Source organism: Kiloniella sp., assembly GCF_048270245.1.
Classification (GTDB): Bacteria; Pseudomonadota; Alphaproteobacteria; order Kiloniellales; family Kiloniellaceae; genus Kiloniella.
In genome coordinates this window covers 173,015-228,844 of record NZ_JBLWTH010000005.1, presented here as the reverse complement: position 1 = coordinate 228,844, position 55,830 = coordinate 173,015, and the positions used below count along the sequence as shown (strand labels likewise).

The window sequence follows — 55,830 nt, the reverse complement described above, 5'->3', positions numbered from 1 at the left end:
TTTGTTTTTGATAACCGAGGTTATATATTGGGACTTAGCCAAATTACATCTGACTACTGGCAAGGCGATGAAGAAAAGTACAGCCGTATTTTTGAAGATAATGAACCGATGAATTTTTCTCATATTCAGTTCGATAGTTCGACGCGAAAGTTTCAGGTTTCGGTGACAATACCCGTTTTTAACCCTGACACAGGGGAAAAAGTTGCGGGTATTACCTTTGGTTTTGATGCTGATATTTCTCTTAGTGATTACCCTGCAATGAAACCACTTTAGGGATAGTAATAATTGTCTGTCATTTGGATGAGGGCGTTAAACTAATTTTAAAGACTCTCAGGCAGACTAAAATCTGTAAATAAGGTGCTCCTTAAGAAATTTGCTCGCAAGATAATGGGGCCTTTGGCTTTGGAAATCAAAGTCCAGATGGTTAGCCCAAAAGACTGTTCCAGAAATCTGGGTCCAACAAAAAGCAAAAATAATAAGGAAGACTGCAATGGTATTACTTAAACCTCTACTTTCTCTTTTAATTCATTTAAGCCAGATTTTTGATATGCCTAAATCTGAGGTACCTTGTCGTATTCCGATTAGACTACATCAGAAGAAAAGAAAATAGCCGCTTCATTCGCCGATTCCATCCGTACATGATCTGCATGTCTCAGAAAGCTATTCCGAAATGGGTGTGCCATCTTCTTTGAAGTAAGCATTGGGTTTGTTTCGCCCGCGGAGCGTATCGATGAATAAACGCGTGAAAACCTTTAACATCAGGCTTAGTGGGAACTTTTCTGCAGACTTTTCCGCTTTTGGCATTTCCTGCGAGAGTATTGTAGGGGGCTTTATCGCGCCCTGTTCCATAATGGAATAGCGTACAGGCCCCAAACTTTTGTCACAGGCATTATCTTTGCCCATAAAGGTATGAACGATACCCAAGAAGGGAATCTTATTCGGGAAATAGTACTGACTTGGTGAAGGAGAACAATAGCTTTTAAGGCTGCTTATTTGATTCTCATAATAAAGTTCAAAAAAATCCCCGGCTAAGGGAAGCCGGGGAAGTTAGCAAGTTGACACAAACTATACTTGCTCAGGGTAGGGAGGTTTTATGCTTTGAAAAGAGGTCATAGAGAGAATGACTGTGAATATTGGCCTTTTGGGAGAAAGCCAACAGTTGTGATTGAGGGCGATAATGAATTTTAAGAAAATAATAAAAAGCAAAATATTTTGAAATTATGGTTCTCGCCAAAGAGACATTTTTAAAAATAAAATTTGTAATAAATGCATTGGAAAAAGGAAGCCAGAATGAGCTGGTACTGGAAGTGTTTAAATTCTGATCTTCGCCGCCGAGATATCTTGTATGATATTCTGCATAAACAGTCATCTTGGTGTCCCCTAGTGGTTTCGCTAAACACTCAGGTAACGCACTGACGTCAACAACTTTCCAAACACTATAACCTGAAAATACGTCTTTTGAGAAGCAAAACTTCACTTAGCTGTAATAGTGGTTGTATATTTGTGGTTTGAAAGGGGCTATATTTGGGGTGTGTGGCTTGTTTTGTAGGGGGGTAGCTGATTGTGGAGTTTTTTGGAATACAGCATCTAAGAACGTAGAGGTGGTGAGGCTTAGGGGCAAATGAGTTCTGTTAAATAGCACCTATTAACTGGTTAGTTGATGCCTTTTGGCCTGCTGAAGACCCGAATGGCAATGAACTTGCTATGTGGTCAGATAAGTAGTGCATCCCCTTTTCGCAATAAAACTCAATATAACGGCTTTTGAATGACAGACGGTTACCATAAATCGTCAAAAACATCTTTGGCGAGAGAAACGTAGTTTTAGCATTTATTCTGGCGAGTGTTCGTTCACTTTAAACGTTAGGATAAGATGATGACCAAATCTGTTATTGAAGTCGCGATTGTTAAAGGTCTTGATGAATTGGAACTTGCCTATGCCATCAGGCGGGAAGTTTTTATGATTGAGGGGGGGGAGCCCGAAGAAGAGCAGTTTGATGGCAATGATCTTTGTTCTGTTCATTTGATTGCCAAATGGAACGGAGCCGTTTGTGGGACGATGCGCATTCGCATTATTTCCATGGACGGAGGAGGAACGGCGATATGGGAGCGATTGGCCGTTCAGAAAAGTGCCCGAGAAAATAACCCCTGGATTTTTCGTTCCATGCTCTTAAATGCTAAGCGTTATACGGAATTAATGGGCCTGAAAACGGTTATTGGTATTGTTGAGAATCCCAAGCTGATGCGGTTCTGGCGGCTTTATGGTTTTAAACCGACAGGGGAAAAGCCGTTGAATTATCGCGGGCATGACTATATTCCGATTAAATTGTCTTTGGCGGGCAGGAAAAACGAAGATACCATGGACCAAGAGGTTACGTTGCGACAGGCTGTTCGTGCTTTTCCCGATGTTTTTGCCCAAGCACAAGGATAAGTGTAAGTGTGAAAGAGTTGAAATTTGCCAAAGATATTCTCCAGGCGGAAACGCCTGGAGAGACCAAAGACCTGATTATCGGCTTAGGGTTCAATGGTTTGTTCTTTCAACGCTGGTACCCGGATACGATGGATAACTGGGAAGGACACCTTGCCGAGGGGTTTCAGGAACACTATTACGCAGCACAAATCTACCGTTTTTGCCCCGTCGCGAGAGTTATTCACCAGTGGCATCGAAGTTACACCTTTGCGGAGGCTCGCAAGGCTATTTCTGTTGACCTAGAACAGGCCGTGGTTGCAGAAAAATTGTGGGCGTTTTTTGGAATGGACGATGGCGTTGTTATTTTTTCCGGCCGATATAACCTGAAATCGGCCTTGGTTCTGACAACAAAGGGACCGGCTGAGGCCTTGTATGGTAAGTATGCCGGGCTATTGGCTTTGGCGGCGGAGAAGCTGGATCAACAGCTTTACCCCGGACATTCTTTGTTGCGACAACTAAGCCGAGATAATATTACCTTGTCGCCAATACAGCAAAAAATTCTAAAGTTACAGATTAGTCACCCGGAATTATCGAACGCTGCCATGGCTGAGACACTGGGTATTTCGGTGAATACCTTATTTGCACACCATAAGAAAATTGCGAAAAAAGAAGGTGTAACGACCTTCACAGGTGCCATTGTTAAGCAGCTTGAGAAAAAAGTAGCTGAATAGATCTGAACATTCTGATCGCCGATCTACAAAGCTGTTTGGAACGTGGGTTCCGGCTGATGTGAGGCTTTGGGTCTTAGACTGCCTTGCTTTGTTGGCCTTCAATAAAATTCTCTAAATGATTGATGGCTTCTAAGGCTTTGGATAAATAGCTTTTTTTACAAGCCGGAGCACGTTTTTTCGTGTTGACGATGCTGGAAACACTGACCCCGAGTACATTGGCTATATCTTGTAATAGGGGAGGAACAACTTCGATTTGTCCTGCTTCACATTGATGAATATAGGATGATTTGACACCGACTTGGTGGGCAAGATCATCTTCGGACATATTTTTCAATAGTCGGGTATAGCGAATGTTGACACCAATAGTGGTATTGCGTGTGGGAATATCGTTAATATTTGGCACGTAAAAATTCCATCAGCCATCAGCCAATCGGGATGATCAGCAGTAAGAAATAATGATGAAGCCGAAGGTTGAACCAACGGATTGTTATTATGAGGTAATCACATAACAATATATGCATTAGTATATTTTTTATTTGAAACTTACACAACTTAAAAGTTTAACGTCGGGCCTCGTTCTCGGGGTGGTTTTTTATTGGTCGGGAATTAAATTGAACGAAAAATATTTCTGGACTCATATTCTAAATATAGACTATATGTCTATATATGGAGAAATTTGACAATTACAAATCGATGGCAGACGGGGTTGCAGCATTAATGCATCCCCATGCTGAAGTCGTGATACACGATCTGAAAATGCAAGAGATTGTTTATCTGGCGAATAATTATTCTAACCGCGAAATTGGGTCACCGTCCCATATGGACGAGGTGGAATTTACCGAAGGCGATCGTGTGCTGGGGCCTTACCGCAAGGTGAATTGGGACGGTAAAATCCTTAAGTCCATCAGTGTCGTCATGCGAAATAGTGAAGATCAGGCCGAAGCTATGATCTGTATAAACCTGGACATGTCTGAAATGAACCGGATGCATCAAGTTCTTGGCATGATGCTGGGGGCACCGGAAGAAGGCCTAAAAGAAGGCAGTAAGCCCGAAGAGAATAATGGAAAACAAAGCGACAAGATTGACGCCCTGTTCCGTGATGATTGGCATGAGCGGATCAATATCTCCATTCAGGATTGGCTACAAGAAAACGGGCTTAGCTTGCAAGCGCTTGGACGAAGTCAAAAGCGTGATCTGGTTATTGCTCTGGAAGCGAAAGGTGCTTTTCAGGGGCAGGGGTCGGCTAACTATGTGGCCCGTTGCCTGGGGCTTGGGCGCGCCACCGTTTACAAGTATCTAAAAGAACAAAGGGGATCGGCATGATCATAGATGATCGCAATCTGGTCGAGGAAATTGTTGCAGCCAATCAGCGTATTAAGGCTGTGGATGGCGGTGTACGCGAAACGCCACTGGACGAAGCGCCATCCTTTAGTGAGCGAACGGGTGCAACCTTTTTACTAAAGGGTGAGCATTTACAGCGGACGGGTTCCTTTAAAATGCGCGGGGCGATGAACAAGGTTTTGACCTTGTCAGAAGAACAACGCGCAAAGGGTATAACCACAGCATCAACTGGAAACCATGGTATGGCAACGGCCCAAGCCGCTAGCGTTGGGAATGTCGAAGCCACAATCTATTTACCAAATTCAGTTTCTCCCTTGAAGCATGGGAACATCACCCGAATGGAGGCGAAGACCGTTTTGGTCGAAGGCACCTGTGTGGATAGTGAGCGTACGGCAAGAGCAGCAGCAACGAAGCAGGGTATCACCTATGTTTCAGCCTATGCTGATCTGGATGTTATCGCCGGACAAGGAACAATCGGTTTAGAGCTGGCGACACAATGTCCTGACCTTGCCGCTGTTTATATCTGTGTCGGTGGTGGTGGGCTTATTTCTGGCGTGGGAAGTTATCTTAAGTCGTGTTTGCCTGATGCGGATATTATCGGGTGCTGGGCCGAAAATGCCGCGTCCATGCATCACTGCTTGGAAAAGGGCGAAATCTATGATGCGTGGGAAGCCGACACGCTTGCCGATGGATCCGCAGGTGGTGTTGAAGAAGGCACCGTTACCTTTCCGATTTGCCAGCAGGTTATTGATCGTCATGTCTTGGTGAGTGAGGAAGAAATTGCGCAGGCTATGCGCGATGTTGCGGCCAATGAACGCTTTATTGTTGAGGGATCTGCGGGTGTTGCCGTTGCTGCGGCCCTTAAAACCGGAAGCGATTATCAAGGCAAGAAGATCGCGGTTGTGATCTGTGGGCGTAATATTGGCTACGAGACATTTTGTGATGTGCTCAACTCAGTAGAGGGAGAGAAAAGAAATGCGTAATTTTTCACTGGAAACTTTCTTTTCTGACTGGGAGTTCAAAGCCAGATACCATATGACGGCGTCTGATATTCAAAGCATGACGATTAATGAACTTTTGGCAATGGCAAGCGAAGAAGACCGCGAAAAGTTTTATGATCTCTCGTTAAGTTATACGGAAACCTTTGGTCATCCGCTGTTACGGCAAGAAATTGCCAATACTTATGACGGGTTAGCATCGGAAGATATCTTGTGCTTTGCCGGTGCAGAGGAAGGCGTTTATGTGGCCATGCGGGTTCTGTTGGAACCGGGGGATCATGCCATTGTTGTCGTGCCCAATTATCAGGCGGCGGAAACACTGCCCCTTGATATCTGTGATGTAACGGGTGTTCCGCTCGATCCGGATGATAACTGGTCGCTGGATATGGACGCACTGGAAGAAGCAATCAGACCCAATACTAAGCTGATTTCCATTAACTTTCCTAATAATCCGACAGGAGCGATTTTAAAACGCAGTTCTTTTGATCGTTTGATAGAGCTTTGCCGTGCTCACGGAATTTATCTATTCAGTGATGAGGTCTATCGGGGGATTGAACGGGACGAGAGCTTGCGATTGCCACAGGCAGCAGATGCCTATGAAAAGGCCCTGTCGTTAAATGTGATGTCAAAAGCCTATGGATTACCAGGGTTACGTATTGGCTGGATTGCCTGTCAGGATAGGGATCTTCTCAAACGTTTGGAGTGTTACAAACACTATCTGTCTATATGTAATTCCGGGCCGAGCGAATGGTTGTCGATTATTGCCCTGCGCTCGCGGGAACAGATTCTCGCGAATAACCGTAAGCTGGTCAAAGAAAACGCAGGTAAGTTAACAGCATTTTTCGATGAATTTCCCGATCTGTTTGACTGGCAGGTGCCAGATGGAGGCTGTGTTGGTTTTCCGTCATACAAAGGTAAGGGAACAACGGATGAATTTTGTGAAGACTTGATCAATAAATCTGGCGTGCTGTTGTTACCGCCACGGATTTACAAATCCGACTTGTTGCCTGTCACCTGGAACCGTTTTCGGATTGGCTTTGGTCGCAAAAATATCGATGAAGGATTGGCCGCTTTTCGTGCTTATCTCAAGAGCAACACATGAATACTTTACCGATCATAACACTTGATGAGATCAAAGCTTGTCTTAGCGAGGATGATATTCTCTCTGCCGTAAAGGAGGCTCTGATTTCTCATGGTCGGGGAGAGGTAAATTCACCGCCGCCGGGTATTTTGCAATTAGATAATCCGGCAGTCGGAGAGTGCCACATCAAATACGGTCATCAAAAAGGGGCTGATACCTTTGTCGTAAAGATCGCAAGCGGCTTTCGCGATAATCGCAATCTTGGCCTGTCCCCCAACAGCGGGATGATGCTGGTCCTTAGTGCGCAAACGGGGGCACCTGTCTGTGTCTTGGATGACAAAGGGTGGCTTACTGATATTCGCACCGCAGCGGCGGGGGCTTTGGCGGCACAGGCTGGCGCACCGGATCAAGTGACGACTGTGGGGATAATTGGTACAGGAGAACAAGCACGGTTACAGGCACAGTGGGCGTGCCGTTTGTTGGGGGTGAAGTCTGTCGTCGTTTATGGGCGCAATCCTCAACAGGTGACAAAATACATCAATGACATGACAGGGCAGGGCTATGAGGTCCGCATTGCACCAGACGTGCAGGGCCTTTTAGCGCAATGTAATCTTATTATTACAACAACCCCGTCATCCAAAGCTTTAGTCATGAAAGACGAGGTACAACCGGGCACCCATATTGTTGCCATGGGAACGGACAATCCGGGCAAACAGGAACTGGATCCTGCATTGTTTGAAAAGGCTGCGGTCATTATGGTCGATGACCTTGCCCAATGTGTCCATCACGGCGATCTGGGGCATGCAGTACGTGGCGGTTTAATCCCTGAAGATCAAGCGATTTCATTAGGACTTGTCTTGGCTGGGAAGAAACCGGCGCGGCAGAATGCCCGGGACATAACGATCGCCGATCTGACCGGAATTGCGGCCCAGGACATCGCCGTGGCATCATTGGTTTGGAAGCGGAAGAGAGGTGTATAAGTCTTCAATATTACTTGTTAAAGTGTGAGCTAAGTTGCTTTGAGTGGGGCAACTACATTTCTAAGCTTTTTTGAGTTGGTTAGTTTTTCGCCAATTCGTTTCATGGTTTCTTCTAAACTTTCATTTGTAGCCTCCCCTAATGCATTTGCTCCCCCTGAACAGGCTGTACCTGCCGGATGTAGTGAATCTTTCTCTGCTGTTACTGTCGTGCCTAGAATGCGTTCTTCTTGTGAATTAACAATGATGCTGGCAGCTATTTCGACCTCAGCTTCAATTTCACCTGACCAAAAGCCTTGAATGACCGAAATTTTTACATCAAGGTCTTCAGCTTCTATGATTACAATTCCATCATAATTCAATGATGCTAATTGTCCTTTTGATAGTGGCTTATCGACAAGTTCAATGTTTTCAAATAAATCTTGGGTTGTTTTAAATACAGAAATTTCAAAGGATTTCTGTGCATCAATAGGAAATTTATGTGCAGAACAAGTGAAACCTCTAACTTTGTATGTTCCCTTCATTTCATCAGAATCCACATACAAGGCATATGATCCAGGGATCTTGTTTTCATAGCTAGAATAAACATTATAAGCTGGGCTGACACTGGTTGTTGCTTGATACGAACAAGCTGCCAGAACAAAAGATAAAGCAAGAACAGTGACAAGCTTATGCATAAATTATTCCTTCAAACGGTTAAGAATGCTATTAACTCATAATTGCATGTTTTTATTTTTTTGGTTCCTTTGGTTGAGTACATGCTATGTAATCTTAAATCAAATAAATTGTATCTATGGGTTGTTTTTGTTTTAAGGATACAGTGTTTATGTGCAAAGGGCGTTACTATAATTCTTTGATTTATTTAGTCTATATTTCTTGATTTATCTGAAATATGGTTGCATGCTCGTCTAATACTTCTACCTTTCCCAGTCTTTCCCTGTTTTCCATGGGGGGCTATCTCACGGGCGAAGGGCTTATGTTGTAAAGGTAGTGCTACAAATTTGATTCTGTTGCGCTTCTCGAGACCGTTATGACACTTTTAAATGCCAAAGATCTGGGCATTACCCTTGGTATGCCGCTTTTCTCAAACCTGAATTTTTCCATCAACAAGGGTGATCATATTGGCTTGGTTGCTGCCAATGGTCGTGGGAAATCCACGCTGTTAAGTTGCCTTGCTGGCGGGTTAGAGCCAACCGAGGGGGATATCACCCGCACACGGGGGCTAAAGGTCGGGTACGTGGAACAAAATGTTCCCGAAGAACTCATGACACAAACTCTGTATGATGCGGTGCTTTCGGCGTTACCGACAGAACAGGCAGAATACGAAAGCTGGCGCGTTGATGTTGTGCTGGATGATCTGGCCGTTCCTGTAGAGCTACACAGTCGTTTGGTCGGCGAACTGTCTGGTGGCTGGCAACGCGTGATGCTGCTTGCCCGCGTGTGGGTGGGCGAACCTGACCTGTTGTTAATGGACGAGCCAACCAACCACCTTGATCTTTCGCGCATTGGCTTTCTTCAGAACTGGCTGGGGACTGTGGCACGGGATACACCGATACTGGTGGCTAGCCATGATCGTGCTTTTCTGGATGCCGTAACCAATCGAACACTTTTCCTGCGGGAAGATCAGTCACAAGCTTTTTCCCTGCCCTATAGTCAGGCACGGACGACCTTGGATGAAAGTGATGCGGCAAAAGAACGGCAGTTCGAAAATGATAGCCGCAAGGCACAACAGCTAAGGCGTCAGGCTGCGAAGCTCAAGAACATCGGGGTCAATTCCGGTAGTGATTTGCTGATCACCAAAACCAAACAACTCAAAGAACGTGCGGACAAGATTGAGCAGCAATCCCAAGCGGCCTATAAAGACAAGTCGGCGGGGGCGATCAAGCTTGTCAATTCTGATACCCACGCCAAGGCTTTGATCACACTGGAAGAGGGGGAAGTCACAGCCCCTGATGGCAAGGTTTTGTTCAAGAACCCGCCACTTTGGATCAAGCGCGGGGACCGTATTGTTTTGCTTGGCCGAAACGGAACCGGGAAGACCCAATTGATCCGCATGGTACAACAGGCCGTTCTGGGGGAACACCCGACGATCAAATCCACACCAACCGTGGTCATGGGCTATTCCGATCAGGCGTTGTCCCAACTAGATGACAAAGCAACACCACAAGAGATCATCACGGAACGTTTCGATGTCGGCGATCAACGTGCGATTGCGTTGCTGGCCGGGGCAGGCATTAATCTGGATATGCAAAGCAAGCCCATCGGGGCGTTATCCGGCGGACAAAAATCCCGTCTTGCGATGCTGGATCTAAGACTGCGCAATCCAAATTTTTATCTATTGGATGAACCAACAAACCATCTGGATATTGAGGGACAGGAAGCGCTGGAAGAAGAATTACAGGCCCATAATGCCAGCTGTCTTCTGGTCAGCCATGACAGGGCCTTTGTGCGCAACACGGGCACCAGATATTGGTTGATTGAAAACAAACGCTTGAAAGAAATCGATGGTCCGGAAGACTTCTTCGCCGCTTCGTTGGGGGAACAGTTATCCGGGTAAGAAGTACCCTTTGTTAAAGTCCCTCTGTCTCATGGGTAAGGGGTGTATTTGTCTTTGCTCTGGATTTAATTTTTTGATGAAAAGATCTATTGGTATGTGGAAAAATATTTGTACGTTGTTACTGGTTTTCGTTCTTTTTGCCTGAGATGAACCTGCTGATCTTGTGAATAGCCAGTCCTATGAAAAGGATGGTGTTCGCTTTATCTTACCGGGGAACTGGAAGGTTGTCGGTGACAAAAGTGAGGAGGGATTTCGTTATATTGATATCGCAACATCCACCGATGCGGTCGCCGGAATTTCAGTATTCAGTAATGGTGCAACGATCAAGCTAGAGGATTATGTCAATCTGATCATAGACAGTTTTAATGATTTACTGCCTGTTGGATCAAGAGACAGAGGTGGCATCGTAGAGTTCGAAGTTGATCAAAACGACAATGTTGAAAAGGCACTTCGAAATCAGTTTTCTGTTACCCTTGCGGATGTAGAGGTTCCCCATACCGCAGATTTTTATGAAATGAATGTTCAAACTGATCGCGTGATTATTTTTACGCAAACAACAAATAAGCAAAAAGAGCTGGTTCAAAAGGGATTTGATCAATTGATCCAAAGTTTTAGACAAGATTAAATATCTCTGATCGGGATCCCTGAAAAAACAATTTTCGAAAAGATACCCTCAGAAAAAAACATCCTTGCATGTATTAAACATCCGGGGGTGTTTTTTGTTAGCTGTTTAAGTTGGTGCCTTCCCTGTCGAGAACAGCAATTTGACTCGGAAATCATTCAGGTTCCAAACCGTTTGAATTGGCGAGCATGGTAATGGTCGCCAAAAGAGTTTGAGAGTTAGAGTTGCCCCGCGAGATAGCTATAACCCAGTCATCATAAAATTTGATTTGGCCCCCTCCAAGTCATAACAGGAATGGATTTGGGGCAAAAATACTCTCGATTCATTTCTGTTCTGAAAATAATTATAACGATAAATTTTGTTTTTTATCAAATTGTTATTGGTGATGTTTAATGTGAAAATTATTATTGTATACAAATTGTATTTTTAATGTATAAATTTAACTTCCTTAATCATTAACGCAGAGGGATAGCCGTGTTGCGAAATGAGTCTATCAAATGAAGGATGATGCCAAAAAGCGGAAGCGGGCGATGTCAGAGGTTCTTAAACGGGAAATACTGACCCTTGTGAGAAAGCCGGGATCTGATTTGGACGAAGTTCAGCTTTCCGAAGAATTCTCGCTTTCAAGAACACCACTTCGGGAAGTTTTCCGTGAATTGGCTGGCGAAGGTTTTGTGGAATTACGCGAAAATCGTGGGACAAAAATATCTGATATGAGTCACATGACATTGCGGGATTTCTTTCTTGCTGCGCCGATGATTTATGGTGCTGTAATGAGGTTGGCAGCCCGTAATGCCCTGCCTGATCAAATTGAGAACCTAAAAGCTGCGCAAGAACGCTTCCGAGATGCCTTGCGTAGCGGGTCAAGTGCAGACAGGGCTTTGTCAAATAATCGTTTTCACGAGATCACGGGTGAAATGGCCGATAATATTTATCTAAAGCCGAGCTTCAATCGGCTATTGATTGACCATGCACGCATTGGCATGACCTTTTATCGTCCCCAAGATCATAAGATGGTTGAGAACTTGACGGCTGCGAGTGATCAGCACGACGCTATTATTACAGCGATTGAAAACAGGGACGAAGTCGCGGCCGCTCAGTTGGCGACTGATCACTGGAATCTTTCACGCCATCAAATAGAACTTTTTGTGATGCCCGGTCAGCTGGATATACCGCTTGGCACATTTTCTTAAATACATGTGAGGATGCAATGACCCCGATTATGCAGTTTGAGGGCATATACACACCGCTCGTAACACCTCTCTATTCGGATGGCAGTGTGAACTATGATGCTATGTCTGAGGTTATCGAAAATTTGATTGCGAAGGGTGTGCATGGGCTTATCTCAGGTGGATCAACCGGTGAGAACTATGCGCAAGATGTCAATGAACGACTTGAAATTGCACGTTTTACCAAGCAGCAGATAAAGGGGCGATTACCCCTGATCGTCGGGACGGGTGCAATGATGACGCCGGACTCTATTGCTCTTGCATCAGGGGCCAAAGAAATGGGGGCTGATGCTATTCTAGTCGCGACACCGCCTTATTCAGTTCCTACAGAGCGTGAGAATGCGCTCAATGTTCTTGCGATTGATAAGGCCGTCAATCTGCCGATTATGCTTTATAATTATCCGGGGCGAATGGGGGTACATATGGGGGAAGATTTTCTCGATCGTGTCGCCCGGTCTCGCAATATCTGTGCAATCAAGGAAAGTTCCGGAGATATCAATCGGGTACATTTGCTGGCGCGTGATTACCCACATATACAAATGTCGTGTGGTATGGACGATCAAGCATTGGAATTCTTTGCCTGGGGGGCCAGAAGTTGGGTGTGCGCCGGATCAAATTTCTTAGCGGATGAACATATTGCACTGTATCAGGCCTGCGCTGTGGAAGGGAATTTTGATAAAGGGCGGCGCATTATGTCCGCCATGATGCCGCTGATGCGGGTTCTGGAACAGGGCGGTAAATTTATTCAATGTGTAAAGCACGGGGTTACCCTTGATGGCATTGATACGGGGCCAATGCGTCCTCCTCTCAAGGGGTTGAACAAGGATGAGAAGCGCGCCTTGGAACAGGTTATTCAGGTGTTGAAAACAACAATTGCAAAAATCCGGGCAGAGGACTGAATTCATGAATTTATTAACGACAGAAGAATATAAATCAATAGCTTCAGATCTGAATTTTCCTTGCAACCCTTATATTGACGGGGGGTTTAGACCCTCTGTTTCGGGAAATACATTTCAGACCGTAAACCCGGCAACTGGCGAGGTATTAGGCGAAATTTCTGCGTGTGATAAAAAGGATGTTGATTTTGCTGTATCCAAAGCGCGTGAATCATTTGAGGATGGCAGATGGTCAAAAATGCCACCGTCTGAACGCAAGGAAATATTAGTTCGTCTGTCTGTTCTGTTATCAAGAAATGCTCGCGAATTTGCTGTGATGGAAAGTCTGGATAGTGGCAAAAGCATATATGATTGTGAAACAGTCGATATTCCTGAAACAGTACACTGTCTTAAATGGCATGCTGAAGCAATCGACAAAATATATGATCAAGTCGCACCCGCGTCGGATAATCACCTTGCTATGGTTGTTCGCGAACCAATCGGTGTTGTTGGCTTGGTCCTGCCGTGGAATTTTCCTCTTTTAATGCTGGCCTGGAAGATTGCCCCTGCACTTGCCGCAGGATGTTCCGTTGTTGTAAAGCCTGCTCAGGAAACGACGTTGACGGCGCTTTACCTTGCTGAATTGGCCACAAGGGCTGGCTTGCCAAAAGGGGTTTTGAATGTGGTGCCGGGCGGTGGTGCTGAGGTAGGCGAGCCGTTGGGTCGGCATATGGATGTTGACATGATTTCTTTTACAGGATCAACGCAGACAGGTAAGCGATTTTTGACCTATTCTGCGGAATCAAATGTGAAGGAAGTTGTTCTGGAAATGGGGGGGAAGAACCCCTGTATCGTGATGGATGATGCTGAAAATCTGGATAAGGTTGCGCAGCATGTGGTTAACGGTGCTTTTTGGAATATGGGGGAGAACTGTTCGGCAATTTCACGGTTGATTGTTCATCGTGATGTAAAGGAAGAATTACTTTTCCGTATCAAAAGTCATGCGCGTCATTGGAATATAGGTGACCCACTTGATCCTGAAACCCGAATGGGGGCTTTAGTTTCCAACGCCCATTTTGAGAAGGTGTGTGAATATCTTGAGAAAGCAAAGGCCGAGGCGATCTATCTTGGGGGGCAGTCACATCAAGGAGCTTTTGTAGAACCAACAATTGTTGAGTTAGAGAGCCATGATAACACTTTGGCACGGGATGAAATATTCGGCCCAGTATTATCGGTGATAACTGTCGCAAGTTATGATGAAGCCATAAAACTTGCGAATGATACGAACTATGGCCTTGCTGCATCCATATTTACGGGAAATGCCAAACGTGCTCTTCGTGGTGCTCGTGCCATTCGGGCGGGTACTGTAACGGTTAACAGTTATGGTGAGGGTGATATCTCTACGCCTTTTGGCGGGTATAAACAATCTGGGTTTGGCGGGCGTGATAATTCCCTTTATGCGCATGATCAATATACACAACTAAAAACAATCTGGCTTGACTTGGCTGATGATAATGATGACGTGGTGGATTAGCTAAGAACATGTCGTGTGAGTAAGATAAGGTGATTATGAAAACGTATCGGGCAAAACAGATTCCTGAACACAGAGGTCGGGCAGCATGGAGGGATATCTTACCGCCGCGCCCGGTCAATGAACCTTTGACGCAAAATATTACGGCCGACTTTGTTGTTATTGGTGCTGGTTTCGCCGGGCTTTCAGCCGCGCGACGTTTGATGCAGCTAAATCAAGGGGCGAAGGTTGTTGTGCTGGAGGCAAGGGAAATAGCCGAAGGGGCTTCTGGTCGTAATTCAGGTTTTATGATTGATCTGCCTCATGACTTGTCGTCCGATGATTATGCAGGACAAACACAAAGCACTGATTTGAAGATGATCAGTCTTAACCGAATGGCGATTGATTTCGCAAAAAAGGCTGTCGAAGAATATGGTATCAATCCAGCTTATTTCGATCCAGCGGGAAAAGTAAATGGCGCGGCAAGCCCATCAGGGGTGCAGCGTAATGTGGATTACGCAATGCATCTTGATCGTTTGGGCGAGCCTTCTCAAATGCTGGATGCTCAACAGATGCTGGAATTGACCGGTAGCTCGCATTATCTTTCTGGTCTTTACACGCCGGGTACAGCAATGTTGCAGCCTGCCGGATATATTCAGGGACTGGCCGATGGTTTGCAACAAACAATAAGCATTTATGAAAACACACCTGTTAAGGCTTTTGCTAAAACCGGGATTGATTGGTGTGTTGAAACCCCAAAGGGAAATGTTTCTGCGGCCTGTATCATTATTGCTAACAATGGTCACCTCGAGAGTTTTGGTTTTGCACAGGGACGGTTAATGCATATTTTCCTCTATGCTTCCATGACCCCGGATCTTGATGATGACATGCTAAAGAAACTTGGTGGGCAGCCCCGTTGGGGAATCACACCATCAGATCCTATGGGGACAACTGTTCGACGGATTGACACCGTTTTGGGGGGGAACCGTATTATTACCCGAACCTGCGCAAGTTTTTTGCCAGATATGGTGGCATCAAAGCAGGCTGTTACAAGGGCCCTTGCAGTACAGGAGCGAAAGTTCAATGACCGTTTCCCTGCGTTATCCGGGCTGCAAATGGAATATAGCTGGGCAGGACATTTATGCCTAAGTCAAAACAATGTTTCTGTTCTGAAGCAGGTAGAAGACAATGTTTTTTCTGCATGTTGCCAGAATGGGTTGGGAACTGCGCGAGGAACAATGACAGGTATCGGTGCTGCGGAACTTGCCAGTGGTCATTGCAGTGAGATCACAAAAGTGTTTTCGAATGAGCCTGAACCCAAAAAACTACCACCCCGTCCATTTTCTACAATTGGTGCGAATGTTTATTTACGCTGGAAAGAATGGCGTGCCGGACGCGAATAGATTTTTCCCATTTCTTTGTTATACTCAATCAATGCTCGTTCCTGTCTTGTTTAAAGTTAACTGAGATGTTGCCAGTGTTCTTTAGCATTGAAGGTGCTCTTTGCATCGAAAGGGAATACAATGTTTAATTTATAACGCTTTGTCGAAGACTGTTGCGCCGCTGTGCGGACAGACAAAACACACAAATGCTTCGCAGAGATATTTGATCGTGCCTTTGTGCGCTTTCTTTTCTGTCGCGAGCTCAAAAAAATAGCCAGTTGCCGTAATCGGCTAGGATACGATAATAGATGTTCTGTGCTTTAACCGATTAATTTATCGAGGTGCCGTTGTGCCTTCATTTCTAATGTTACCAATTCACCTTTATAAAACACACTGTTGATGATCCATGGGATAGGCATAGCATGTCCAGCTTTCTGACTGGAAATTTTGTTGATTGTTAAAGGGATGCCTTTGGAAGTCGCATATTCGCGTAATGCGTTGTTGGTGTAAAACTCTGTGAATGGGCAAGTATTGGAGTAATAAGCCGTGATCCCCTCTGTTTCTGGCGATACTCCTTTGCGCGCGGTGTCAAAAAAATGAGGAAAATCAGCCTCACTATTTAGCTTCAGGCCCCATAATTTGAAGAATGGTGGCGCTTCGTCGATCACAGTGAAGCCATTATGGGCAAGAAATTTCGGATCTGTCATGAAAGGGCGTTTTTTGTCACTTGATACCGCCACAATACCGTCCATGGCTCTTGCATCATTCAGGCATTGCTGAAGAAGGGCTTTGCCATGCCCCTTTCCTTTGAACTGTCCGCTAACCCAAAAGCAGTTGATTACCATAAAATTTTTGCCAGAGATGGGTAACCAGGAGTGTGCAATAGGCACATATTCTATGAAGACTTTGCCGCGTGCATCGCCTTTGTGGAAGCGATATCCATTGGCAAATTGAGTGCGTAACCAGTCTTTTTTTGCAGCATATCCATCTGCACATTTTTTGTCGCTGATCGCACAGCAAATATGGTGATTTTGCAGCAATTCATCGTTGAGTGTCAGGTATTCCAAGACAGCCTCCATATCGATTATTTGTTTAGTATACAATGTTGCTAACGGCGGGCAAATAACTCACTTTTAAATCAAATGATTACAGGTCTTTGTTGTTTTCCATTATCCAATTCTTCACAGTTATGTGGTTGATTTATAATAATGCCTCGCCTTTCGATCAGAAGAGGTATAGCTTTGGCAAACCTGCCAGGGTGATAAGACCACGCCCACTATACGTACTGCACTATTGAAAAATTGTAGCAGATCCTCTTAATAAAGTTAGATGACTGAAGGGAAAGACGATTATGTCTTCCATGTCCAGAACAGAGGAAGATCTGCTCTTTATGTCAGATTTACAATCTGCCGAGCTTCGTAAGGGCCGTAAGGCTGCCTATGTATTAACTTTTCTCTCTTTTTTCTTTTTTATTGCTTTCTTTATCTGGGCGTCCTTGACCGAATTGGATGAAGTTACCCGGGGCGAGGGTACGTTTACGCCAGCCCAAAAGACACAAATTATTCAGAACCTTGAAGGCGGGATTATTTCTGAAATCCTAGTGAAAGAAGGTGATACTGTCGAAAAGGGAACTATTCTAGTTCGGATTAATAACTCGTCAGCTCAGGCAAGTGCGGATGATCTGGAAGGTCAGCGAAGAATACTTTCGATTTCGGTTATGCGAATGATGGCAGAACTGAATGATACGCCGTTGGAATATACCGAAGAGCAAATGAAGACTTCGGCGGATGAAGTTGATGATCAGATGGCGCTCTATTCCGCACGAAGCAATCAGCAGTCTTCGCAAATACAGGTGATTGAAAACCAGACACGGCAACGGGAACAAGAAATTTCCGAGGCAAATAGCCGGATAGGGCAGTTGCGGAACTCGCTTGGTCTTGCCCAACAAGAACGTAACATCACCAAGCCTTTGGTGGATAAGGGGGTTCTGCCTCGCCTACAACTTATTCGTCTGAACCGCGAAATCGTGGATTTGGAAGGGGAAATCAAAACGCTTGGGGTTAGTTTGCCACGGTTAAGGGATGCCGTTCTGGAATCAAAACAACGCCGCGATGAAATGATCCTGACGACCAAGGCTGAACTGTCTGATGAACTGAACCGGGCACGATCAGAGTTGAAATCTGTCACCGAGAGTATGGAAGCCGGGGCAGATACCGTCAGACGTACGGATGTGAAATCACCTGTTCATGGGGTCGTTAAGGAGTTGAAGCGTAATACGGTTGGTGGTGTTATCCGTGGCGGCGAAGATATCGTCGAAATTGTTCCTTTGGATGATACATTGATTGTCGAGGCTAAAATCCGCCCATCTGACCGTGCGTTTTTGCAAAAGGGTCAGAATGCCACGATTAAGGTTTCTGCTTATGATTTTTCTGTTTATGGTGGCATGAAAGCCAAGCTGGAACGGATATCGGCAAGTACCATCAAAGATGAAGAAGGAGAAAGTTTCTACCGGATTTATCTGCGGACTGATGACAACAAAATCATCAGTAAGGGTAAAGAGCTTGAGATTATTCCAGGTATGACCGCCAATGTAGAAATACTGACGGGTAAGAAATCTATTCTGGATTATCTATTAAAACCGATTTTCAAAGCTAGAAATTCCAAAGAAGAAACAGTGCAACCAAAAGAGGTTGAAGAGGGCACGTAGGGTTCAATCGTAAGCACGTAGTTTATTTACTGATACCGGTATAAAATGCTAAGGGAACATTTAATGGAATCTTAGTGAAAAATTGTGTGTTTTTACATTATGGTATTATTCAACAAAGTTAAGTTGTTTTTGATTTTTGGACTTGTTATTTTTCTGGGGTTCTTCCCACACTATACAAAAGCGGAAAGTAAGAAAATCACCGCCTGTTACGATGGTTGGGAGCCGTTTTATTATGCAAATTCCGAGTATGAAGCAGGTGGTGTTGTTGTCACGCTTTTACACGAGATTGCGCGTGAAACGGGATATGAAATTCAATTCCGCCTTTTGCCCTTTAAAAGGTGTATGAAGCAAGTTTCTCAGGGCAAGATTGACATTCTTATGGTTACTGGTTTTACGACAGATGTTCTTATGGGGCGTACATCATTGGTAACGTGGCAAATCGGTGCTGTCGTTAAAAAAGACTATCCCAAAAACCATATTACTGGCTTGTCAGAGTTCAAGGGAAAGAAAGTTTTACAGTCGTTAGATTATGAATATCCTGAGAAAATAAGGAACTTTGCCCCTTATTGGAAGGTTTCAAAAGTTGGTTATTTTAACGGCGATAATCCTGATGTTGTACCACATGCTTTTACCATGGTTGAAAAGGGACAAGTCGATACTTTTCTTGAAGATATTATCTTCTCGGAAAAAATTATTAAGGACAATAATCTCAACCTTAAAGTTTTAAAGCCAGCTGTTGCATTTGAGAAAAATTATCTGGCTTATGCACTAGGGCGCGAAAATTTATATCGGAAGTTTGAAAATGCTTTGCGAGCACGTGCAGAAGATGGTCGACTGGATCAGTTCTATAGCGATATACTCGGACAAAGTTGGTCAGACCTGGGAAATGAGGTTGATCGACAAACGGAGCTATTTTAGGTCGATTAGATCACTGCCGTCGGATATTTTATTCTCGATTTTTTTTCTTTTGCTTTGCTATAAAGCGTTCCAGACGTCGTTTTGAAACTTCGATACGGTGGTCTTCGCGTTCCAGATCGCGGATGGCTTGCTGGACGTAAGCAAGGTGGTCTTGCGATGCCTTTTGCGCTTCGTCGGGGTTGCCAGTCATAACAGCGTCATAGATGGCGTGATGTTGGGCGAGTAGGCGTTCACGTGATCCCTGATGGGTATAGAGCTGCTTTCGACTTAGGAATACGCCCTTTTTCAGGACTTCGATCAGGGAACGGATAACGTGCAGGAGCACGACGTTGTGCGCTGCTTCGGCGATGTTCAGGTGAAAATCAGCGTCGATACTGGCTTCCAGTTCCAAATCCCCTTTTTCATGGGCTGCATCCATGGCCGTTATACAGGCGGTGAGTATCTCTCGGTCGGCATCGGTGGCGCGCACTGCGGCATAATAGGCGGCATTACCTTCGGAAATAGTCCGGAATTCCATAAAATCATTTACTGTGTCAGGGTGGTTCTGAAATATCGCAGTCAAAGGGTTGGTGAGGGATGGCCCTAGAAAGTTTTTAACCAGGGTGCCACCACCCTGATGGGTTTCCAGCAATCCCTGAGCTTCGAGCTTTTGCAGGGCATCGCGGAGAGAGGGGCGGGAAACATCCAATTGTTTTGCCAGATCACGTTCAGCCGGCAGGTACTCACCCGGCGGCAGAACGCCTTCGAGAATATAGTTCTCTAGTTGTTTTGCCACAGTATCCGATAGTTTTTCAGATCGTATTTTGTTCAGTGCCATCTTGCCCAAATATTTATTGAGATATTTTGGTAATAATAATTTACCACTTTACATAATTGGTAAAATTATTTATCCAATATGTCAATATTTCATCTGATCGAAGAACAAGGAAGTAATGTCATGGCACAGGTTCTGGAAATTGCTGATCTGAAAAAACTGGCGCAACGTCGTGTGCCAAAGATGTTTTTTGACTATGCAGATTCAGGGTCCTGGACCGAAGGAACCTATCACGCTAATGAAAGCGATTTTCAAAAAATAAAGTTCCGTCAACGGGTTGCCGTGGATATGACCAATCGCACCCTCGCCAGTCAGATGGTCGGGCAGGATGTGTCTATGCCTGTTGCGATTGCGCCGACGGGGCTGACAGGCATGCAGCGCGCAGATGGCGAAATTTTGGCGGCGCAAGCCTGTGAAGAGGCTGGGGTGCCCTTTACGCTTTCGACCATGTCTGTTTGTTCTATTGAGGCCGTTGCCGAGAAAACAACCAAGCCTTTCTGGTTTCAGCTTTATGTCATGCGCGACAAGGATTTCGCCGGGCGTTTGATTGACCGCGCAAAGGCTGCGGGCTGTTCGGCGTTGGTCCTGACCCTCGATTTGCAAATTCTGGGACAGCGTCACAAGGATTTACGCAACGGTCTGTCCACGCCGCCCAAGTTTACGCCTCACCATATCTGGCAGATGGCAACGCGACCGGGCTGGTGTCTTGGCATGCTGGGCACAAAGAACCGTAGTTTTGGTAATATCGTTGGTCATGCGCAGGGCGTTGAAGATCTTAGTTCTCTGTCGTCGTGGACGGCAGAACAGTTTGATCCCAAGCTTTCTTGGGATGACGTGGCGTGGATTAAAGAACGCTGGGGCGGGAAGTTGATCCTCAAAGGTATTCTTGATCCGGAAGACGCCAAGATGTCCCTGAAAACCGGGGCTGATGCTATTATTGTCTCCAATCATGGTGGACGTCAGCTCGACGGAGCGATTTCTTCTATCGAAGCTCTGCCAGAAATTGTAGAGGCCGTCGGCGATGAAGTTGAAGTACACATGGATGGCGGTATCCGATCCGGACAGGATGTATTGAAAGCCGTGGCCCTTGGCGCAAAGGGAACCTACATCGGCCGACCGTTCCTTTATGGTCTGGGCGCGATGGGCAAAGAAGGCGTGACCAAGTCGATAGAAATTATTCGCAATGAAATGGATATCACTATGGCCCTGTGCGGCAAGCGCGATATCAAGGACGTGGATCAATCCATTTTAATGTAACTACTTGATAACTGATAAAGCTTTCTGGTGCGTGCTTAAAGGGAAAGGATTATATCTGAAGACATAGCCCTTAGTAGGGGAGTTATAAGATCTAGGTTAACTTTGAAGCTATTTGGGTTTGTGTTCATCAATCCAAATTTGAGATAGATTTTTTGCTTCTGCAATTTGTTTAGATGACATCTTTTCGTCCAACGGCTTTATCCGTTCAGCATTGTGATCGACATAAACAATACCATGTGCAATCATCTCAGGCGTTGGCTTGTTGGAATCTCCTAACACTTCCGACGCAGTATGATACCACATGTAGGCATGTATATCGCTTTGCTCAATACCATGACCGTTGAGATAATTATCGCCAACCATCGTCATCGAACTTGTATTCCCAAGTTCTGCTGTTTTTACAAGCGATTTATGAGCTTCAGCTAAATTTACAGGAACACCATATTTTCCCTTTTGATGTATTCTAACCAGTTTGTTTAATGCACATATACTGTTTTGATCTGCGGCGGAATTCAACAATTCCATCGCTTTGTCAGTATCGGGCTTAATTTCCTTGTCGACAGGTGTGCCGGAGGCAAAATCATCTGTGATACCTTCGAAATAGATATCAGCAAGTTTACACTTTGCAAAAGCATGGTCTTGAGCGGCTGCTTTTTCCAGCCATGCCAGTGCTTCGGTCACTTTTTTGGGGTTTTCATAGAACAGAAGAATATGGTCTGCCAATTCAACTTGTGCATCGGCGTTTCCCTGTTTGGCAGCGGCAGTGAACCATTCTTTCGCCTTTGCTTTATGTACTATAGAATATTCGCCTTCATTTAATTTAATGCCCTCACTAAAATTATACATAACGCCAATTTGATATTGAGCACGTGCATCACCTTGCTCGGCCAGCGGCAAGAGTAATTTGAAGGCGGTTTCATAGTCTTGACTATCGTAAGCTTGAATACCTTGTTGATATGTCTGTTCGTGCTTTGGCGCGTCAGCCAGATTGGGAGAAGTTGTCATGATGGTAAGTCCAATTAGACAGGAACCTAAAACGTTTGGCGAAACTAATTTGGAGAGTTTTTTAGAGCTTTGCACACGCTTGTTTCCGATTATATGAGATTGAATAGTTTGTAGGTCGGGTGTCGGAAGAAAAGGTTCAAAAAAAGTCACAATTTTTTTTAGGCGCACTTAAATTGGCCATAAGAAAAACATTTAACAATTTTGTGTTTGATTAAGGTTTGTTCACAAGGCCTGTCAGGATGTGGTTGCCGCTGTCGTCAAATTTGAAAACGCCGTATTTCGCATTTTGATAACGGTCTGCGTGGCCTTCTTGAAAAAAGAAAGAGTCCGGGACGATCTTTAAACCGTTATAGGACCGATGGTAATAAAGCCGCTTTTCACCCTCAGCTAGCGGGCTGTCATCATCAAACCTGACAAAGTTGGCTATGTGTTGTTCGTTGACGCTGACGATCATGTAACCGCTTTCGACATCCGGTGATGCATTGGCTTCGTCGGCAACACTTTCTATTTCATATCGCAAACGCATATAATCGCCTTGGATAAGAGAGCGCGGGTCAACCGGGGCTAATTCAAGCAAGACAGTCTCGCCCTTGTCGATAATTTCTTCCTTTTGATAAATGCTATAGTTCAGGACCAGAAGGATAACAACGGTCAGGCCGATCATGATTTTTAGGCGCATGATGTGTCTCCTTGGTCTGTAGCCTTGTTGTTCAAGGTTCCGTCTTCATTTGAGATTTGTGGCTCTGTCCGATCCCACCCCCTTAATTTGAGATAGAATTTCCCGGCAATCATAACGCCACCGCTGGCGACCAGAATGATTGATTTTTGAAGCAGGGTAATGTCGAGATTATAGTAATAAAGCCAGAGGAAAACATGCAGGAGCAAGAAGCCAAGCAAGGTAAAGAGCCTGTCATGGCGCGCATAGCCAAAAATCATCAAGCCAAGGGACAACAGGATACCGGGTGCTGATAACAAGGCGAGGAGGATGGCCCCGATCATGGCGACAATAATAGGTTCTTGTTTTATGTGTTCTTTCCCGCCAGCGGCCCAGATAATCAAGAAGATAAGGGCTGCGGCAAATAAGATGTTACTGGTGAACGAAGAGATAAAGAGCGGATTGTCCAGATAGTTAAATTCGGTGTGTGAGGACAGAAAAAGGACCGAGATTGCGAGGCCAGTAACGAGGGCCTGTGCCACGGGCTGAAAGAAAGCGGGTATTTTGGGGTGGAGCAAAAGACAGCCCGCCGCGACAAGCTGAACCAGTATAAAGAGGTTAAAGGCAATGTCGGTTGGCAGCCCGAGTTCATCTTCCCAAAGAATGTAGAGCAGGATAACAATCAATACCCCCGTACAGGACATGAAGCGTTCAACATGCAGCCGATAAAAAGGATAGGTCAGTGCCGTGATGAGCAAAGAGGACAGGGCAAACGCAAGCAGTTTTTCGCCAAAGGTTTCCAAGGTTGCAAAGATAAAAAGAAACTTACCCGCACCCATCAGGGCAAAGGAAACCTGGAGGAAGAAGTTTTTTCCCGTGGTATTGTCATCGAATGTGACAGTGTAAAGCCCGATTGCTGCAACAATAAAGATAACGCTGGTTGTTAAGGCGCCCACAGCATTGTTAAAGCTGATGACTTCGATCAGGATCAGAAAACCAACAAAACAGATAGAGGCAATAAAGGCCCCGATGCCCGATAGAATTTTGAGGTAGATTGGAATGTCCAGGGTCTGTTCTTGTGCTTGAATGAAGCTGTTAATATCGTCGGGATCGGTAATCATGTTCTTGTTCGACAGGTGACCAACAAGATCTGCTGCAGACATTTTCTTTGGGTGTTGTCCAGTCTCTGCGTTAATCATTTGAGGCTCCCGTGTCTTCTGTGATTACACGTGTGGCTGTACTTTTTGCGGAGGCCGTTGTGACTGATGCATTCTTTTCGTGCTGCAGCGTACGGGTAAGGTATCGCAGATACATGGTAAATCCCGTGATTATGCCGATGGTAACAATGCCCATCAGTAAAACGCCAAGCTCTTCTTCGTCCATGAGTATTTCAAATAGCACCCGGATGGTGAGGATTTCGACAATGATCAGGGCCGAAATGGTGATTGCCGCCAGTGACCAGATATCCTTTACGATTTTGCGGTAATAGACATAAACACAAATATGTCCAATTGCCCCGACAAAAGAGCCAATGAAAACGCCTTCATAAGCCAGATCAGGAGAGACAATTAATAGAAGGATGGGAATATTTAACAGGGTGAGGATCGGGATCAGAATGATCCAGCGGGTCCATTTTGCGCTCAACCAGTCATAGGCAGAGGCTGATCTTTGCGATAAGAGTTCACGTGTACAGAGAACAAGGCCGTTGAAACAGGCAAGAAGCGGTAATATCAATGGCGACCAGTCTGGTCCAATCCATGATCTTGCAGTCGGGACCTGTTCCCACCAAAGACCCAAAAAAACATTAAAAACAACAAGCCATAACACCCAATGAGCCGCAAATTTGGAGAGAATCGTCCAGCCCAGTATCAACAATGACCAGACCATGAAAAGCTGATAGGCGTCGGCCCCGGTTTGATAAATTTGTCCAAAAACAGCCAGAAAAACCCCGACAAAAACACTTGCAGATATAAGCGCAAGCTGCCCGGAAAGACGGTTCAATCTGCAAACACAGGCGGCGATAATGCTGGCGATAATTGCAAACTGGATGCCCCCCATCTTATGGGCGGGCAACAATTTAGCCCAGTTAAAGGCAAAGAAATATATGACACCGGAAAGGACCAAACAAACCCCAAGCGCCAACAGTAATCTAGATGCCCAAATACCCCATTGGGTATGAGGGGTCAGGTGTTGCAAAGCTGCGTTACGGGCCTGCCGATTGATTTTGCCACAGCTATAGAGCTGATCAATCAAGGCGCGCGTAGCCGGAATTTGATCCAGCGACTGCTGGGGATCTTCAATTTGATCTGTGGTGCTCATATGCTTCTCAAGCTTTGATAATCTATCAAGGGCTGTACCCAGTATTTCGTTGGTATATGCTTTTGTTAAGTCGCTTTAACTTGATGACAGTAGTTTATATAGATAACTCTTTTATCATCGGTGGTTGCAAAAGGAAGGTCAATTTTCTTTTTGTATCAATGTTGTTTGTTGTTTCTGAGAGGGAAAATGAAACGTAATAGATCTTTGTTTGTTTTGTATATGCTATTTATCGGCGGGTTCTTGTCCGCTTGCTCTCAACCTAAGAGTTTTTTATCGGATATTTGGTATTCTTCGCTAACAAGCACTCCAATACCGACCTATTCTAAAGACAACAGCTCTTCACAGTTTGCAACTTTCAGAGACAATCAATTATTAAAGGCAGAACAAAAGCTTGAAACAAAAATTACATTGCTTATTGAGCAGTATAATTTTCAAAGTGTAATTCTCAATTTAGAAGAAAACTCTTTTGTTTGTGAAGAGTATGAAACAGAAATAGCTGATACAGAATACACAGGTTTTGCGGTTTGTGTCGCATTATACTCTTCGGGATATGATCCTGAAAGTGGTTGGAGAAGGCGCACTCCGCCAGCTATGATTTATGGAATTGGACCTCTAATTGTATCTAATGACGTTGAGTGGTCAGTTATATTGTTTAAGCGTGAAAATGGAACTGATCAGTACGTTTCTGTGAAAGATCTTGCTGTTGATGAATTTCATGAAGCATTAGATGCTAAAAAGAAAAAGCGATAATGTACTTCGATGCGAAGTGATGTTGAGAATATGTATAAATAATTTCGATCAGTATTTTTAACGTGTAATTTTTATCGTAGATTAATTTATGTAAATGTTAGGAATTAAATTTTGGCGTGTGTTTATTTGATTGTCGGAAACACGGGGGCAGGGAAAAGCACCTATGCGGCGAAGTTGGCCGAGCGGGAAAATGCTATTATCTTTTCCGTTGATGAGTGGATGAAGACCCTGTTCGTTATGGATATGCCGGACCCGCCACTTTATTCTTGGGCGCTGGAACGAACACAACGGTGTGAAAGCCAACAGCTAACAGAAACGCTTAAAGTCGTGAGTAAAGGCGTTCCGGTTATTCTCGACTTGGGTTTTTTCGCCAAAAGTCAGCGTGAAAGGGTTGCTGATTTCCTGAAAGATCATGGCTGTGATTATCAGGTGCACTATCTGGATGTTGATAAAGAAACCCGCTGGGATCGTGTGAGCCATCGGAACGAAGCGCAGACGGAAACTTTTCAATTCGAAGTCTCTCGCGAGATTTTTGATTTCTGCGAAACCATCTTTGAACCCATGGATGCTGAGGAGCGCAAGTCGGCTGTTATTGTAGCGTGAAGCTAAAGTTCAGAGCCACGCGATATAGGGCGAATAGGGGCTTTGGGAAAAATAAAGATATACACCAATAACGATCAGACTGATCCAGAATTGAAGTCCGTTGTTTTCCCTATGGTCAATTGTGGTGTTGAGACTTTTATCCCATGATGTTGTTTTATCCATCGTCAGATCAAAATAGCCGTACATCTGGGTGATGAGGGACAAGACGGGCAGGCCAAGCGCAAAACCTTTTACGTACACCAAGGTCTCACGTTTGGCTGTCTGCTTCATGGAAAGTCGTAAGCCGTCTTTGGAAAGGACTTTTATCCCAAGAAGGTACTTGCCAATTGTTGTACCGAATATTCCGGTTAAAACCGTGTTTATGATGGCAACAGAGCTAAAAAAGAGCACAGGTATCACAATCAGGATTGCGACTAAATCAATAATGGAGAGCTGTTGCATATATTGGTTAAGGTCGTTCGGGGTAAAGCGAGCCATTGCGGGGGAAAAAATTAGATTGGCATAGATTGATATATCAACCCAGCGGGCAAAATATCTCCGCCAGGGATGTGGGGAGAGATCATTCCAGATGCCTTTTCGGTGGTTGTTATCTTGCCCCCCTGAAGCTGTTTCGGAAGCTGTTGATTGTTTGGGGGCATCTTCGCTTGAGGCTTCGTCATTTAACTCTGAATCATCCAGGTTTGCCCCGTTTAATTCATCCCAAGTGAAATCACTTCTACGGATTTTGAGCTCTTTATAAGCAAGCCATGTGTCGCTGTCCTGTGTTTGCGGGGCATGCGGACGTACAAAACTGTAGCCCGCAATAACATTGGCTTTGAAAAGCTTATAGAGTTCCAATTTCGTTACAGGGCCAAATTCCTGATTATCTGCCCAGTAGTACCATGTTTCCATAAACAAGCCCGGCGTTGAACGTTAGTGTAATCGTTACAAGTGATGGGTGGTTTATGACGGATATTTGCCGTCTTGACCAGCGCTAGAGATCGGCAACACCCTTTGAGGCATCGACGTTAAATATTTTGACGCTTATAACTTCCTTGATGGCATCAATGTTTAGTATGCCCTGATTAAGGGCTTGGTAAGCCGGGTCAGATTCCATGGCTAGATAGTCGGCTTCGGGCACAAGATCCAAAATGTTTAAAAAATATTTGCAAAATTGCCATTGTTTTGCGTTTTAGAAGGCACCTAATATCGCAGTTGTTTCCCTGTTTTACAGCTAGCCAGCGCACGTGGATAGGAGCGCTCTATACTTCTATAAGCGACGTTGAGCTTTGCAGACAGATTCTTTGTCGCGCAATCACATGCTTCTACTGATTGAGTATCTAAACATCTTTTATGATGACGATCCATTTTGTCTTGATAGTCTAAAGCCGTTAAGCCCAAGCGCACAGAAGGTGAAACACCCTGCGTCTTTGCAACTATTTCCATGACTTCTTTATGGGATGTATTGCATGCCTCAACAGTGCGCTTAACTTCTTCTTTTGATGGTGGCGTGCCGTTCATAGATCGCAGATAATAAGTATCTGATGCGGAACAAGAATGTATGCACGTTTTATAAGCCGGCACCTCAAGATCTTCAATGATATAACGCTTAGCGCGACATTCATCACTCTTACGCTTCATCTCATTCACTGTTGTTACATCGTCGTTTGATTGCGCCTGTACAGACGCACCAAACAAGATCAGACCTGTAATTAAAACACTGAATAAAACGCGCATAATATAGCTTCTCTATAATAAATTTTCATTATAGAGATTAGTCAAACCTTCAAGATTGTTCCAGTCTAAAAAAACAGCATGCGCTCTTTAATTGGCGCATGAAATTTTCATTCATATACCCGTTTTGATTGTTCTTCCATTTTCTCTACCAGCTTTTTGTAGAATGGGGGACACATTTACATCCGTAGGTTAACTTGAGATCAAGCGAAGTAGGTGGTCCCGCCATAAAGCAACGATTTTAAATGAAAAACAAGAGTAGAGAGAAGTACCATACTGAGAGATCTACAGGGAAATTTCAAAGCATGGCATCAGTAATTGAGATCCCATGAGTTCGGGGCCTTTGCGATCAGGCCAGTTTGAACCAGAAGTCCAGATCGACGCTTTCTGGATCAAAAATATCCAAAAGTTCCAGACAGGTATCATCCTGAACATAGCCGTTACAAATGCGTCGTGCCATACCTAGATTTTCCACAAAGGCTATTTCGGAATAGGTTGTGTCATCTACCTTGCCCATGAAATGAGCCCGTGGCTCGACAAACTTGCTCAGGTATTTTTGTTCGATCCTGTCGGATATTTCTAGCATGGATTTCTCATCAAACTGCTCCGGTGATTTTGGGCTGAAAGTGCCAAATTCAATACAGGAAAAATCTGTCGGCACACCCACGTTTTCTTTGAGGATCATATTAGGGGTAAGACGAATACTGTCTGGCTTGAGTAACGCCATGAATTCTTGAGAGCTTTTGGCTTGGGGGTGGGCTTCGCACATCGACATAAAAGACTGATGGTCGTTTGCCATAATGGCATCGGCAAAATGTCCTTTATCATTTCCCAGAAAACAATGTATGGCGATGCCTTCTTGGGTGGACAGGAAATCATGACGCCAGTTCAGGGCTGCTTCGATGATTTCGGCGGTTTCGACACCGTCGCGTTTTTCATAACGGGCAAAGCCCATCGCTTTGAGGGGGCCAAGATCTTTTTTGAACATGCCTGTTCTTCCATTTCTATCAATATCAGTTTTATATCAGTGGCTTTATTGCCTGTGCTGTCCTGCTGCCACGTACTCATAATCATTTGGCACATGGGCTTACGAGAGGAGTTATACTGGATACCCCTGACAATTTATGTCAGGGTAGTTACTCTAAGTTGGAAAAATGATGCGCGTTCAAAGACTTTTCTCCATTCTCGATTGCTTGCGGGCAAGGCGTCAGCCTGTCTCAGCCGAAAGTCTTGCCGAAGAACTAGGGGTCTCACTGCGGACGATCTATCGCGATATGGTGACTTTACAGTCCATGGGCGCACCCGTACGCGGCGAAGGAGGCATCGGGTATCAGATAGAAAAGGGGTACTTCCTGCCGCCTCTGCATTTTGATGCAGATGAACTGGATGCCATCATTATCGGAATGCGGCTGGTCGCGGCACGCGGGGACAAACCGTTGGCGGATGCGGCAACACGGGCATCCGCGAAAATATCGGCAGTGCTGCCCGAAGATATGGAAGACAGCTATTATGATGCGCCATTGCTGGCCTATTCCGTTCAGCCAAAGTCAGAAGAAGAAACCATTGATTTCCTTAGCCCGGTAAGGACAGCCGTTCGCGACAGAGCTTTGTTAGAGATCCAGTATCTTGATTTAAAAGATCAAGCGAGTGAACGGGTTATTCGCCCGCTTGGTCTTACAGCCTTTGACAAGGTATGGCTTTTGACCGCGTGGTGTGAAAAAAGCGATGACTTCAGGTCTTTTCGCATCGACCGTTTGCAAAGTGTCCGGCGAACAGGGGAGAACTTCCGCAGAGAAGCGGGTAAGGAATTCCGTGATTATCTCAAACGGTTATGATTTATTTAATGGGCATTTCATGGCTCTGAGCTTAGTGATTATCTCTCTGTTTCCAAAAGGGATATTTGTGGATAGCATGCTAAACAATTCAAATGTTGTATGATGATAAGCGAAAGAAAATGGGATGAAATATTTACACACCATGGTTCGGGTCTCTGACCTTGATGCTTCTATGGATTTTTATTGCAACAAACTGGGCCTGGTCGAAACCCGGCGTTTTGATAATCCCGAGGGGCGTTTTACCATTGTCATGCTAGCGGCACCGGGGCAACCAGAAGCAGAGCTGGAGCTGACTTACAATTACGACCCAGAAGAGTTGTCTGGCGATCGTAATTTTGGTCATCTAGCCTATGCCGTAGATAATATCTATGATTTTTGCCAGAAGCTGATCGACCAAGGCGTGACAATCAACCGTCCGCCACGGGATGGACGTATGGCTTTTATCAAATCACCTGACGGGATTTCTATTGAGCTTTTGCATGCTGATGGATCTCTACCTGTTCAAGAGCCTTGGGCATCTATGGAAAACATTGGCAGTTGGTAAGTCTTGGCTAATCAGGCAGAGGGCAGTGACCTTATTCTTGATATCTGAACTTTTTACCTAAAAGCTCCGGTATGGGCTTTTTCTTTCCGCGCAGATATTTGTCTCTCGAGATGATATGAAGCGTAGTGTTTTTGTTTATGAGATACTTGACTTCCTTTTTATTTCGGTTCTTTGCTTAGGCATGAAAATCTGACAAGAAAGTGTGAAGGCATGTTTGATATCGCGATAAATCTAAACCTGTGGCTGGCTTTTGTTTTGGCCACGGCAGTACTGGCAATTATTCCGGGACCTATTGTGACGCTGGTTATTGCGAACAGCCTTAATCAAGGTACACGGGCGGGCGTCGCCAATGTCATGGGCACTGTTTTAGGGAATGTAGTGCTTTTCCTTATCGGCGGTTTGGGGATGGCGTGGGTGCTAAGTGCGTTGTCGAACTGGTTTGATGTTCTGCGGCTTGCGGGGGCTTTGTATCTGATTTATCTCGGCATAAAATCGTGGCGCAGTAAGGGACAGGGACTGGAAGATCAGGTTGCAACAAAGCGGGGAAAATCGTTATTTTTACAAGGGGTTGTTGTCGCGATCACGAACCCGAAGACAATTATTTTTTATGCTGCCTTTTTCCCTCAGTTTATGGACCCGGCCTTATCTGCACCCGGGCAACTTTTTGTTTTGAGCATTACCTTTCTTGTCGTTGCAGCCTTTTTGGATACGACCTACGCTTTTCTGGCGGGCAGTTTACGGCCCTATCTTTTGGGCGCACGTCGCGCAGCCATTAGAAATAAAATAACAGGTGCCTTGCTTGTTATTACCGGGGTTGCGTTGGCTTTTACGCGGAAGACCTGATTTACCGCAGACCTGATTTATCATGGCAACATTGTTAGATGTGGCATTTATCGCGGGTAACATTTATCTCTGGTAAAAGGGATGGAATTTTTCTTCTGTGATAAAAAAGGCCCGAGCAAAGATCTGCTCGGGCCTTTTGATTTTAGATTTACGCAAACTGTTTGAATGGCTCGTCTAATGGGGTCTCTGCCAAGTGGTTTGTGTAGTTGCTGATCACTTTTTGAGAAATACCAAGTACAATTTCCAAAAGCTGTTTGTTTTCATAGCCAACGTTTTTGAATGCCTGAACATCCGCAGGTGCAAGACGCCCACGGTTTTTGACAAGGGCGAGTGTTGTTCTGCGCAAGACCTGAAGCTTTTCCGTCGGCAGGTCAGTTTTGTTACGCAGGGCATCAATAATGCCGGCATCGACCTTCATCATTTGGGCAATTGCTGTGTGCGCAGGTACGCAATAGTGACATTCGTGTTCAACATTGATGGTCTGCCAGACAACGGTCAGCTCTTCGGCATCAAAGCTTGTTTGCTGAAAAAGAGAATGTAGGGTTTGATAGGCTTCCAAAGTGGCCGGGGCCTCAGCCATAACCGCAATTAAATTTGGAACCATGCCAAATGCTTCAATTGCATTATCAAGAAGTGATTGGCTTTTTTCAGGGGCTGTTTCTTTGGTGTGCAGGGTAAAGCTCATCTTTTTCGTCCTTAGAAAATAGTATTATTTGTGTTCGATTATTAAATTAGTACCAATCGGTTTTAAACATATTTAGACCGATTGTTCTATTTTCAATGGGAGGCTTTTAAATAAATCCATGCCTCACACTTTTGTGAACACGCACTGCCAAAACTGAATAGCGAACAGAGAAAAGGACGCGGGTAAATAAGGATGTCGTATTTTTTTGAGAGCTACCATTTATAGGGCAAACATGGTTTTATGCTTTGGATAGAAATATGCCAATTGTGAAGAGTGCTATGTGCAGTAATGTGCTGGAGATATGGGAAACAACCACAGTCAGCAATGACCAGAGCCTTATTATTCCCGATGGATGTTGTGACCTTATTTTTAAATTTCGAGCGGGGCAGACACCTATATGGTTTCTGTCTGATTTATCCGCGACCAGTCAAGTTGTGCCCGTCTTCAAGGGGGATTATTTTACGGGGTATCGATTACGACCGGGGACAGGGGTTCAAGCCGCGCAGCTTTTGAAATCTGTTAGGGGGCATTTGCCGGGTGGAAAGGTCCTTGATTTGATTGATCATTATACAACCAATCATCTTCGGACCGAGGATGCGTTGCAGTGCCTTGCTTCTGGCGTTGTAACCGTCAGTCATGCTGCGTCTGATCTGGGAGTGTCTTCCAGAACGTTGCAACGCTTTATTGTAAATGAAACCGGAAAGTCTCCGGTTTTCTGGCACAGGTTGGCCCGTGTGCGCAGGGCCGGACGGGATATAATAAACGCAAGATCGCTTGCCGAATTTGCTTTTGATTACGGTTTTTCAGATCAGGCACATATGACCCGTGAATTCCGACAATGGTTTGGCCTTAGTCCTCGCACCTTTGCCGAGGTAACCCGGCAGCAGGATGTTTTTCAAACGGGATATGGGTGATATTTGTATCTGTCCTGATTTTACAGCTGATACATTTTGGAAGGATGCCATCTTCTTTAGGCGGTTAAATTAACCTTTTAAAATATCAACTGTTATTGATATTTCGCATGAATTTTGTCGTAAGTTCCATCCGCTTTAATTGCAGTCAGCCCTTTGTTGAACTTTGTCAGTAAAAATTTGGATGACGGCCAACCTTGACTAAAGCAGAGATGATATGATGTTTCCTTCACGTCAAAATACTTTATTTGTGACGCGATTATTTTACCCGAAGTTATGTACTGTACGAATTCTCGGGTTGAGTAGAAAAAATCAAAATCTCTTTTTAACAATACATTGAGGCCTGCTTCATCATTTATCACAGCTTGATAGGGAATTCCGGCACTTTTAAGCTCCAACTTGGTTGTGTATCCGTCAACAACAGTGATTTTTTTGTCGTGTGCATCCCGTAAGTTACGAGGAGTTTCCCCATCATAAGTCTTTTTTGCAACGAAGCTGTGTGTTGCGCTGCTGATCGGGGGGGAATAGGAAATAAAATGTTCTCTTTTTTTGGCTTTGGCACAGGATAATGCCGCAGCTATTTTCCCTTGTTCAGCCCGCATCATAATTCTGGCCCAAGGCATAAATTCGATGGTGGCGGGGATGCCGACCCTGTCATAAGCTTCTATAACAACCTCTGCATCAAAACCCCTTAGCCCGTCTTGCTTTGGGGTTTCAATAGAATAAGGGGGATAGTTCACAGCATAGATTGTGATTGTTTCTTGCTCAGCAAAAACGGCGGGAATAAACAGCACCTGTAAAGGGGCTACGATAAGAAAATTTTTAAAAAAACGTAACTTAATCCGCATTATATCCGGGTGACAGATATAGAAAACTGCGCACCCTGTTGATCCTTTCCCCTTAAAACGATATTTCACAATAAACTTTATACGGGAAGTATTGATAATTACTAAATTTGTGTTGAACTTTTGCTTCCAATAAAAATCAACAACTCATTAATGAATGTTTAGAACTTAGTAAGATAAAATTTTGTAACCACAAAAAGATTTAGGTATTTGAACAGGAACATTAATGTTTAGTCGATTAAGTTTCCCAATATGTATTTTCCTGTTCATGATGAGTGGTGCAATCGGGAAAAGCCAGGCATCTGAAAGTTTTGTTTGGTTGGATGATTCAGATTACGAACCCTTTATATACAATGGAGAAGATAATCGCCCAAAAGGTTTGTTTATAGAGGTTATTTCAGAAATTTTTAATCGGCTCGATAAGCCGTTGACTATTCAACTTTACCCCTGGAAACGGACGCAATCTTTGGTTAAGAGCAAGAAGGGGGACGCAATGTTGACAATAGCAACTCCTGAACGCTTATCGTACCTGTCCGCGAGTGATCCCGTCTTTACATTTACCTGGCGATTGTTTGCAAATAAAAAAAATCCAAATAAAAATATTCTGTTGAAAGCGCGAACCGCAGCTGATCTTAGGGATTTTAGACTTTTGTCATATTTGGGAAATGGTTGGGCCGAAGAAAATTTAAAAAATTTGAAAGTGACCTATGCGCCCAAATTTACACAGGCCTTAATTATGTTGGTTCAAAGAGGTTCATCTTTTGATGGGATGATCGAGCATGACTTTATCTTGAAATATAATATAAATCGCCTGATCAAAGAGGGGAAGCTTAACCAAGAACACAGTGAAATACTCGAAGAGGGTACCTATCCCTTTGACGAAGTTGAATTCAGATTTCTCATTCGAAAAGATTCTTTTTATGCTGACATTTTACCCGCTTTTAATGCGGCGTTGTCCGAGATGCGTGATGACGGAACGTATCATCGTATCTATAATAAGTACCTGCAATAAGAGATACTTATTATAGATGGCGAGAATTGAAATTTTTGTCGTAGATTAAAATATTCTGATTTAAGTCGGTGTTTGTGATTACTGCATTATTATTGGCGTACAGATTTCCACCAGAAACCCGTTAAGATCGCTTACGTAGGCTGTTGTTTGCCCCCATGGCATTTCGGCTGGTTCTTGAACGGATACTGCACCAGATTTCAAAGCGCGATCAAATGCTTCTGAGACATTATCCGTGGTGAACGCGACCTCAAAACAGGGATGTTCTTTTTGCGGGGATGACGGGTTTTTCCCCAGTTCCTTCATGAGGGAAAGAGACGAGAAAGACAAAGTTGTCTGCCCCGTATCAAGTTCTCCGTAATCGCCACTTTCGTGAAGCATTTTCTGCTTAAAGCCAAAGGCTTTTTGGTAAAATACCAATGTTGCGGGAACGTCCTGAACATAAAGAATGGTATAGGCGAGTTGCACCTGCTTCTCCTTTAATCTGATGTTTTCAAATAATGAACAAGCAGATTAAAGGCGTGTTTTCTTTCGGTCTTGAATATTTCGGACAGCTTTTCGTTTTAATGATTTGCGGGTAAAGCCGTCATGGCAACATCAATAAAGTTGCTCAACTCTTTTTCGTTTGTACCTGTTCGTCCCATAACGCCCAGAGCAAGGGATTGAGCAGCAAAAAAATCTGCGAGTGCTTGGGCATTCACTTGGGTCGGGATTTCACCGTTCTTCTGGGCATTGGCAAATCGTTGGGAAAAAACATCCCGGCGTCTTTGATCGTATTTTTTCCCAATTGCTTTTAATGCGGGATGTTGCGAGGCGCCTTCAATAAGGCTATTCACAACAAAGCAGCCGCTGGGGCAGCTTTCATCCAGCATTGAATGGGCGACAGTTTCTAAAAATCGACGGACGACTATGGGTAAGGGATCGGTCGAATGTTCCAAATCATCAAGCAGGGGCGTGCCGAGATTATCAAAATACCGGGTTAATGATTTTTTATAGAGAGACTCTTTATCGCCGAAACAGGCGTAGAGCCCCGGTTTTGCCATGCCTGTTGCGCAGACCAAGTCGCTCATCGATGTGCCTTCGAAGCCTTTGTTCCAAAAGACTTTCATTGCTGTGTCGAGTGCTTGTTCCGGATCTGTTTTGCGTGGTCGGCCGCGTCCCATGGTCATCTCAATCAAATATATATACCGACTGGTATTTTATCAGGTAAATTTATTTCTTCAAGCCACAAATAGAACGAACCAAGACGAGACTCAGAGTCGCCGCAGGCGCGCTATAAGATTGCAATTAAAATTAATACCGATCGGTATTTTAATTTGACATCTTGTTGGGTTTTCTTATTTTAATACTCATTGGTATTTAATTTGACCTATACAATAGGCATCGTTTTTGAGGAAAAGATAATGAGTAATATTAAGGATAAAATTGCGTTTGTAACCGGGGCTAACCGTGGTATTGGCCGTGCCTTTGTCGAAGAACTGATTGCTACCGGGGCTTCCAAGGTTTATGCCGCAGCGCGTGACGTAGATAAGTTGTCAGATTTGGTTCTGCAAAGTGAAGGCAAAGTTATTCCGGTTACTTTGGATGTGAACCAACCTGATACAATCAAGTCCATTGCGAATGATTTCAAAGATATTTCTTTGCTGATTAACAATGCGGGGATTGCTCGTTTTACCAGCTTTATGACCGCACCGTCGCTTGATGATGCCCGAGATGAAATGGAAACAAATTACTTTGCGCCTTTAAATATGATCCGTGCCTTTGCACCTGTTTTGAAGACAAATGGCGGTGGCGCAATTGTTAATATTTCATCCGTTGCTGGATATCTTAATTTTCCTGCTCTTGGGTCTTATTCAGCTTCCAAAGCGGCTGTTCACTCGCTTACCCAAGGGGTGCGCGCAGAACTGGCTGCACAGGGAACTCATGTTGTTGGTGTATATCCCGGACCGATTGATACGGATATGACGGCTGGTTTACCATTGGATAAAACGGCCCCGAGTTCAGTCGTGAAGGCGGTTCTTGAAGCTGTAGAAAACAATATTGAAGATGTTTATCCCGATCCGATGGCTGTTGAATTTCATGCTGGTTTCCTGAGTGATCCAAAGGCATTGGAAAAACAGGTTGGCGAGATGTTGCCAGAGTAAAGAAGTTGCCGGAGTAAATAAATTCTATTGGGAATTGTGCTGTTCAGTTCCGGCTAAAATTTTGGCGTGGTGGACTGCGTTGAACCGTCCATCACTTCATTTCATTTCGGCTGATGTATACGCTTTTATCCTGCCTGCGTTTGGACCTTTGCTTTCGGTCTTTTCAGGAGTTTCGGTCTTTTCAGGCTCAGTCCTCGCGGTTTCGACGATCGACTTGGTTCCAGTCCTTCAGAGCACTAGGGATCATCAGGTCCATTAGCTCGAAAGAGTTAAGACAGGCGCGATGCAGGTTGGCTTCGAAATCTTCGCAGGCACTGTCAGAAGAGGAATCAGATAAAGCCCGGATAACAACAAATGGTAGGCCGTTAAGGCGGCAGGTCTGTCCAAAGGCTGCACCTTCCATTTCTGTCGCAAGTGCTGCAAATTCACGTTGGAGCCAACGGAGTTTGTCGCGGTCCTGCACAAAGGTATCGCCAGATGCAATCGTGCCAAGCATGAGGTTGGGGGCGTCTTCGACATCTTCAAATGCAGTATCAAAAGCTGTGGTAGCTTTGCCGACAAGATCGGGATCACATTCAATCAGCCTTTCTCGACCGGGGGTTTCGCCGTGGCGCCGTCCGAAAGCAGTCAAATTCATATCGTATTCCACGACATGACTGGCAATGATAATATCACCGGCTTGCATATTGGGCAGCAACCCACCTGCTACGCCACTGAAAACCAGTTTCTCAGGCTTAAAGAGATCAATCATCATTTGGGTACAGATCGTGGCATTGACCTTGCCAATGCCCGATTGTGCTAGGGCGATATCTGTTCCCTTGTAATTTCCCGTGGTGACGGTAATCCCGGCATGGATACTTTCGCTTTTATCGTTTAGTTGCTCCAGTAAAAGACGGACCTCTTCGCTCATTGCGCCAATAACGCCTAACATGGTGATCTCCTTATACGGACGGATTGCTTATTCCCTTGAAAATAGGCCAATATAAAGGCCTATAAACACACACCAAACTAGGGATGTAGAGAGTCTAAGACATCAACCTAAAGGAATAGTAAAGCAGCGAGTGCTTGAAAGCTTTTAGAACGACAGGGGGTGTACTCTTTTGACCTTTTGTTCAGGAAACTTGAATGGGGTGGGATGATAAAAAGGGAACGGCGATCATAATAAGTCGTTATTTGCCAACAAAGGACGAAAAAAAAATTAGCATAATTCTATCTGATCACTGGTGCGGCGGTACTGGTTTCGTTGACACTTCTTGCCTGTATTATCTTTGGACAAGGGTAGGTGGTTCGGTGCTATTTATTGTTGTATTTTATGTTTCTGAGGGAGATTTGATATGTCACCAACACAAGAAGAAAAATACCAGGCATTTAAAAAGCTTCATGAAAGACCGGGGGCCTTTGTTATTCCGAACCCTTGGAATGCAGGAACGGCAAAAATTCTATCGGCTGTTGGCTTTGAAGCTTTGGCAACAACGTCTGCGGGGGTGGCTTTTGCGACGGGCCGCAAAGACGGCCTTGCAGCCCTTAATCTTAAAGAAACACTTGCGAATTGTCGTGAAATTGTTGCTGCGACGGATCTTCCGGTGTCTGCTGATCTGGAAGATGGTTTTGGCGCGGCACCGGAAAACTGTGTGGAAACGATAAAGGGCGGCATAGGGGCCGGGCTTGTGGGTGGTTCTATCGAAGATGCCACGGGCGATCCTGAAAACCCGATTTATGATTTTGATCTGGCGGTTGAACGTATTCACGCGGCCAGTGAAGCCTGTCGAGGGCAGCCATTTTTGCTTACCGCGCGGAGTGAAAACTTTATTCGTGGACGCCTTGATCTGGATGATACCATCCGACGGTTACAGGCCTTTGAACGTGCCGGTGCTGATGTTCTCTATGCGCCGGGATTACCCGATTTGAAGGCGATTAAAACTGTTTGCGAAGCTGTGTCAAAACCTGTGAATGTGGTGATGGGGCTTGTGGGGGCGACCTTTAGTGTGGATGAACTTGCAGATGTCGGGGTAAAAAGAATATCCACGGGCGGTTCAATGGCCCGTGCTGCACTGGGCGGTTTTATGCAGGCCGCAACCGAAATAAAAGAGCAGGGTACATTTACCTATGGCGAGAGAGCCTTGTCGAACAAGGTGGCGAATGATTTGATGTCCTAGCTCTTAGGGTAGGGGGATGGCTGACTTGCTCGTTGGCTGTAAATCACAGCGACCATAATCACAGTGCCCCCGATCATAGCATGAACAGTTGGGGTTTCAAAAAGGATCAACCAGGCGAGTAAGGGGGCAATGGGCGTTTCCAGTGAACTGACAAGTGCGGCTTGACCCGATGGAATTAGCTTGGCGCCCTCGGTTAAGGAAATAGCCGCAATTGCAAAGATTAACCCAAAAACGGCAAGCAAAAGCAATTCTGAAAAATCAACTTGTTGGGGGGACCCAAAATAAAAGCATACGGGAATTAACAATAGCGATGACAGGGCTGTCGGCCCCGCGGATGGCGTATGGGGATAGCGGCGGTAAATCACCATGATCAGAGCAAGTGAACAGGTCATAATAAGGGCGAGAATGTCGCCTTCTAAATTTATTTGTCCTAGCGACCCGCTGACCACAATCAGCACCCCGGTAATAGCACCCAAGCATCCCCACGCAACAGGCTTGGTAATTCTTTCTCTGAGCCATATCCACGCAATGATAGCTGCGAGTAAAGGTGCGGCGGCATAGATCAGGGAAACATTGGCGACAGAAGTTAGCTTGAATGCGGATAGAAAAGCTGCTGTTCCCAAGGCACCGATTATAGCGACCGAAAGCCCGCTTCGGCCCATTCGTAGGAAGCTGCGGGTAAAGCTTTTTTGATAGCCGATCCAGAGAAAGAGAAAAAGAGCTGCAAAAATACCACGCCACGCGATGATAGACCACGTTTCTGCCAGAATACTTTTGGTGAAAATACCAGCCAAACTGAAAAGGGTAGCGGATAAAACAACTAGAAGAATGCCCCTTTTAATACGAGCGGTATTTTCCTGATCTACTGCGCCGCTGTTGTCTGCTTTTCCGGTGTGTTGATTGGAAATGGTCCGAGGTTTTGAAGTCGTTGCTTTTGACGTGTTTTGAGTTGTCATAGGTGGGGGCTTTTCTACGCGATGGTTGTTTAATGTAAACACCATATCACTTGCTTTGTCGATATGTTTTGGATAAAACCGAAATATGGATGCAGAACCTTCTATGGCCTCTATCGGGGCGTTGATCGGCTCGCCAGCACGCGCGGCGATGTTGGCGTTGCTTTTTGATGGACGGGCCTTGACGGCGACAGAGCTGTCACAGGCTGCGGGTGTTGCGGCTGCAACGGCAAGTGAGCATCTGGCCAAACTTGTTGCTGGCGGTTTGCTGGTTTGCGAAAAACATGGTCGCCATCGGTACTATAAACTGGCTGGGGACGACGTCGCCGAAGCGTTGGAACCGCTGATACATCTGGTTCGTCATAAGCCCGTACCCATCCGGCAAGTATCAGTAGAACAGAAACAGGCCAGATGCGCACGGCTGTGTTATGACCATATAGCGGGTGAATTAGGCGTTTCAATAACGACAGCGTTGGTTGATCTGGGGTATCTGATCGAAGATGACCGCCACTATGATGTGACGAAAAAGGGTGAAAACTTCTTTGATCAACTGGGCATTGATCTAGAGGCCTTACGGAAAACACGCCGCCAATTTGCGCCACAATGTCTGGATTGGAGTGAGCGAAAACCTCATGTGGCGGGGGCATTGGGGGCTGCTATATCGGAACTGGCTTTTAGGTCGAAATGGATAGAGCGAGCCAAACATCGCAGAATTATCAAGCTAACGGCTCTAGGTCGTCAACAGTTTGAGCATAAGCTTGGGGTGAAACTATGACCGTGACAAACCCTGATGTCATTATTGTTGGGGCCGGAATAGCAGGGGTGACGGCCGCCAGAACGCTGATGCAACACGGGGTGTCGGTGCTTGTTCTTGAAGCACGGGATCGTATCGGGGGCAGGGCTTATACGGAACAGGAAACCTTTGGTGTTCCCTATGATCATGGCTGTACTTGGTTGCACTCTGCTGATGAAAATCCTTTGTCTGCTCTTATTCGGGATCAGGCGGGATATGATACCTTTGACTTTGGGGCTAGGGAGCCAATTTATTTTGTGCAGGGGCAAGGCGAGAGCGGCAGAGGCGCACGCCGGGCAACTGAACAGGAAGTTCAGGAGATTGAGAAGGCAGAGGATGCGCTTTATGACGATCTCTGGGCGTATGATGCTGTTACCCATGGCGATATATCCATTCACGATTTGCGTCCACCTAAAAATAAATGGGATGAGTTGGCGCAACTTCGGAAAGGCCCGTTTGAGGCCGGTGTGCATTCTGATCGTTTGTCTGTCATTGATTACCAAACACAGTATGAAACCGGAACGGAATGGATGGCGCCGCAAGGTTTTGCCGCGGGGATTTTCAAAGCTCTGGGATCCGTACCGGTTACGTTGGGTGTGACCGTCGAAAAGGTTGATTGGCAGGGGCAAAAGGTCAAGGTGCAAACCAACCAAGGCACGATAACCTGTCGTGCGGTTGTGGTAACGGTGCCAACCGAAATTATTGCGGATGAAACCCTGAAATTCTTCCCGTCATTACCAGCGGACAAAATGGCCGCATTTCATGAGCTGCCGATGGCTTTGCTGGATAAAATCAGCCTTCAGTTTGATCCAGCTTTTAAAGCACTTATACCCGATGCGGATACAAATGAAGCCTATATTGAAGCACCGCAAGGTATGGATGATATCGACAGTTGGCACAGCCATCTTCTATGCCCCTTTGGGCAGGCTATGAGTACCATGTTTGTCGGCGGACAGTTGGCACGGGATATCTCGGTGGATGGCGAAGAGGCCGCAAAGAATTTTGCGCTGTCGTCACTTGCATCTGTTTTGGGGAATGATGTCAAAAAGCTTGTTCGCAAAGGACATGCTACAAAGTGGTTGGCTGATCCTTTTGCTCGCGGGGGATACGCCTATTCAAATGTTGGTAAAAACTACCTTAGGGAAAACGCGCGTCAATCGGTGGCTGATCGTTTATTCTTTGCAGGTGAAGCGTTGCACGGCAAATGGGCAACCATGGCACCGGGGGCCTATCTGACAGGGCAACAGGCTGCACATGAAATTATGGATCATGTGATGTCATAAATAATAACACCGTTATTAACTCCGAGTGATTTGGGGAATGTCGTGGACTTTTTTTGATAGAGAGCCTATGACTAAGAGACTTGTTTTAAGCTATTGAAAGTTCTGGAAAATGTCCTGGTTCGTAGAAGGTATTCACCCTGAAATTCGGCAATCTATCCGCCGGGATCAGGTTCTTTTCGAAGGGAAAACAGACTTTCAGCAGGTCGAAATTTTCGCAAATAATTTGTTGGGGCGCGTGCTTGTACTTGATGATGCTGTTCAGATTACGGAACACGATGAAGAGATCTATAGCGAGAGCATTACCCACGTACCGTTGCTATCCCACCCAGATCCAAAATCCGTTTTGATTATTGGGGCAGGGGACGGTACCGTTTTACGGGAAGTATTAAAGCACAAAACAGTACAACAGGTGACAATGGTTGAACTGGATGGTGCCTTGGTCAAGGTTTGCCGGGATCATTTGGCAACACTTCTTGATGGGGCATATGACGATTCACGGTTAAATTTAATTATCGGAGATGGCGCAAAGTATCTGTCATCGAGCCAAAATCAGTACGATATTATTATTATTGATTCGACTGATCCTGATGACAATTCAACCAGCCTGTTTACAGATAATTTTTATCAAAGCTGTAAAAACCGCTTGGCCGAAGGCGGGGTTATGGTTGCCCAAGCGGGGTGCCCGTCTTATCAACCTTCTATTTTAAAACATATGCGGGATCGCATGTTATCTTTGTTTGGCTTTGGTGGTTTTTATCATGCCGCAATCCCAACCTATGTGGGGGGGCTGCATGCTTTTGCATGGGCGAGTGATAGAAGTGATCTGTCAAAACTGGCCGAACAGGATGATCCGGGTTTTCGGAAAGCAGAATTCCCGACACGCTATTACAGCGACCGGATGCACAAAGCTGCTTTTTATCTAGAGCCAGCAAAAGCCTAAGTTTGATGATTTTTAGGGGCTATTTTGTGCTCTCAAATCGTTTGCCCGAACCGCTTGCCAGTGATCTGACCAGTGATTTGACCCAGTAATTTAGTCTGTAATTTAGTCTGTAATCTTTATCAGTATTTGGGGGTGGTTTTGGCCCCTTTTAAATAGATGTAGGGGCTATTGCGTTTCGGCATTACCTTCGTTATTTGCAATCCAGTCCAGCGCTTCTTTTTCAGCTTGTTCTATTTCTTCGGGTGTCATTTCTTTGGCAATGTCATTTCGCATCTGTTTGGCAAAGAGCTGTAGTTTCTTTGCGCCTTCAATTTTTCGCAAGGTAATCACATTTAACCATTTGTGCGCTTTGACTAATTCATTGGTGATCAGGAAATAGATACGTCCGACTTGAACTTGGGAAAGCAAGTGCCCCTTATCCGCTGCCTTTTCGTACCAGCTTGCCGCCGTCTTAACATTCTGTTCTGTGCCCAGGCCCTTACTATACATCTGCCCCAAGGCGTATTGTGCTTCTTGGTTTCCCTCTTCCGCAAGGGGGAGGTACAGGCTGAACGCCGTATTGTAATCACGTTGCTTTACCGCTGTTTCTGCGTCTTCCAAGTTATCTGCAAACACAGGAAATACCAATGTTAGCACCATCACTAGCGATAATATAAAACGTGCAAATATGCGGCCCAAGTCAGCTCTCCCAGTTGTTCTTTTTATGACTTCCTAATTTGATTAGGCGTTTGTAAGGGGATCTTGCCTTTATCTTTGGTTGAGATCAAATACTCTTTTCCCAATCCTTCTTGAGAAGCTGCACGATGCTCTTTGAGCCTACTCCTTGGATGTGGCTTGAAGATAAAGGGGGCGAGAAGAAGAGATATATTGTTGTTATGCAAGGTAAAAATTTCACGAAAACGGTATGGTGTAAAACGAATCGATACATGTTTTGTTTGACATAATTAATGTTAAACGATAATTAATTTTCATGTTAGATGAATATGGAATGTAATTATGATGATATTTTTAACAAAGTTATTAGCACCTTTGTCCCGCGTGCTGGCGATACTATTTCTAGCAATAAATATCGCGTTGTGGATGAGCCCGGACCTTGTCGAGTTTCCTGCGCGTGCTTATTCGGGCATGGTCGAGACTGAATTCAATGTTGCCATCAGCAATCGGTTGTTCGGCGGCCTTATTTCAACAATTCACCTGGGGATATTAGCTGTGGGTTTGTTGGCCGTGGCGCGGATCTTTAAACAAATTAACAAGGGGGAATGGCATCTACCTTCTTTCAGCCAATCGCTTAGGCGGTTTGGATTGTCACTGGTGGTCTTTACCCTTCTTATCCCCGTGGTTCAGGCGTTGATGAGCATTGCGTTAACTTACAATAATCCCGTGGGGCAGCGGATGATTACATTGGATCTGGATGCTGCGACGGCCCCAATCGCTTTTGTTCTGTTGTTGGTTGGTGTTCTTTTGTCCCTTATGGCATCTGTCATGATCCGGGCGGGCAAAATTGCCGAAGAATATGAAAAGATTGTGTAAGAAGATGGATAATGAACACAAAAGTACGGATGGCTCGCAAATAGAAATTCAAAAAGAAATAATTGTGAACTTGGATGTGATGCTGGCGAGACGAAAAATGCGGTCAAATGAACTGGCCGCTGCCATTGGCATCACAGTACAAAATCTTTCTCTTTTAAAGTCTGGGAAAGTCAAAGGGATACGGTTTAATACCTTGCAAAAAATCTGTGAGGTTCTCGACTGTAAGCCCGGTGACATTCTGGACTATGGGTAGAAAAAATGGGGTATAAGTTTTACTTCTAGCTGGGGTATCCGCTAGCTCAACGATTTCTTGTATGAGATCGTTTGAAATATTTTCTCTCCATAGACGAAGATTTCTGGTATAATACAACTGTTGTGTTGGTGCTCGTGTTTTGAATAATAGGGATTTTATTTCAAAGAGTGAGGATGGTTATAGATGCGCCGAATTTGTCGCTTGTTACAAAAGACACCATCAAGATTATCAGAAAAAAAGTATCTGAAACTATTCCTATGTTTGTGTATTCCCCTTTACCTTATAACGATTTCTCCCTCATCAATTATGGCCCAAGACGTAGTACCTTCAAATGGTGACAAGGTTGTTCATATTAGTGTGGGTTTTTCTGTTCCACCCTATGTTATTATAAGCGAAAACCGCGGGGCTGAGCTAGATATTGTTCGAGAAGCCATGGCCTTGGAGGGATACAAGATTATTCCGTTCTATGTATCGAACAAGCGCCGAAATGCTGAATTTCTAGACGGGGTGACTGACGGGGCCATAACCGTTTCTTCGCAGGAAGAATTGGACGGTTTTTATTCTGAAACCTATATCACCTATCAAAACGTAGCAATATCACTTGCGGACAATGATCTCGCGATAAATCGCATCGCCGATATGAAAGGCATGCGTGTTGTTGCTTTTCAAACTGCGACAAGGGTTTTGGGAAAAGAGTTCGAGCGGCTGATCCCGACGTTTGATTTCTATCAGGAAGTTGCCAAACAGCGTGAACAGATCACCCGACTATATGCCGGGGACGTTGATTTGGTCATCGGTGACAAGAACATTCTGGCATGGTTTGTTAAAAATGCCCGCTTTCGCGAGGGGCTTGATACATCACAACTGATTGCCATTCATCAGGTGTTTTTACCGGGGCATAAATATGCTGTTTTTCGAGAACATAAATTGACGCTGGCTTTTGATCGGGGGATTGAGATCCTGAAAGAAAGTGGCCGATACGATGAAATTCTTTCTGAGTATGGCTTTTATCGTTTGAAAAATGATGATCCGAGTTAGTTTTTAAAAGCGAGTTTTTAACTTACTTACGTCCTGATCTGATCATATACTTTAGTATTAATAAGCTATATCAGTATTTTACATGTCGGATCGGTGTCTTTGATCCGCTGTTTTTTTTAGATCGCGTCTACGGCATTTTGTCTATTCTTCCTTTTGTTGGTCTCGCCCCTTTTGTCACAGGCTTGAAAGGGTCGTGACAGAAGCTTTGTGCTTTATTATAACAGCAGGTGAATCCGATTTTTTACTAATAAAATGATGACTGTTTGAACATGATCAAAATCTTTGGCCATTTGGCACCTGACACAGATGCGACATGCTCGGCCCTGATCTGGGCTTGGTATCTTAAAGAAATCAAGGGGCAGGCGGCAGAAGCCTTTGTTCTGGAAACGCCGAATACAGAGGCACAGTTCGTTGTTAAGCGCTGGGGCTTTGATGTGCCGGCTCTATTGGGTGATCTGGATGCAGGTCAGGACGTGATTATCGTCGATACCAATAACCCGGCTGAACTCCCGGCCAATGTCAATGATGCCAATATTATTGAAATTATTGATCATCACCTGTTGGTTGGCGGCATTAAAACAAGACAGCCGATCAATATTACCATTAAACCCTTGGCATCTACCGCAACGATTATGATCGGTATGATGGGCGAAGGTATTGCAAAAGCGCCAGAGGGTATTAAGGGGTTGATGCTGTCATGTATTCTGTCTGATACATTGGAATTCAGAAGCCCGACAACCACAGATGTGGATCGGAAGCTTGCGACTGACCTTGCGTGTGATCTCGGTTTGGATATTCCGACCTATGCCGGGGAAATGTTCGCCGCAAAGTCGGATGTTTCGCACTTTTCAGATGCTGAACTACTTCGCCTTGATAGTAAAAAGTATGAAATTGGCGATACAAAATTCCGCGTTTCTGTGTTGGAAACCACGAGCCCTGAAACGATTTTTGCCCGTAAAGACAGTCTTATGTCTTCTATGGGGGCGGTTGCCACCGAAGATCAAATTGATCAGGTTCTTCTTTTTGTCGTGAATATTCTTAAAGAAGAAGCGACTTTGTTGATCGCGAATGATCTGGTGAAACAGGTTGCGGAAAAATCTTTTGGGGTAAAGGTTTCCGGCGATAGTGTTGTCTTGCCGGGGGTTGTATCCCGTAAAAAACAGATTATACCAAATCTAGCAATTTGAAATCTTGTCGATTGATGAATACGAAAGGGTGCTGATTAGGCACCCTTTTTTAGTGTGTAACACAAAATTGGTGTTTCGTTTTGGGACTATAGCGTTACTTTGGGACGCAAGATCGTATTGGCGACCAAAAGCCCCGCCGCAATTGCCAAAGCGACAACGAACATTTGTATAAATTGGTCTATGCCTTGATCTGTTTGTCCAGCAGCGACAACGACCAATCCGCGAAAGCCGATAGACCCACTGACGAGAACAGTAATCGAGGGGATAAGAACAATGGACGTTGGCCGTCCAGTTGTTCTGGCCCAAAGATTAGCAAAGAGACCTGCGGCTAAGGCCCCGAAAAGAGTGCCTAGGTTTGCGGATAACAAAGTGCTGCTTAGGTTTACGGCACCAAAGGATAGGGCGCAGCTGATCACAACCCAGATAAAATCCCTCAGCAGCGTTTGATAAGCAAAACACAGGCCTAGAAAAAGCATGGCAATATAAAGCCAGATCTCGTTGCCAAAATTGTAAGAGCCGCTGGCCCCATTTTCAGAGGACCAGAGCAACCCAATTGTCGCAATGCCAAGCCATGCCCCCGTGAACTGTTTGATTAGGTAAACCAATCCCCCCATCAAACGCGCGGACCCTGCGACGACATGGTTTTCGACAATTTCTATGATACCGGCCGAGACCATAAAGCCAGGAATAAGAATAACGATCGCGGAAAGGGTGACGACTGTGTGGTTGAGTTCGGGTAAAAATAGCTTGATGGCGGCGGCACTAACCCCGGCGAAGTAGGCGGAAACAAAAGGTAAGGCGTCGGCAAAACGTCCCCCGGTTTTATCGGCGATCACGACAATAATATAAACGGCCAAACTGAGAAGGCCGGATATAGCAACATCCCATAAATTACCCTGAACAAGTCCGGCAAAGCCAAACCCGACGAGAACAAAGCTTAGGGCATAGGTCGTAACACCCCAAGGGTTGGACATATTTTCGATTTCGTCCAACCTGTCATAAGCTTCTGAAAGATTGTATTCACCCGATACCAATTTTTCGACCAGATCGCCCACATAGGCGAGTTTGGCCATATTATATCCACCCACTGGTACAGGAGCGATATGTGTGCGTTGCCAAAGTTGATCGGGCTTGGAAAAGGCAAAGGTTATTTCTGACGGGGTGGAACGAAAAACACCCTGATACCCCAAAGTTTCTGTAACGCCGTTGAGGTAAGCTTCAAGACGCGCCGCAGAAGGCCCGTAACTATGGACAGCGGTGCCCAGTTTAATGATAAAGCGACAAGCATCATTATAAGCGGGATCATCATCCTGTCGTCTGGACATCATTACGTTCTGATGTGGTTTGGACACAGAAGGTGTCTCTTTCGTCACTTTTTTAGTCATAGTTAAATTCGGCAGTTTAATTCAGGCAGTTTGATAGGTGTCGGTATAGGGTAACAGACTATCATCTATTTGGGGGGCTAAGTCGGAGCAATTATTTTTTTAAAGCGCGCCAATCCAGAACAGCTGCCAGACAGAGGCAGACAAAACCTAGAAGTTCTGGGATCAAGCTGTAATCAACATGCATGACGTAATTTATTAGGCCGCACCCAAGGCCACCAATTATTACTGGCTGAAGGTGTTTGTGGCGATAAAGGTTAACCAGTAAACCAATAATAGCAAAAAGGGAGGCAAAGGTAATGGCACCAGCCCAGAGGGTTTCGTTCACAGTGATTTCAAAACCCATTTTTCCCAACAGGTTAATAAGCATCAAGATGCCGTAACAAAGGATAATAGAGCAGGTCGTTGCAGCCGAAGCAATAAGGCTTATCCGAGGGCGTTTATTCCCCGAATATAAGGGGGCTTGAAAAATTGTTTGATGTGATTCCTCTTCAATGGCTTCGGTATTTAAAGCCGTTTGTTGGCTGCTGCTATCAGGGCTCACGATAACCTATCCCCCGGGTTGATCTGATCTGGGTGACTAAAAAGTGTATATAAACAGATAGCCCTAGGAATCGTTGTGATTTCAAGAGCTTGTCAGTAACTATTTTCGATGGTGCTTTTGTTATGTACCTTTGAAAACGATCTTTTAGCTGCGTTATGTTTCGCAGTTGTTTTCTGGTTTCTTATTTTGTGGCGGGGATATTACAGCTAGAATAACAGAAAAGTAAATCCCATTATTCAACTATGACCTTAAAATATTTGGGAAAATATTTTGGAAAATTAGATAGGTTGATTTTAAGTCAGTGATTAATAAAGAACTTATGGTAATTGATGAGAAAGTTAACATCATTGTGAAATAAGCTTTCTGCAGGTCGCAACAAGAGGAGTATTGTTAGGAAAACGACGATTTTCTTTCAACTTGATGAGTGAAAACGCAATGCGATTAACAGCGATATTTGTCTGTGTAAGTCTCTGCCTAATGTTGAGTAGTCGTATAGCCCAAAGTGGCGATGGCTCGATAGAACGTTATGTGAGGTACGAATTTCAAGGGCAGGCACACTACGGAGTGCTAACTGGACAGGTGATCACACGGTTAGAGAAAGGGCTCTTTCCTTTGTCTGAACTGTCGAATGATACGGTGGCCTTAAAAGATGTTTTGCTATTGCCGCCGTCAGAACCTGAAAAGGTTTTTGCTGTGGGTATGAATTTTGCCAGCCATATGTCTTCTTCTGCTGATGCGCCGCCACCGTTGTTTTTGAAATTGCCATCTTCTCTTATCGGTCATGATCAGAACGTGTTTGTGCCTGATGATGCCACGAATGTTCATTTCGAAGGGGAGCTGGTTGTCGTTATCGGTAAAGAAGCTAAAAATATTTCAGAAGGAAAAGCCGGCGAGTATATATTTGGGATTACTGCTGGAAATGATCTGACCGAAAGATCGTGGCAAGGTCGTGACCTGCAGTGGATGCGATCAAAGGCAAGTGACGGGTTTGGTCCGGTAGGCCCTGTTCTTGTTACGGGGCTTGATTGGAACAATCTTTTGCTGACGACCAGATTAAACGGTAAAATCGTTCAACAGGAAAAGACAGAAAATATGATCCACAAACCCGCAAAAGTCGTAAGCTATCTAAGCCATTATTTTACGCTTAAGCCCGGTGATATGATTTTTATGGGCACGCCGGGAAGAACATCTGCCGTTGTTTCTGGTGATGAAATCTCTGTCGAAATCGAAGGGGTGGGGCTATTGCGTAACAAGATCAAGTGGCCTTGATTTGCTTTAAGGTAAGGGAAAAGAAAGAATCATTAATATGGATAACATTGTTGTTTTTGGTGGCTCAGGGGCTATTGGCGCAGCTTTGGTCCAGCAACTTTCAAAAGAAAATCCATCAGCACAGCTACATGTGTTTTCTCGGCGTGTGCCTGATTATTCATTATCGCAAATGACTTACTATACATTGGATTTTTTAAACGAAGAGCAACTTGAAGAGCACGCTCGCATGATTAAACAGTCGATTGATCTTCTTATTGTTGCGACGGGCACACTTCATGACAAGGATCGTAAACCGGAAAAGTCCTTACGTGAGTTGACTTCTGAAAAACTGATGGAACTTTATACGGTGAATACGATAGGGCCTGCGATGATTGCCAAACATTTTTTGCCAAAGTTAAATCGAAAATCACGGTCAATTTTTGCTGCGATATCTGCACGTGTTGGGTCCATCGAAGATAATCGTTTAGGCGGCTGGTATGCCTATCGAATGTCAAAATCCGCATTGAATATGTTTCTTAAAACTGCGAGTATTGAGCTGAAGCGAACACACAAAAATGCGATGGTTATTGGTTTGCATCCGGGAACGGTTGATAGCGAGCTTTCAAAGCCCTTTCAATCAAATGTCCCAAAGGAAAAATTATTTACGCCAGACTATTCCGCAGGAAAACTATTGTCGGTTATTAAAGGCGTAACATCGTCAGATAGTGGCCAGATCATTGCGTGGGATGGGCAGGTTATTCCCTATTGAGTTTATAAGCCCCTTTAATCGTTTTTAAAGATGCCGGTGGGATGACCGTCAATACTTTTGACATTTTTGCGACCCCAGTACTTTTCCACTCCCTCTGGTCCCATTTCTTCGAAAAAGGGAAGAAGTTCTTCTTCGGCCCGGCTTTTGACAAAAGACATTTCCGGGACACCTGTTCCACATGATGTCTGAACAAGATCAATGGTCATGTCGAAAATCTGGCGACTGCCGGCAACCTTGGGGAAGAGAGCAAGTACTTCGGCCCATTGGTCGTCGCGGGGGTGAATTATCTTGGCCTGACCATAAACGCGTAAAATCAATGCATCGCCTTCGAAGGCACAAAACATCAGGGTCATGCGATTGATATCACGCAGATGCGCCGCTGTTTCGTTGCCGCTGCCGCTGACATTAAGCCAGATAATACGATTTGAATTTATAATACGCAGACTATCCAGACCTTTGGGCGAGACATTAACACGACTGTCTTTACCTGCTGTGGCGACAAAGAAAAGAGGTTGTTGTAGGATGAACTCTTTATGCTTTTTTGAAAGGGTGTGCATTTTAGCCATATCATATCCCAAAAACGAGCTTGCTTTGAATCGAATGGAACATATAGTGAACATATTGGGGGAATTTAGCAACTTAAATGTAAGTATTTGGCTGTAACTATAATTAATACGCCTCAAATGACGCGCGGTAATGCTTACAATGTTGTGGTGGATATCATGCAGTGCTTATATAAGGTGTCTGATCCCCATATGAGGGATTGTTTCGGGTATAGTCGAGTTTAATTTATAATGGATGTTCAGGTTTTAAATAATGTCGTCTGAAAATATCTCTATTTTGTGGTTTCGCCAGGACCTTAGACTTGAAGATAATCCTGCTTTGTGTGCCGCGGTCAAATCAGGGCGATTTTATCCCGTTTATATTTTAGACGATGACAGTGCCGGGGGCTGGGCAATCGGGGCTGCCAGTCGTGTCTGGTTGAATAGCTCATTACAAAAACTGGACCAGTCGCTCGATGGCAAGCTCTCTCTTTACCATGGGAAAGCAGAAGAGGTGCTGCCGGAACTGGTGAAGCGGCTGGGAGCAAAAAGTGTTTATTGGAACAGGTGTTATGAACCCTGGCGCATAAAGCGCGATATGAGCATTAAAGAAACTCTAGCGGATATTAGTGTCGAGGTTAAAAGCTTTAATGGGTCTCTTTTGTGGGAGCCGTGGGAAGTCTTAAAGAAAGACGGGTCGCCCTATAAAGTTTTTACGCCCTATTTTCGAGCCTGTCGTGCGGGAACATTGCCCGCTAAACCTGTTCCTGTTCCCGAAGGAATAGACGCCATAAAGGATGATGGATCGTTAAATTTGGCAGAGTTGCCTTTGCTACCCAAACAGAAAAATTGGGTAAAACAGATGTGTTCTTATTGGACGATGGGCGAAAAGGCTGCACACTTTGTGCTGGATGAATTTATTTCGAACGGCTTGAGCAGATATAAAAAGGGGCGTGACTTTCCATCAGAAAGAAGTGTTTCCAGATTGTCGCCCCATCTGCATTTTGGGGAAGTTTCTCCGAATTATGTGTTGAATTTGATATTGGAACAAAGTGCTGGGGAAAACAGGGATCATTTTTATTCCGAGCTCGCCTGGCGTGAGTTCTCTTACTACTTGCTGTATCATTTTCCAAAGCTTCCGGATCAGAATTTTCAGCCTAAGTTTGATGGCTTTGAATGGTTTGGCTCTGATACTGATCTGAAGGCCTGGCAACGGGGCATGACAGGAGTTCCTATCGTAGATGCTGGCATGCGTGAGTTATGGCAAACCGGGTATATGCACAATCGTGTAAGAATGATTGTTGCATCCTTTTTGACCAAGAACTTAGGGGTTCATTGGCGCGAAGGGGCAAGGTGGTTTTGGAATACCTTGGTTGATGCTGATCTGGCCAGCAATAGTGCTAGTTGGCAATGGGTGGCTGGGTCCGGTGCTGATGCTGCCCCTTATTTTCGAATTTTTAATCCGGTCACACAAAGCAAGCGATTTGACGGGGATGCGGATTATATATGTACGTATGTTCCCGAGCTTGCGAAGCTGCCGCCACGGTATATTTTCGCCCCTTGGGAAGCCCCCGAAGAAGCCCTTGATACTGTGGGGGTTAAGCTGGGTCGGGATTACCCAAACGTCATTACTAATCTTAAGTCATCAAGGGAAAAAGCACTGCTAACATACAAGGAATTAGGCAAGGAATTAGGGTGATTTTTTCTATTAGATGAAAATGTTGTGTGCTTCTTCATTCTTTTTAAAGTCCTAAGTCATAAAATTTCCAAAGTGTGTTTTGTGTTTTCTCGAGGGGGCAAGAGTAAATATCGGAGAACAGCTTTTTGGCAAAAAAAAGTAATGCGGCTGAACAAGATAAGGTCGGATATAAAACAAGATATGATTCCCTGAAAACGCAGATACAAACCGTTTTCAGGACGGGATATTTACGCGGAATATTTATCGTCTCCCTTTTAATCGCGGTCACCTTTCCTCTGGCGGATTATTTTATTGTCCTGCCAATGTTTTCCGGGTTTGTTACACAGCATACGGAAGAAGAGGCTATACGCGCGGCCAATCATCTGGCGGATGATCTTATCATACCGAATAATAAAGATATTTCGGCTGTCTCGTTATCAAAAGAGATGCATAGGAATGCTTTACTTTTTGCGCATGGGATGGGGCTTATCAAGTTCAAGTTGTTTGCCCCGGATGGGACGATAGTTTATTCAACGGATGCAGAAGACATTGGAAAAATTAACAAAAATGATTACTTTCATAATATTGTGGCCAAGGGAGGTATTTATACAAGGCTCATCCGCAAGGACAAGCTTAGTCTGGAAAATGAAACTGTTACTCAGGATGTCGTGGAAACCTACGTTCCGCTAATGCGGGATAGTGATCAAAAGCATTTTCGGGGTGCTTTTGAAATATATTATGATGTTACAGATCGCATGGCAGAAATTGATCGTCTTATTCTGTTGTCGACACTCGTTTTAGGCAGCGTCGCCCTTGGATTGTTGTTTATTGTTTTCCTAACACTTCGATCCGCGGTTACCGTCAGTATTCAGCGGGACGTTTCTTCGCAAGCCTTGCGAGATATCAATAAAACTCTGGAAGCTCGTGTTGCAGAGCGCACTGAAGAGCTCATGCTTGAAAAGGATCGTGCGGAAATGGCCAGTCGTGCCAAATCTGAATTTTTGGCGAACATGAGCCATGAATTGCGAACGCCCCTTAATTCAATCATCGGCTTTTCAGAAACCCTGAGCCATGAAATTTTTGGTCCGTTGGGTAGCAACAAAAATATAGAATACGTGAATGATATCCAGAAATCGGGTAAGTTTTTATTAGAACTGATTAATGATATCCTTGATATTTCTCGTATCGAAGCTGGTGAGCTGGAATTGGATGAAGAGATCATTCCCGTAGAGAAAACCATCGAAAAGGTTCTTTTCCTCGTCAAAGATCGGGCGGAATCTGGCAGAATAAAGATTGTTACAGAGAATAAAACAACTGATCTTTATGCTTTGTTGGATCGGCGACAATTCAAACAAATTCTGCTTAACCTGTTGACCAATGCCATCAAATTTACGGACCCCGGTGGAATGATATTTGTGCGCTTGGAATGCGATCCACAGGGCTTTCTTGTACAAGTAGAAGACACGGGGATTGGTATTTCACCCGAATATATTGAACGTGTTCAAGAAGCTTTTGGGCAGGTTGCGGGGAGTATGACACGCAATCATGATGGTACAGGTTTGGGGCTATCAATTGTCAAGGCTTTGATTGCCAACCACGACGGGCAATTCAAACTGGAAAGTAAACCGGATAAGGGAACAGTTGTCACAGTAACTTTCCCGGCGGAAAGAATTGTTCCTAAACCAAATACTTGAAGATGTTTTGTTGTTTCTCTGCGAAGCTAATCCGGTAAAAAGAGAGAGAAGATCCCGGCAAAATAAGGTGTCGATATCTTCTCTCTTTGCAATTTCTATTTTGCCGAAATTGAGGTCAAAAATTTCATTGCTTCATCTGACGTATAAAGGTCGCCTGTTTTTGAACGACAGAGAAAACCTCGTAGAACACCGTTTTTATTTCCATGACCGGATAGACGGCCAGTTTTGTTTAGGTTTCGGTCAAACCATAAACATTCTGCAAAATCATCGGGCATTTTAAAAGAGAAGCAAGTGTGGTCTTTACAAGATATTTCCGTAATATCGCTCAATTCAACCTTCTCAAAAATTGTCCAGTTCTTTACATGTTTTTTTTCAATTTTTGGCCTTTTTTTCCAGTATTGATAGCCGCCTATAGGCTGATAATAAATACTGCTAAAAAGAGACTCTTCTTTGGATACCCATGAACTGAGGTAATAGTGGCTTTTATTATCACTCGCCGTATGTTTTACGCAGGATTGACGTGATTTTTTTTCTACAAATTTGCTGTCTAACTGAACCGGGCAATCAGCCGGC

61 protein-coding genes (2 of these 61 only partly in view) are annotated in these 55,830 nt (G+C 44.7%); 36 read left to right on the top strand and 25 right to left on the bottom strand.

The features are described from left to right. A protein-coding gene (locus tag ACN0W5_RS13380) for a hypothetical protein (protein ID WP_417454592.1) crosses the window boundary here: on the top strand, window positions 1-273 show its final stretch. Its footprint begins 993 nt before the window's first position; the window shows 273 of its 1,266 coding nt (coding positions 994-1,266); its start codon lies beyond the left edge, outside the window; it ends in the stop codon at window positions 271-273. 387 nt (window positions 274-660) lie between these two features. Here ACN0W5_RS13380 and ACN0W5_RS13375 read toward each other — a convergent pair whose 3' ends face one another. Continuing rightward, window positions 661-924 carry a hypothetical protein gene (locus tag ACN0W5_RS13375; protein WP_417454591.1) on the bottom strand — a complete coding sequence of 88 codons (264 nt, stop codon included), beginning with the start codon at window positions 922-924 and terminating at the stop codon, window positions 661-663. Window positions 925-1,075: 151 nt separating this feature from the next. Beyond that, entirely contained in the window at window positions 1,076-1,369 is a 294-nt protein-coding gene (locus ACN0W5_RS13370; RefSeq protein WP_417454590.1) for a hypothetical protein, read from the bottom strand. Between the two features lie 504 nt (window positions 1,370-1,873). Here ACN0W5_RS13370 and ACN0W5_RS13365 point away from each other — a divergent pair. Both ACN0W5_RS13365 and ACN0W5_RS13360 read left to right on the top strand, forming a co-directional pair. Continuing rightward, the gene (locus ACN0W5_RS13365; RefSeq protein ID WP_417454589.1) at window positions 1,874-2,428 is read left to right on the top strand and encodes a hypothetical protein; all 555 of its coding nucleotides are present in this window, start codon (window positions 1,874-1,876) and stop codon (window positions 2,426-2,428) included. A gap of 8 nt (window positions 2,429-2,436) precedes the next feature. Next, a complete protein-coding gene (locus tag ACN0W5_RS13360; RefSeq protein ID WP_417454588.1) occupies window positions 2,437-3,138 on the top strand; it encodes a hypothetical protein in 702 nt (233 codons plus the stop codon). Between the two features lie 73 nt (window positions 3,139-3,211). Here the strand turns inward: ACN0W5_RS13360 and ACN0W5_RS13355 are convergent, their stop codons facing one another. Continuing rightward, window positions 3,212-3,541 carry a helix-turn-helix domain-containing protein gene (locus tag ACN0W5_RS13355; protein ID WP_417454587.1) on the bottom strand — a complete coding sequence of 110 codons (330 nt, stop codon included), beginning with the start codon at window positions 3,539-3,541 and terminating at the stop codon, window positions 3,212-3,214. 263 nt (window positions 3,542-3,804) lie between these two features. Here ACN0W5_RS13355 and ACN0W5_RS13350 point away from each other — a divergent pair, with 263 nt between their 5' ends. The 4 genes from ACN0W5_RS13350 to ACN0W5_RS13335 are packed head-to-tail and all read left to right on the top strand — an operon-like array spanning window position 3,805 to window position 7,538. Further along, the gene (locus tag ACN0W5_RS13350) at window positions 3,805-4,461 is read left to right on the top strand and encodes a helix-turn-helix transcriptional regulator (protein WP_417454586.1); all 657 of its coding nucleotides are present in this window, start codon (window positions 3,805-3,807) and stop codon (window positions 4,459-4,461) included. Beyond that, on the top strand, window positions 4,458-5,462 hold the full coding sequence (locus ACN0W5_RS13345) for a threonine/serine dehydratase (protein WP_417454585.1): 1,005 nt from the start codon (window positions 4,458-4,460) through the stop codon (window positions 5,460-5,462). The genes ACN0W5_RS13350 and ACN0W5_RS13345 overlap by 4 nt, the downstream gene beginning before the upstream one ends. Beyond that, window positions 5,455-6,579, top strand: a complete 1,125-nt coding sequence (locus ACN0W5_RS13340) for an aminotransferase class I/II-fold pyridoxal phosphate-dependent enzyme (protein WP_417454584.1) — start codon at window positions 5,455-5,457, stop codon at window positions 6,577-6,579. The genes ACN0W5_RS13345 and ACN0W5_RS13340 overlap by 8 nt, the downstream gene beginning before the upstream one ends. Next, window positions 6,576-7,538 carry a hypothetical protein gene (locus ACN0W5_RS13335; RefSeq protein WP_417454583.1) on the top strand — a complete coding sequence of 321 codons (963 nt, stop codon included), beginning with the start codon at window positions 6,576-6,578 and terminating at the stop codon, window positions 7,536-7,538. The genes ACN0W5_RS13340 and ACN0W5_RS13335 overlap by 4 nt, the downstream gene beginning before the upstream one ends. A gap of 29 nt (window positions 7,539-7,567) precedes the next feature. Here the strand turns inward: ACN0W5_RS13335 and ACN0W5_RS13330 are convergent, their stop codons facing one another. Further along, window positions 7,568-8,212, bottom strand: a complete 645-nt coding sequence (locus ACN0W5_RS13330) for a hypothetical protein (RefSeq protein ID WP_417454582.1) — start codon at window positions 8,210-8,212, stop codon at window positions 7,568-7,570. A 353-nt stretch (window positions 8,213-8,565) separates the two neighbouring features. Here ACN0W5_RS13330 and ACN0W5_RS13325 point away from each other — a divergent pair, with 353 nt between their 5' ends. The 6 genes from ACN0W5_RS13325 to ACN0W5_RS13300 all read left to right on the top strand — a co-directional run bounded on the left by ACN0W5_RS13325 (window position 8,566) and on the right by ACN0W5_RS13300 (window position 15,731). Further along, window positions 8,566-10,092, top strand: a complete 1,527-nt coding sequence (locus tag ACN0W5_RS13325) for an ABC-F family ATP-binding cassette domain-containing protein (RefSeq protein ID WP_417454581.1) — start codon at window positions 8,566-8,568, stop codon at window positions 10,090-10,092. A 163-nt stretch (window positions 10,093-10,255) separates the two neighbouring features. Further along, the gene (locus ACN0W5_RS13320; RefSeq protein WP_417454580.1) at window positions 10,256-10,717 is read left to right on the top strand and encodes a hypothetical protein; all 462 of its coding nucleotides are present in this window, start codon (window positions 10,256-10,258) and stop codon (window positions 10,715-10,717) included. A 494-nt stretch (window positions 10,718-11,211) separates the two neighbouring features. Next, complete coding sequence (locus tag ACN0W5_RS13315; RefSeq protein WP_417454579.1) at window positions 11,212-11,907, top strand: GntR family transcriptional regulator; 696 nt, start codon at window positions 11,212-11,214, stop codon at window positions 11,905-11,907. Window positions 11,908-11,924: 17 nt separating this feature from the next. Further along, on the top strand, window positions 11,925-12,842 hold the full coding sequence (locus ACN0W5_RS13310; RefSeq protein ID WP_417454578.1) for a dihydrodipicolinate synthase family protein: 918 nt from the start codon (window positions 11,925-11,927) through the stop codon (window positions 12,840-12,842). A gap of 4 nt (window positions 12,843-12,846) precedes the next feature. Then, window positions 12,847-14,352 (top strand): aldehyde dehydrogenase, encoded by a 1,506-nt coding sequence (locus tag ACN0W5_RS13305; protein WP_417454577.1) that lies wholly within the window; start codon window positions 12,847-12,849, stop codon window positions 14,350-14,352. Between the two features lie 35 nt (window positions 14,353-14,387). Next, on the top strand, window positions 14,388-15,731 hold the full coding sequence (locus tag ACN0W5_RS13300; RefSeq protein WP_417454576.1) for an NAD(P)/FAD-dependent oxidoreductase: 1,344 nt from the start codon (window positions 14,388-14,390) through the stop codon (window positions 15,729-15,731). 299 nt (window positions 15,732-16,030) lie between these two features. Here ACN0W5_RS13300 and ACN0W5_RS13295 read toward each other — a convergent pair whose 3' ends face one another. Beyond that, window positions 16,031-16,777, bottom strand: a complete 747-nt coding sequence (locus ACN0W5_RS13295) for a GNAT family N-acetyltransferase (protein ID WP_417454575.1) — start codon at window positions 16,775-16,777, stop codon at window positions 16,031-16,033. Between the two features lie 284 nt (window positions 16,778-17,061). Between ACN0W5_RS13295 and ACN0W5_RS13290 the strand changes: the two genes are divergently transcribed. Together ACN0W5_RS13290 and ACN0W5_RS13285 are read left to right on the top strand one after the other, a co-directional pair. Continuing rightward, on the top strand, window positions 17,062-18,417 hold the full coding sequence (locus tag ACN0W5_RS13290) for an HlyD family type I secretion periplasmic adaptor subunit (protein WP_417454574.1): 1,356 nt from the start codon (window positions 17,062-17,064) through the stop codon (window positions 18,415-18,417). Window positions 18,418-18,516: 99 nt separating this feature from the next. Beyond that, entirely contained in the window at window positions 18,517-19,335 is an 819-nt protein-coding gene (locus ACN0W5_RS13285) for a substrate-binding periplasmic protein (protein WP_417454573.1), read from the top strand. A 28-nt stretch (window positions 19,336-19,363) separates the two neighbouring features. On the opposite strand, the gene ACN0W5_RS13280 is transcribed toward ACN0W5_RS13285, so the two are convergent. Continuing rightward, complete coding sequence (locus ACN0W5_RS13280; RefSeq protein ID WP_417454572.1) at window positions 19,364-20,152, bottom strand: FCD domain-containing protein; 789 nt, start codon at window positions 20,150-20,152, stop codon at window positions 19,364-19,366. A 78-nt stretch (window positions 20,153-20,230) separates the two neighbouring features. Between ACN0W5_RS13280 and ACN0W5_RS13275 the strand changes: the two genes are divergently transcribed. Further along, on the top strand, window positions 20,231-21,406 hold the full coding sequence (locus ACN0W5_RS13275; RefSeq protein ID WP_417454571.1) for an alpha-hydroxy acid oxidase: 1,176 nt from the start codon (window positions 20,231-20,233) through the stop codon (window positions 21,404-21,406). Between the two features lie 108 nt (window positions 21,407-21,514). Here the strand turns inward: ACN0W5_RS13275 and ACN0W5_RS13270 are convergent, their stop codons facing one another. The 4 genes from ACN0W5_RS13270 to ACN0W5_RS13255 are packed head-to-tail and all read right to left on the bottom strand — an operon-like array spanning window position 21,515 to window position 25,385. Then, window positions 21,515-22,579 (bottom strand): tetratricopeptide repeat protein, encoded by a 1,065-nt coding sequence (locus ACN0W5_RS13270; RefSeq protein ID WP_417454570.1) that lies wholly within the window; start codon window positions 22,577-22,579, stop codon window positions 21,515-21,517. Window positions 22,580-22,622: 43 nt separating this feature from the next. Continuing rightward, a complete protein-coding gene (locus ACN0W5_RS13265) occupies window positions 22,623-23,090 on the bottom strand; it encodes a GDYXXLXY domain-containing protein (RefSeq protein WP_417454569.1) in 468 nt (155 codons plus the stop codon). After that, a complete protein-coding gene (locus ACN0W5_RS13260) occupies window positions 23,081-24,265 on the bottom strand; it encodes a DUF4401 domain-containing protein (protein WP_417454568.1) in 1,185 nt (394 codons plus the stop codon). The genes ACN0W5_RS13265 and ACN0W5_RS13260 overlap by 10 nt, the downstream gene beginning before the upstream one ends. Continuing rightward, window positions 24,258-25,385, bottom strand: coding sequence for a DUF2157 domain-containing protein (locus ACN0W5_RS13255; protein ID WP_417454567.1), 1,128 nt, complete (start codon window positions 25,383-25,385; stop codon window positions 24,258-24,260). Before ACN0W5_RS13255 ends, ACN0W5_RS13260 begins: the two co-directional genes overlap by 8 nt. 186 nt (window positions 25,386-25,571) lie before the next feature. On the opposite strand from ACN0W5_RS13255, the gene ACN0W5_RS13250 reads away from it, so the two are divergent. After that, window positions 25,572-26,135, top strand: a complete 564-nt coding sequence (locus tag ACN0W5_RS13250) for a hypothetical protein (protein ID WP_417454566.1) — start codon at window positions 25,572-25,574, stop codon at window positions 26,133-26,135. 111 nt (window positions 26,136-26,246) lie between these two features. After that, the gene (locus tag ACN0W5_RS13245) at window positions 26,247-26,738 is read left to right on the top strand and encodes an AAA family ATPase (RefSeq protein WP_417454565.1); all 492 of its coding nucleotides are present in this window, start codon (window positions 26,247-26,249) and stop codon (window positions 26,736-26,738) included. 9 nt (window positions 26,739-26,747) lie between these two features. Here ACN0W5_RS13245 and ACN0W5_RS13240 read toward each other — a convergent pair whose 3' ends face one another. The 4 genes from ACN0W5_RS13240 to ACN0W5_RS13225 all read right to left on the bottom strand — a co-directional run bounded on the left by ACN0W5_RS13240 (window position 26,748) and on the right by ACN0W5_RS13225 (window position 29,439). Then, window positions 26,748-27,629, bottom strand: a complete 882-nt coding sequence (locus tag ACN0W5_RS13240; RefSeq protein WP_417454564.1) for an RDD family protein — start codon at window positions 27,627-27,629, stop codon at window positions 26,748-26,750. Between the two features lie 82 nt (window positions 27,630-27,711). Beyond that, window positions 27,712-27,858 carry a hypothetical protein gene (locus ACN0W5_RS13235; RefSeq protein WP_417454563.1) on the bottom strand — a complete coding sequence of 49 codons (147 nt, stop codon included), beginning with the start codon at window positions 27,856-27,858 and terminating at the stop codon, window positions 27,712-27,714. A 62-nt stretch (window positions 27,859-27,920) separates the two neighbouring features. Beyond that, entirely contained in the window at window positions 27,921-28,454 is a 534-nt protein-coding gene (locus tag ACN0W5_RS13230) for a hypothetical protein (RefSeq protein ID WP_417454562.1), read from the bottom strand. Window positions 28,455-28,800: 346 nt separating this feature from the next. Next, window positions 28,801-29,439, bottom strand: coding sequence for a hypothetical protein (locus ACN0W5_RS13225; RefSeq protein WP_417454561.1), 639 nt, complete (start codon window positions 29,437-29,439; stop codon window positions 28,801-28,803). A gap of 169 nt (window positions 29,440-29,608) precedes the next feature. Between ACN0W5_RS13225 and ACN0W5_RS13220 the strand changes: the two genes are divergently transcribed. The 3 genes from ACN0W5_RS13220 to ACN0W5_RS13210 all read left to right on the top strand — a co-directional run bounded on the left by ACN0W5_RS13220 (window position 29,609) and on the right by ACN0W5_RS13210 (window position 31,673). Then, window positions 29,609-30,286 (top strand): helix-turn-helix transcriptional regulator, encoded by a 678-nt coding sequence (locus ACN0W5_RS13220; RefSeq protein WP_417454560.1) that lies wholly within the window; start codon window positions 29,609-29,611, stop codon window positions 30,284-30,286. A 124-nt stretch (window positions 30,287-30,410) separates the two neighbouring features. Beyond that, complete coding sequence (locus ACN0W5_RS13215; RefSeq protein ID WP_417454559.1) at window positions 30,411-30,830, top strand: VOC family protein; 420 nt, start codon at window positions 30,411-30,413, stop codon at window positions 30,828-30,830. Between the two features lie 210 nt (window positions 30,831-31,040). Further along, on the top strand, window positions 31,041-31,673 hold the full coding sequence (locus ACN0W5_RS13210; RefSeq protein WP_417454558.1) for a LysE family translocator: 633 nt from the start codon (window positions 31,041-31,043) through the stop codon (window positions 31,671-31,673). Window positions 31,674-31,821: 148 nt separating this feature from the next. Here the strand turns inward: ACN0W5_RS13210 and ACN0W5_RS13205 are convergent, their stop codons facing one another. Beyond that, window positions 31,822-32,358, bottom strand: coding sequence for a carboxymuconolactone decarboxylase family protein (locus ACN0W5_RS13205; protein WP_417454557.1), 537 nt, complete (start codon window positions 32,356-32,358; stop codon window positions 31,822-31,824). A gap of 257 nt (window positions 32,359-32,615) precedes the next feature. Here ACN0W5_RS13205 and ACN0W5_RS13200 point away from each other — a divergent pair, with 257 nt between their 5' ends. Beyond that, window positions 32,616-33,272, top strand: coding sequence for a helix-turn-helix domain-containing protein (locus ACN0W5_RS13200; RefSeq protein WP_417454556.1), 657 nt, complete (start codon window positions 32,616-32,618; stop codon window positions 33,270-33,272). Between the two features lie 92 nt (window positions 33,273-33,364). Here ACN0W5_RS13200 and ACN0W5_RS13195 read toward each other — a convergent pair whose 3' ends face one another. After that, window positions 33,365-34,117, bottom strand: coding sequence for a substrate-binding periplasmic protein (locus ACN0W5_RS13195; protein ID WP_417454555.1), 753 nt, complete (start codon window positions 34,115-34,117; stop codon window positions 33,365-33,367). Between the two features lie 223 nt (window positions 34,118-34,340). Here ACN0W5_RS13195 and ACN0W5_RS13190 point away from each other — a divergent pair, with 223 nt between their 5' ends. Next, complete coding sequence (locus ACN0W5_RS13190; RefSeq protein WP_417454554.1) at window positions 34,341-35,126, top strand: substrate-binding periplasmic protein; 786 nt, start codon at window positions 34,341-34,343, stop codon at window positions 35,124-35,126. Window positions 35,127-35,204: 78 nt separating this feature from the next. On the opposite strand, the gene ACN0W5_RS13185 is transcribed toward ACN0W5_RS13190, so the two are convergent. Together ACN0W5_RS13185 and ACN0W5_RS13180 are read right to left on the bottom strand one after the other, a co-directional pair. Next, complete coding sequence (locus ACN0W5_RS13185) at window positions 35,205-35,591, bottom strand: VOC family protein (RefSeq protein ID WP_417454553.1); 387 nt, start codon at window positions 35,589-35,591, stop codon at window positions 35,205-35,207. 95 nt (window positions 35,592-35,686) lie between these two features. Beyond that, window positions 35,687-36,286, bottom strand: a complete 600-nt coding sequence (locus ACN0W5_RS13180) for a TetR/AcrR family transcriptional regulator (RefSeq protein WP_417454552.1) — start codon at window positions 36,284-36,286, stop codon at window positions 35,687-35,689. 240 nt (window positions 36,287-36,526) lie between these two features. Between ACN0W5_RS13180 and ACN0W5_RS13175 the strand changes: the two genes are divergently transcribed. Beyond that, window positions 36,527-37,267, top strand: a complete 741-nt coding sequence (locus tag ACN0W5_RS13175) for an SDR family oxidoreductase (RefSeq protein WP_417454551.1) — start codon at window positions 36,527-36,529, stop codon at window positions 37,265-37,267. Window positions 37,268-37,454: 187 nt separating this feature from the next. Here ACN0W5_RS13175 and ACN0W5_RS13170 read toward each other — a convergent pair whose 3' ends face one another. After that, entirely contained in the window at window positions 37,455-38,198 is a 744-nt protein-coding gene (locus tag ACN0W5_RS13170) for a 5'-methylthioadenosine/adenosylhomocysteine nucleosidase (protein WP_417454550.1), read from the bottom strand. Between the two features lie 403 nt (window positions 38,199-38,601). Here ACN0W5_RS13170 and ACN0W5_RS13165 point away from each other — a divergent pair, with 403 nt between their 5' ends. After that, window positions 38,602-39,423: an isocitrate lyase/PEP mutase family protein gene (locus ACN0W5_RS13165; RefSeq protein ID WP_417454549.1), complete on the top strand. Its 822-nt coding sequence runs from the start codon at window positions 38,602-38,604 to the stop codon at window positions 39,421-39,423. Here ACN0W5_RS13165 and ACN0W5_RS13160 read toward each other — a convergent pair. Then, on the bottom strand, window positions 39,420-40,379 hold the full coding sequence (locus ACN0W5_RS13160) for a DMT family transporter (RefSeq protein ID WP_417454548.1): 960 nt from the start codon (window positions 40,377-40,379) through the stop codon (window positions 39,420-39,422). The two genes, ACN0W5_RS13165 and ACN0W5_RS13160, sit on opposite strands and share 4 nt — an antisense overlap. 85 nt (window positions 40,380-40,464) lie before the next feature. Here ACN0W5_RS13160 and ACN0W5_RS13155 point away from each other — a divergent pair, with 85 nt between their 5' ends. The 3 genes from ACN0W5_RS13155 (at window position 40,465) to speE (ending at window position 43,392) form a co-directional block, all read left to right on the top strand. After that, entirely contained in the window at window positions 40,465-41,151 is a 687-nt protein-coding gene (locus ACN0W5_RS13155) for an ArsR/SmtB family transcription factor (protein ID WP_417454547.1), read from the top strand. Then, window positions 41,148-42,452: a flavin monoamine oxidase family protein gene (locus ACN0W5_RS13150; RefSeq protein ID WP_417454546.1), complete on the top strand. Its 1,305-nt coding sequence runs from the start codon at window positions 41,148-41,150 to the stop codon at window positions 42,450-42,452. Before ACN0W5_RS13155 ends, ACN0W5_RS13150 begins: the two co-directional genes overlap by 4 nt. A 109-nt stretch (window positions 42,453-42,561) precedes the next feature. After that, on the top strand, window positions 42,562-43,392 hold the full coding sequence (speE, locus tag ACN0W5_RS13145) for a polyamine aminopropyltransferase (RefSeq protein WP_417454545.1): 831 nt from the start codon (window positions 42,562-42,564) through the stop codon (window positions 43,390-43,392). Window positions 43,393-43,557: 165 nt separating this feature from the next. On the opposite strand, the gene ACN0W5_RS13140 is transcribed toward speE, so the two are convergent. Beyond that, on the bottom strand, window positions 43,558-44,070 hold the full coding sequence (locus ACN0W5_RS13140; protein WP_417454544.1) for a tetratricopeptide repeat protein: 513 nt from the start codon (window positions 44,068-44,070) through the stop codon (window positions 43,558-43,560). A gap of 318 nt (window positions 44,071-44,388) precedes the next feature. Here ACN0W5_RS13140 and ACN0W5_RS13135 point away from each other — a divergent pair, with 318 nt between their 5' ends. The 4 genes from ACN0W5_RS13135 (at window position 44,389) to ACN0W5_RS13120 (ending at window position 47,400) form a co-directional block, all read left to right on the top strand. Further along, window positions 44,389-44,922 carry a hypothetical protein gene (locus ACN0W5_RS13135; RefSeq protein WP_417454543.1) on the top strand — a complete coding sequence of 178 codons (534 nt, stop codon included), beginning with the start codon at window positions 44,389-44,391 and terminating at the stop codon, window positions 44,920-44,922. Between the two features lie 4 nt (window positions 44,923-44,926). Next, entirely contained in the window at window positions 44,927-45,175 is a 249-nt protein-coding gene (locus ACN0W5_RS13130; RefSeq protein WP_417454542.1) for a helix-turn-helix domain-containing protein, read from the top strand. A 183-nt stretch (window positions 45,176-45,358) separates the two neighbouring features. Next, complete coding sequence (locus ACN0W5_RS13125) at window positions 45,359-46,213, top strand: substrate-binding periplasmic protein (protein ID WP_417454541.1); 855 nt, start codon at window positions 45,359-45,361, stop codon at window positions 46,211-46,213. A gap of 269 nt (window positions 46,214-46,482) precedes the next feature. Beyond that, complete coding sequence (locus tag ACN0W5_RS13120) at window positions 46,483-47,400, top strand: manganese-dependent inorganic pyrophosphatase (RefSeq protein WP_417454540.1); 918 nt, start codon at window positions 46,483-46,485, stop codon at window positions 47,398-47,400. An 86-nt stretch (window positions 47,401-47,486) separates the two neighbouring features. Here ACN0W5_RS13120 and ACN0W5_RS13115 read toward each other — a convergent pair whose 3' ends face one another. Further along, a complete protein-coding gene (locus tag ACN0W5_RS13115; RefSeq protein WP_417454539.1) occupies window positions 47,487-48,752 on the bottom strand; it encodes a threonine/serine ThrE exporter family protein in 1,266 nt (421 codons plus the stop codon). Window positions 48,753-48,876: 124 nt separating this feature from the next. Further along, window positions 48,877-49,326, bottom strand: coding sequence for a hypothetical protein (locus ACN0W5_RS13110; RefSeq protein ID WP_417454538.1), 450 nt, complete (start codon window positions 49,324-49,326; stop codon window positions 48,877-48,879). 420 nt (window positions 49,327-49,746) lie between these two features. Here ACN0W5_RS13110 and ACN0W5_RS13105 point away from each other — a divergent pair, with 420 nt between their 5' ends. Continuing rightward, window positions 49,747-50,595, top strand: coding sequence for a fumarylacetoacetate hydrolase family protein (locus tag ACN0W5_RS13105; RefSeq protein ID WP_417454537.1), 849 nt, complete (start codon window positions 49,747-49,749; stop codon window positions 50,593-50,595). A 37-nt stretch (window positions 50,596-50,632) separates the two neighbouring features. Then, window positions 50,633-51,343: an SDR family NAD(P)-dependent oxidoreductase gene (locus ACN0W5_RS13100; protein WP_417454536.1), complete on the top strand. Its 711-nt coding sequence runs from the start codon at window positions 50,633-50,635 to the stop codon at window positions 51,341-51,343. Between the two features lie 14 nt (window positions 51,344-51,357). On the opposite strand, the gene ACN0W5_RS13095 is transcribed toward ACN0W5_RS13100, so the two are convergent. Beyond that, a complete protein-coding gene (locus tag ACN0W5_RS13095; RefSeq protein ID WP_417454535.1) occupies window positions 51,358-51,909 on the bottom strand; it encodes a pyridoxamine 5'-phosphate oxidase family protein in 552 nt (183 codons plus the stop codon). Between the two features lie 250 nt (window positions 51,910-52,159). Here ACN0W5_RS13095 and ACN0W5_RS13090 point away from each other — a divergent pair, with 250 nt between their 5' ends. Further along, a complete protein-coding gene (locus ACN0W5_RS13090) occupies window positions 52,160-53,584 on the top strand; it encodes a cryptochrome/photolyase family protein (RefSeq protein ID WP_417454534.1) in 1,425 nt (474 codons plus the stop codon). A gap of 125 nt (window positions 53,585-53,709) precedes the next feature. After that, entirely contained in the window at window positions 53,710-55,257 is a 1,548-nt protein-coding gene (locus ACN0W5_RS13085) for a sensor histidine kinase (RefSeq protein ID WP_417454533.1), read from the top strand. Between the two features lie 95 nt (window positions 55,258-55,352). On the opposite strand, the gene ACN0W5_RS13080 is transcribed toward ACN0W5_RS13085, so the two are convergent. Then, window positions 55,353-55,830, bottom strand: the 3' portion of a protein-coding gene (locus ACN0W5_RS13080; RefSeq protein WP_417454532.1) for a hypothetical protein. The gene runs 98 nt beyond the window's last position; the window shows 478 of its 576 coding nt (coding positions 99-576); its start codon lies off the right edge, out of view — the gene reads right to left on this strand; its stop codon occupies window positions 55,353-55,355.

Excerpts from the sequence above, each read along its gene's own strand:
- ACN0W5_RS13190 (WP_417454554.1), top strand. The coding sequence starts at position 34,341 with ATGTTTAGTCGATTAAGTTTCCCAATATGTATTTTCCTGTTCATGATG.
- ACN0W5_RS13250 (WP_417454566.1), top strand. The coding sequence starts at position 25,572 with ATGAAACGTAATAGATCTTTGTTTGTTTTGTATATGCTATTTATCGGC.
- ACN0W5_RS13125 (WP_417454541.1), top strand. The coding sequence starts at position 45,359 with ATGCGCCGAATTTGTCGCTTGTTACAAAAGACACCATCAAGATTATCA.
- ACN0W5_RS13200 (WP_417454556.1), top strand. The coding sequence starts at position 32,616 with ATGCCAATTGTGAAGAGTGCTATGTGCAGTAATGTGCTGGAGATATGG.
- ACN0W5_RS13095 (WP_417454535.1), bottom strand. The coding sequence starts at position 51,909 with ATGGCTAAAATGCACACCCTTTCAAAAAAGCATAAAGAGTTCATCCTA.
- ACN0W5_RS13330 (WP_417454582.1), bottom strand. The coding sequence starts at position 8,212 with ATGCATAAGCTTGTCACTGTTCTTGCTTTATCTTTTGTTCTGGCAGCT.
- ACN0W5_RS13135 (WP_417454543.1), top strand. The coding sequence starts at position 44,389 with ATGATGATATTTTTAACAAAGTTATTAGCACCTTTGTCCCGCGTGCTG.
- ACN0W5_RS13285 (WP_417454573.1), top strand. The coding sequence starts at position 18,517 with ATGGTATTATTCAACAAAGTTAAGTTGTTTTTGATTTTTGGACTTGTT.
- ACN0W5_RS13260 (WP_417454568.1), bottom strand. The coding sequence starts at position 24,265 with ATGATTAACGCAGAGACTGGACAACACCCAAAGAAAATGTCTGCAGCA.
- ACN0W5_RS13290 (WP_417454574.1), top strand. The coding sequence starts at position 17,062 with ATGTCTTCCATGTCCAGAACAGAGGAAGATCTGCTCTTTATGTCAGAT.
- ACN0W5_RS13350 (WP_417454586.1), top strand. The coding sequence starts at position 3,805 with ATGGAGAAATTTGACAATTACAAATCGATGGCAGACGGGGTTGCAGCA.
- ACN0W5_RS13215 (WP_417454559.1), top strand. The coding sequence starts at position 30,411 with ATGAAATATTTACACACCATGGTTCGGGTCTCTGACCTTGATGCTTCT.
- ACN0W5_RS13120 (WP_417454540.1), top strand. The coding sequence starts at position 46,483 with ATGATCAAAATCTTTGGCCATTTGGCACCTGACACAGATGCGACATGC.
- ACN0W5_RS13225 (WP_417454561.1), bottom strand. The coding sequence starts at position 29,439 with ATGTTCAAAAAAGATCTTGGCCCCCTCAAAGCGATGGGCTTTGCCCGT.
- ACN0W5_RS13090 (WP_417454534.1), top strand. The coding sequence starts at position 52,160 with ATGTCGTCTGAAAATATCTCTATTTTGTGGTTTCGCCAGGACCTTAGA.
- ACN0W5_RS13365 (WP_417454589.1), top strand. The coding sequence starts at position 1,874 with ATGACCAAATCTGTTATTGAAGTCGCGATTGTTAAAGGTCTTGATGAA.
- ACN0W5_RS13305 (WP_417454577.1), top strand. The coding sequence starts at position 12,847 with ATGAATTTATTAACGACAGAAGAATATAAATCAATAGCTTCAGATCTG.
- ACN0W5_RS13220 (WP_417454560.1), top strand. The coding sequence starts at position 29,609 with ATGCGCGTTCAAAGACTTTTCTCCATTCTCGATTGCTTGCGGGCAAGG.
- ACN0W5_RS13105 (WP_417454537.1), top strand. The coding sequence starts at position 49,747 with ATGAGTGAAAACGCAATGCGATTAACAGCGATATTTGTCTGTGTAAGT.
- ACN0W5_RS13180 (WP_417454552.1), bottom strand. The coding sequence starts at position 36,286 with ATGGGACGCGGCCGACCACGCAAAACAGATCCGGAACAAGCACTCGAC.
- ACN0W5_RS13310 (WP_417454578.1), top strand. The coding sequence starts at position 11,925 with ATGACCCCGATTATGCAGTTTGAGGGCATATACACACCGCTCGTAACA.
- ACN0W5_RS13130 (WP_417454542.1), top strand. The coding sequence starts at position 44,927 with ATGGATAATGAACACAAAAGTACGGATGGCTCGCAAATAGAAATTCAA.
- ACN0W5_RS13265 (WP_417454569.1), bottom strand. The coding sequence starts at position 23,090 with ATGCGCCTAAAAATCATGATCGGCCTGACCGTTGTTATCCTTCTGGTC.
- ACN0W5_RS13255 (WP_417454567.1), bottom strand. The coding sequence starts at position 25,385 with ATGAGCACCACAGATCAAATTGAAGATCCCCAGCAGTCGCTGGATCAA.
- ACN0W5_RS13370 (WP_417454590.1), bottom strand. The coding sequence starts at position 1,369 with ATGACTGTTTATGCAGAATATCATACAAGATATCTCGGCGGCGAAGAT.
- ACN0W5_RS13325 (WP_417454581.1), top strand. The coding sequence starts at position 8,566 with ATGACACTTTTAAATGCCAAAGATCTGGGCATTACCCTTGGTATGCCG.
- speE (WP_417454545.1), top strand. The coding sequence starts at position 42,562 with ATGTCCTGGTTCGTAGAAGGTATTCACCCTGAAATTCGGCAATCTATC.
- ACN0W5_RS13165 (WP_417454549.1), top strand. The coding sequence starts at position 38,602 with ATGTCACCAACACAAGAAGAAAAATACCAGGCATTTAAAAAGCTTCAT.
- ACN0W5_RS13205 (WP_417454557.1), bottom strand. The coding sequence starts at position 32,358 with ATGAGCTTTACCCTGCACACCAAAGAAACAGCCCCTGAAAAAAGCCAA.
- ACN0W5_RS13300 (WP_417454576.1), top strand. The coding sequence starts at position 14,388 with ATGAAAACGTATCGGGCAAAACAGATTCCTGAACACAGAGGTCGGGCA.
- ACN0W5_RS13340 (WP_417454584.1), top strand. The coding sequence starts at position 5,455 with ATGCGTAATTTTTCACTGGAAACTTTCTTTTCTGACTGGGAGTTCAAA.
- ACN0W5_RS13230 (WP_417454562.1), bottom strand. The coding sequence starts at position 28,454 with ATGCGCGTTTTATTCAGTGTTTTAATTACAGGTCTGATCTTGTTTGGT.
- ACN0W5_RS13315 (WP_417454579.1), top strand. The coding sequence starts at position 11,212 with ATGAAGGATGATGCCAAAAAGCGGAAGCGGGCGATGTCAGAGGTTCTT.
- ACN0W5_RS13275 (WP_417454571.1), top strand. The coding sequence starts at position 20,231 with ATGTCAATATTTCATCTGATCGAAGAACAAGGAAGTAATGTCATGGCA.
- ACN0W5_RS13175 (WP_417454551.1), top strand. The coding sequence starts at position 36,527 with ATGAGTAATATTAAGGATAAAATTGCGTTTGTAACCGGGGCTAACCGT.
- ACN0W5_RS13170 (WP_417454550.1), bottom strand. The coding sequence starts at position 38,198 with ATGTTAGGCGTTATTGGCGCAATGAGCGAAGAGGTCCGTCTTTTACTG.
- ACN0W5_RS13240 (WP_417454564.1), bottom strand. The coding sequence starts at position 27,629 with ATGGAAACATGGTACTACTGGGCAGATAATCAGGAATTTGGCCCTGTA.
- ACN0W5_RS13210 (WP_417454558.1), top strand. The coding sequence starts at position 31,041 with ATGTTTGATATCGCGATAAATCTAAACCTGTGGCTGGCTTTTGTTTTG.
- ACN0W5_RS13335 (WP_417454583.1), top strand. The coding sequence starts at position 6,576 with ATGAATACTTTACCGATCATAACACTTGATGAGATCAAAGCTTGTCTT.
- ACN0W5_RS13100 (WP_417454536.1), top strand. The coding sequence starts at position 50,633 with ATGGATAACATTGTTGTTTTTGGTGGCTCAGGGGCTATTGGCGCAGCT.
- ACN0W5_RS13195 (WP_417454555.1), bottom strand. The coding sequence starts at position 34,117 with ATGCGGATTAAGTTACGTTTTTTTAAAAATTTTCTTATCGTAGCCCCT.
- ACN0W5_RS13150 (WP_417454546.1), top strand. The coding sequence starts at position 41,148 with ATGACCGTGACAAACCCTGATGTCATTATTGTTGGGGCCGGAATAGCA.
- ACN0W5_RS13160 (WP_417454548.1), bottom strand. The coding sequence starts at position 40,379 with ATGACAACTCAAAACACGTCAAAAGCAACGACTTCAAAACCTCGGACC.
- ACN0W5_RS13155 (WP_417454547.1), top strand. The coding sequence starts at position 40,465 with ATGGATGCAGAACCTTCTATGGCCTCTATCGGGGCGTTGATCGGCTCG.
- ACN0W5_RS13345 (WP_417454585.1), top strand. The coding sequence starts at position 4,458 with ATGATCATAGATGATCGCAATCTGGTCGAGGAAATTGTTGCAGCCAAT.
- ACN0W5_RS13280 (WP_417454572.1), bottom strand. The coding sequence starts at position 20,152 with ATGGCACTGAACAAAATACGATCTGAAAAACTATCGGATACTGTGGCA.